Source organism: [Mycoplasma] gypis (genome assembly GCF_016924775.1).
GTDB lineage: Bacteria > Bacillota_I > Bacilli_A > Mycoplasmatales > Metamycoplasmataceae > Metamycoplasma > Metamycoplasma gypis.
Genome location: NZ_JAFFTD010000001.1, coordinates 295,343 through 353,013 on the forward strand (window position 1 = coordinate 295,343; position 57,671 = coordinate 353,013).

Annotated in this window: 44 protein-coding genes and 1 other RNA gene (2 of these 45 running past the window's edge); 12 read left to right on the plus strand and 33 right to left on the minus strand. The window is 27.2% G+C overall.

Annotated features, from left to right (window positions below; all coding sequences use genetic code 4):
- The 8 genes from JV175_RS01330 to JV175_RS01365 form a co-directional block, all read right to left on the minus strand.
- Positions 1 to 674, minus strand: the 5' portion of a protein-coding gene (locus JV175_RS01330; protein WP_205498546.1) for an NAD(P)H-dependent glycerol-3-phosphate dehydrogenase. The gene continues 322 nt to the left of window position 1, outside the view; 674 of the gene's 996 nt are visible here — the first part of the coding sequence; it begins with the start codon at positions 672 to 674; its stop codon lies beyond the left edge, outside the window.
- Positions 667 to 1,986 carry a ribosome biogenesis GTPase Der gene (gene der / locus JV175_RS01335; RefSeq protein ID WP_205498548.1) on the minus strand — a complete coding sequence of 440 codons (1,320 nt, stop codon included), beginning with the start codon at positions 1,984 to 1,986 and terminating at the stop codon, positions 667 to 669. Before der ends, JV175_RS01330 begins: the two co-directional genes overlap by 8 nt.
- Positions 1,986 to 2,666 carry a (d)CMP kinase gene (gene cmk / locus JV175_RS01340; RefSeq protein WP_205498550.1) on the minus strand — a complete coding sequence of 227 codons (681 nt, stop codon included), beginning with the start codon at positions 2,664 to 2,666 and terminating at the stop codon, positions 1,986 to 1,988. The genes der and cmk overlap by 1 nt, the downstream gene beginning before the upstream one ends.
- Positions 2,656 to 3,090, minus strand: a complete 435-nt coding sequence (locus JV175_RS01345; protein ID WP_205498553.1) for a hypothetical protein — start codon at positions 3,088 to 3,090, stop codon at positions 2,656 to 2,658. Before JV175_RS01345 ends, cmk begins: the two co-directional genes overlap by 11 nt.
- A gap of 85 nt (positions 3,091 to 3,175) precedes the next feature.
- The gene (locus JV175_RS01350; protein WP_205498555.1) at positions 3,176 to 4,216 is read right to left on the minus strand and encodes an aminopeptidase P family protein; all 1,041 of its coding nucleotides are present in this window, start codon (positions 4,214 to 4,216) and stop codon (positions 3,176 to 3,178) included.
- Positions 4,217 to 4,228: 12 nt separating this feature from the next.
- Positions 4,229 to 4,381 (minus strand): 50S ribosomal protein L33, encoded by a 153-nt coding sequence (rpmG, locus tag JV175_RS01355; protein WP_205498557.1) that lies wholly within the window; start codon positions 4,379 to 4,381, stop codon positions 4,229 to 4,231.
- A gap of 87 nt (positions 4,382 to 4,468) precedes the next feature.
- On the minus strand, positions 4,469 to 15,895 hold the full coding sequence (locus JV175_RS01360) for an SGNH/GDSL hydrolase family protein (protein WP_205498559.1): 11,427 nt from the start codon (positions 15,893 to 15,895) through the stop codon (positions 4,469 to 4,471).
- 10 nt (positions 15,896 to 15,905) lie between these two features.
- The gene (locus tag JV175_RS01365; protein WP_308699417.1) at positions 15,906 to 17,411 is read right to left on the minus strand and encodes a TrkH family potassium uptake protein; all 1,506 of its coding nucleotides are present in this window, start codon (positions 17,409 to 17,411) and stop codon (positions 15,906 to 15,908) included.
- Between the two features lie 386 nt (positions 17,412 to 17,797).
- Here JV175_RS01365 and JV175_RS01370 point away from each other — a divergent pair, with 386 nt between their 5' ends.
- From JV175_RS01370 to JV175_RS01395, 6 genes are all read left to right on the plus strand, one after another.
- A complete protein-coding gene (locus JV175_RS01370) occupies positions 17,798 to 18,496 on the plus strand; it encodes a potassium channel family protein (protein ID WP_205498563.1) in 699 nt (232 codons plus the stop codon).
- Between the two features lie 173 nt (positions 18,497 to 18,669).
- On the plus strand, positions 18,670 to 20,277 hold the full coding sequence (gene pyrG, locus JV175_RS01375) for a CTP synthase (protein ID WP_205498565.1): 1,608 nt from the start codon (positions 18,670 to 18,672) through the stop codon (positions 20,275 to 20,277).
- A 1-nt stretch (position 20,278) separates the two neighbouring features.
- Positions 20,279 to 22,942 carry an isoleucine--tRNA ligase gene (gene ileS / locus JV175_RS04335; protein ID WP_205498567.1) on the plus strand — a complete coding sequence of 888 codons (2,664 nt, stop codon included), beginning with the start codon at positions 20,279 to 20,281 and terminating at the stop codon, positions 22,940 to 22,942.
- On the plus strand, positions 22,926 to 23,573 hold the full coding sequence (locus JV175_RS01385) for a signal peptidase II (protein WP_205498569.1): 648 nt from the start codon (positions 22,926 to 22,928) through the stop codon (positions 23,571 to 23,573). The genes ileS and JV175_RS01385 overlap by 17 nt, the downstream gene beginning before the upstream one ends.
- Before the next feature lie 57 nt (positions 23,574 to 23,630).
- The gene (efp, locus tag JV175_RS01390) at positions 23,631 to 24,194 is read left to right on the plus strand and encodes an elongation factor P (protein ID WP_205498571.1); all 564 of its coding nucleotides are present in this window, start codon (positions 23,631 to 23,633) and stop codon (positions 24,192 to 24,194) included.
- Positions 24,194 to 24,493 carry an MMB_0454 family protein gene (locus JV175_RS01395; protein WP_205498574.1) on the plus strand — a complete coding sequence of 100 codons (300 nt, stop codon included), beginning with the start codon at positions 24,194 to 24,196 and terminating at the stop codon, positions 24,491 to 24,493. Before efp ends, JV175_RS01395 begins: the two co-directional genes overlap by 1 nt.
- A gap of 30 nt (positions 24,494 to 24,523) precedes the next feature.
- Here JV175_RS01395 and JV175_RS01400 read toward each other — a convergent pair whose 3' ends face one another.
- The 9 genes from JV175_RS01400 to rpsP all read right to left on the minus strand — a co-directional run bounded on the left by JV175_RS01400 (position 24,524) and on the right by rpsP (position 32,329).
- Positions 24,524 to 25,405 carry an ArdC family protein gene (locus JV175_RS01400; RefSeq protein WP_205498576.1) on the minus strand — a complete coding sequence of 294 codons (882 nt, stop codon included), beginning with the start codon at positions 25,403 to 25,405 and terminating at the stop codon, positions 24,524 to 24,526.
- Entirely contained in the window at positions 25,377 to 25,613 is a 237-nt protein-coding gene (locus JV175_RS01405) for a hypothetical protein (RefSeq protein ID WP_205498579.1), read from the minus strand. Before JV175_RS01405 ends, JV175_RS01400 begins: the two co-directional genes overlap by 29 nt.
- 9 nt (positions 25,614 to 25,622) lie before the next feature.
- Positions 25,623 to 27,644, minus strand: coding sequence for a coiled-coil domain-containing protein (locus tag JV175_RS01410; protein ID WP_205498581.1), 2,022 nt, complete (start codon positions 27,642 to 27,644; stop codon positions 25,623 to 25,625).
- Positions 27,645 to 27,734: 90 nt separating this feature from the next.
- Complete coding sequence (locus JV175_RS01415; protein WP_205498583.1) at positions 27,735 to 28,514, minus strand: transposase; 780 nt, start codon at positions 28,512 to 28,514, stop codon at positions 27,735 to 27,737.
- A 119-nt stretch (positions 28,515 to 28,633) separates the two neighbouring features.
- Positions 28,634 to 29,587, minus strand: coding sequence for a leucine-rich repeat domain-containing protein (locus JV175_RS01420; protein WP_205498585.1), 954 nt, complete (start codon positions 29,585 to 29,587; stop codon positions 28,634 to 28,636).
- A gap of 29 nt (positions 29,588 to 29,616) precedes the next feature.
- Positions 29,617 to 30,903 (minus strand): MnuA family membrane nuclease, encoded by a 1,287-nt coding sequence (locus JV175_RS01425; protein WP_205498586.1) that lies wholly within the window; start codon positions 30,901 to 30,903, stop codon positions 29,617 to 29,619.
- 142 nt (positions 30,904 to 31,045) lie between these two features.
- Positions 31,046 to 31,405 (minus strand): 50S ribosomal protein L19, encoded by a 360-nt coding sequence (rplS, locus tag JV175_RS01430; protein WP_205498588.1) that lies wholly within the window; start codon positions 31,403 to 31,405, stop codon positions 31,046 to 31,048.
- Positions 31,392 to 32,069: a tRNA (guanosine(37)-N1)-methyltransferase TrmD gene (trmD, locus tag JV175_RS01435; RefSeq protein WP_205498590.1), complete on the minus strand. Its 678-nt coding sequence runs from the start codon at positions 32,067 to 32,069 to the stop codon at positions 31,392 to 31,394. The genes rplS and trmD overlap by 14 nt, the downstream gene beginning before the upstream one ends.
- Before the next feature lie 2 nt (positions 32,070 to 32,071).
- Positions 32,072 to 32,329, minus strand: coding sequence for a 30S ribosomal protein S16 (gene rpsP, locus JV175_RS04180; protein WP_205498591.1), 258 nt, complete (start codon positions 32,327 to 32,329; stop codon positions 32,072 to 32,074).
- Positions 32,330 to 32,489: 160 nt separating this feature from the next.
- Here rpsP and rnhB point away from each other — a divergent pair, with 160 nt between their 5' ends.
- Positions 32,490 to 33,104 (plus strand): ribonuclease HII, encoded by a 615-nt coding sequence (rnhB, locus tag JV175_RS01445; RefSeq protein WP_205498593.1) that lies wholly within the window; start codon positions 32,490 to 32,492, stop codon positions 33,102 to 33,104.
- Between the two features lie 150 nt (positions 33,105 to 33,254).
- On the opposite strand, the gene JV175_RS01450 is transcribed toward rnhB, so the two are convergent.
- The 7 genes from JV175_RS01450 to JV175_RS04350 form a co-directional block, all read right to left on the minus strand.
- On the minus strand, positions 33,255 to 34,415 hold the full coding sequence (locus JV175_RS01450) for a YbhB/YbcL family Raf kinase inhibitor-like protein (RefSeq protein WP_205498595.1): 1,161 nt from the start codon (positions 34,413 to 34,415) through the stop codon (positions 33,255 to 33,257).
- Entirely contained in the window at positions 34,415 to 36,625 is a 2,211-nt protein-coding gene (locus JV175_RS04340; RefSeq protein ID WP_205498597.1) for an SGNH/GDSL hydrolase family protein, read from the minus strand. The genes JV175_RS01450 and JV175_RS04340 overlap by 1 nt, the downstream gene beginning before the upstream one ends.
- 9 nt (positions 36,626 to 36,634) lie before the next feature.
- The gene (gene ylqF, locus JV175_RS01460) at positions 36,635 to 37,465 is read right to left on the minus strand and encodes a ribosome biogenesis GTPase YlqF (RefSeq protein ID WP_205498599.1); all 831 of its coding nucleotides are present in this window, start codon (positions 37,463 to 37,465) and stop codon (positions 36,635 to 36,637) included.
- 2 nt (positions 37,466 to 37,467) lie between these two features.
- A complete protein-coding gene (locus JV175_RS01465) occupies positions 37,468 to 37,629 on the minus strand; it encodes a DivIVA domain-containing protein (RefSeq protein WP_205498601.1) in 162 nt (53 codons plus the stop codon).
- A 1-nt stretch (position 37,630) separates the two neighbouring features.
- Positions 37,631 to 38,152, minus strand: coding sequence for a tRNA (cytidine(34)-2'-O)-methyltransferase (locus JV175_RS01470; protein ID WP_205498603.1), 522 nt, complete (start codon positions 38,150 to 38,152; stop codon positions 37,631 to 37,633).
- Between the two features lie 166 nt (positions 38,153 to 38,318).
- On the minus strand, positions 38,319 to 39,419 hold the full coding sequence (locus JV175_RS04345) for a zinc-binding dehydrogenase (protein WP_205498605.1): 1,101 nt from the start codon (positions 39,417 to 39,419) through the stop codon (positions 38,319 to 38,321).
- 596 nt (positions 39,420 to 40,015) lie between these two features.
- Entirely contained in the window at positions 40,016 to 42,391 is a 2,376-nt protein-coding gene (locus JV175_RS04350) for a phosphoketolase family protein (RefSeq protein WP_205498607.1), read from the minus strand.
- Positions 42,392 to 42,517: 126 nt separating this feature from the next.
- Here JV175_RS04350 and JV175_RS01485 point away from each other — a divergent pair, with 126 nt between their 5' ends.
- Genes JV175_RS01485 through JV175_RS01500 form a run of 4 tightly spaced genes read left to right on the plus strand, consistent with a single transcriptional unit; the run spans position 42,518 to position 47,047 of the window.
- Positions 42,518 to 43,912 carry an aldehyde dehydrogenase family protein gene (locus tag JV175_RS01485; RefSeq protein ID WP_205498609.1) on the plus strand — a complete coding sequence of 465 codons (1,395 nt, stop codon included), beginning with the start codon at positions 42,518 to 42,520 and terminating at the stop codon, positions 43,910 to 43,912.
- Positions 43,912 to 45,339 (plus strand): cryptochrome/photolyase family protein, encoded by a 1,428-nt coding sequence (locus JV175_RS01490; RefSeq protein ID WP_205498611.1) that lies wholly within the window; start codon positions 43,912 to 43,914, stop codon positions 45,337 to 45,339. Before JV175_RS01485 ends, JV175_RS01490 begins: the two co-directional genes overlap by 1 nt.
- Before the next feature lie 21 nt (positions 45,340 to 45,360).
- The gene (locus JV175_RS01495) at positions 45,361 to 45,765 is read left to right on the plus strand and encodes a cytidine deaminase (protein WP_205498613.1); all 405 of its coding nucleotides are present in this window, start codon (positions 45,361 to 45,363) and stop codon (positions 45,763 to 45,765) included.
- Between the two features lies 1 nt (position 45,766).
- Positions 45,767 to 47,047, plus strand: a complete 1,281-nt coding sequence (locus JV175_RS01500) for a hypothetical protein (RefSeq protein ID WP_205498615.1) — start codon at positions 45,767 to 45,769, stop codon at positions 47,045 to 47,047.
- Positions 47,048 to 47,772: 725 nt separating this feature from the next.
- On the opposite strand, the gene tsf is transcribed toward JV175_RS01500, so the two are convergent.
- Together tsf and rpsB are read right to left on the minus strand one after the other, a co-directional pair.
- Positions 47,773 to 48,666: a translation elongation factor Ts gene (tsf, locus tag JV175_RS01505; protein ID WP_205498617.1), complete on the minus strand. Its 894-nt coding sequence runs from the start codon at positions 48,664 to 48,666 to the stop codon at positions 47,773 to 47,775.
- Positions 48,666 to 49,514, minus strand: coding sequence for a 30S ribosomal protein S2 (gene rpsB, locus JV175_RS01510; protein ID WP_205498619.1), 849 nt, complete (start codon positions 49,512 to 49,514; stop codon positions 48,666 to 48,668). The genes tsf and rpsB overlap by 1 nt, the downstream gene beginning before the upstream one ends.
- Before the next feature lie 573 nt (positions 49,515 to 50,087).
- Between rpsB and JV175_RS01515 the strand changes: the two genes are divergently transcribed.
- A complete protein-coding gene (locus tag JV175_RS01515; protein WP_205498621.1) occupies positions 50,088 to 50,822 on the plus strand; it encodes a nitroreductase family protein in 735 nt (244 codons plus the stop codon).
- 33 nt (positions 50,823 to 50,855) lie between these two features.
- Here JV175_RS01515 and JV175_RS01520 read toward each other — a convergent pair whose 3' ends face one another.
- From JV175_RS01520 to hisS, 7 genes are all read right to left on the minus strand, one after another.
- Positions 50,856 to 51,962, minus strand: coding sequence for a restriction endonuclease subunit S (locus JV175_RS01520; protein WP_205498623.1), 1,107 nt, complete (start codon positions 51,960 to 51,962; stop codon positions 50,856 to 50,858).
- A 73-nt stretch (positions 51,963 to 52,035) separates the two neighbouring features.
- Positions 52,036 to 52,422: a transfer-messenger RNA gene (gene ssrA, locus JV175_RS01525) on the minus strand.
- A gap of 64 nt (positions 52,423 to 52,486) precedes the next feature.
- Positions 52,487 to 52,924, minus strand: a complete 438-nt coding sequence (gene smpB, locus JV175_RS01530; protein WP_205498625.1) for an SsrA-binding protein SmpB — start codon at positions 52,922 to 52,924, stop codon at positions 52,487 to 52,489.
- Positions 52,924 to 55,065, minus strand: a complete 2,142-nt coding sequence (gene rnr / locus JV175_RS01535; protein WP_205498627.1) for a ribonuclease R — start codon at positions 55,063 to 55,065, stop codon at positions 52,924 to 52,926. Before rnr ends, smpB begins: the two co-directional genes overlap by 1 nt.
- Positions 55,065 to 55,301 (minus strand): preprotein translocase subunit SecG, encoded by a 237-nt coding sequence (gene secG, locus JV175_RS01540; protein WP_205498629.1) that lies wholly within the window; start codon positions 55,299 to 55,301, stop codon positions 55,065 to 55,067. Before secG ends, rnr begins: the two co-directional genes overlap by 1 nt.
- A 9-nt stretch (positions 55,302 to 55,310) precedes the next feature.
- Positions 55,311 to 57,002, minus strand: coding sequence for an aspartate--tRNA ligase (aspS, locus tag JV175_RS01545; RefSeq protein ID WP_205498631.1), 1,692 nt, complete (start codon positions 57,000 to 57,002; stop codon positions 55,311 to 55,313).
- Positions 57,002 to 57,671, minus strand: partial view of a histidine--tRNA ligase gene (gene hisS / locus JV175_RS01550; protein WP_205498633.1) — the 3' portion only. It continues 629 nt past the right edge of the window; only the last 670 of its 1,299 coding nucleotides appear in the window; its start codon lies off the right edge, out of view; it ends in the stop codon at positions 57,002 to 57,004. The genes aspS and hisS overlap by 1 nt, the downstream gene beginning before the upstream one ends.

The following is a 57,671-nucleotide window of genomic DNA, read 5'->3' on the forward strand; positions in this document are numbered from 1 at the left end:
CGCATTTCAACAAGTCCACGAGTTATTAATGCTGCTCTAGTATTAATACCGTAATTTTTACCGTATAAAATTCCTGAAGCAATGGCTAAAACATTCTTATAAATTGAACCTATTTCAGCTCCAATTTCATCAGTTTGTGTATAAACTCTAAAGTTTGAATTTGAAAATAATTCTTGAACTTTTTTAGCTTTATTAATGTCAGAATCGACTGCATCAACAACTGTAATTGAATCTTTAACAATTTCTTCAGCGTGTGAAGGACCTATTAAAGAAACAACTCCCAAGACATTAGGATTGTCTTTGGTTTTTTCTTTAATTGCGCTATGCAATGGAACAATAGTTCCTGGGTAAAATCCTTTAGCAACATTAATAAAAATGATATTAGAATTAACATTAGCTAAAACATCTTCAAAAACTTTATCCATAAATTTTGAAGGTACAGCAAGCAAAACATAATCAGTTTTATCTAATGCTTCTTTTAAATTATTTGAAACATTAAATTTTGGTAATTTTGTTGTTTCTGGGAAATATTTTAAGTTTTTTCCATTTTTTAAATCATTTAGTTCGTTATCATCAATTCCATAAACAACAACATTGTGTCCGTTGTTATGTAAAACTTTCGCACAAGCTGTTCCCATTGATCCTGAACCAATTACAGTAATCTTGTTATTCATTTTTCTTTTTTCCTTCATTTTTATTTCTTAATAGAATATTGATAGGAGTTCCTTCAAAGTCAAAATACTCACGAATTTGGTTTTCGATATATCTTAAATAACTAAAGTGAGCATAATTTCTATCGTTAACAAATAAAACAAAAGTTGGTATTTTTGCTTCAATTTGTTGCGCAAATGAAATTGTTAAACGTTTTCCTTTTAAAGAAGGAGCTGGCTTAATTAATTGAATTTGCATTAAAGCTTCATTTAATTTTGAAGTCGGAATACGACGTTCAAGATTTTCACGAACTTTTAAAATTGTGTCTTTTAATTTTTGCAATCTTTGCTTATTTTTTGCACTAATAAATACAATTGGTGCTCAGTCAATAAATTTAAATTTTTCTCTTAACATTTTTTCGTATTCACGCATTGTGTTAGTTTCTTTTTCAATTAAATCTCATTTATTAACAACAATTATTAATGGTTTTCTTTGTTCAAATGCAAAACCTGAAATTCTTAGGTGAAAGTGAGCAATATCTTCAGTTGAATCTAAAACCAGTAAAGTTATTTCACTTTCTTCTAATGAACTCATAGCTCTCATTAAAGCATAGTGTTCGACACTGTCAACAAGTTTTGACTTACGCTTAATTCCGGCAGTATCAACAATTTCGAATTCTTCTCCATTTATGTCAACTAAATCACTAACACTATCTCTTGTTGTTCCGCTTATATCACTAACAATTGAACGATATGAACCAGTTAAAGCATTTAAAAGCGACGATTTACCGACATTTGGTTTTCCAATAATACTTAATCTAAAGTGTTTGGTTTGTTCATTATTTTCAGGACCTAATTTTTCAATCACTGAGTCAAGTAATGAACCCACTCCTTCACCATGTATTGAACTTAGCGCAAATAATTCTTCAAAACCTAGTGAATAGAAAACGGGATCAAATTCTCCCCGCTGTCCTTCACATTTATTAATAGCAACTAGAACAGGTTTGCCTGATTTTCTTAATATATTCGCAACAAAATAATCTTCATTAGTAATATCTTGTTTCCCGTCAAGCATAAAAATAATTACATCAGCTTCTTCGATTGCAACTTGGGCTTGAATTGAAATTTGTGATTGAATTTTGTCGTCATTAACAGTAATTCCACCAGTGTCTACAATTTTAAAACTTCTTCCACTTCATTTTACTTCATCATATAAACGATCTCTAGTAACTCCAGGTTGGTCATGAACAATAGCTTTACGTTTGTTAATTAATTTGTTAAATAGTGTTGATTTACCGACATTTGGTTTTCCAACTATTGCAACAAGTTGTTTCATTAATTCTCCTTAATTTTATTTAAAGCTAATGAATGAATTTCATCATAAACTTCTAATAAATTCATATTTGTTGAATCGATTTTGATTGAACCTGGTGAACATATTAAAGGGTCTTCCTTGCGATTCATATCTTGAAGATCACGTTCTTTAATTTCTTTTAAGATTTGTTTTTCGTTGCATGATAAGCCTAACTCAGCATTTTGTAAAACTCTTCTTTTTGCTCTAATATCAGCATCAGCTCATAAAAAGATTTTAAGTTCAGCATTTGGAAGAATACGATAAGTTGCATCACGACCATCGATAATAACACCACGATAAGACTCAGAATATCATTGTAAAAAATCTACAACTTTTTTTCTGATTTCTGGATAAACAGCAATATCACTAGCTGCTTTTGATACTTCATTTTTTCTTAGGTCAAGAGTAATATTTCTACCTTTAAAATATACCTGCTCTTTTTCGTCGATTTTAACGTCACTAAATTCTCAAAGTGAGTTAACTAATTCTGAATCTTTTAAGTCAGCCTTTTGTTCAAGTGCATTAAGAGCAATTAAACGATAAATTGAACCACTTGAAATGAAAAAGTAACCTAATTCTTTTGCTAATAATTTTGCAACTGAAGATTTACCAACTCCTGAAGGCCCATCTATTGCAATATTAATTCGTTTTTTATTTTTCATCCAAACTCCTTTCTATATCTTTTTGTTCTTCTTTTGCTTTTTTAATAATTTCTTCAATTTTTTTGTCTTTTAGTTTTGGTGCAATTTCTTTTTCAAAAATATTCTTTGCGTCTAAAATATTCTTATTTTTGATTTCATTAATGTTTTTTACTTCATTTTCCAAAAAATTAATGATTTCATCAATTTCTTCATCTGATTTTGATATTGGTTTTTGAAATTCTTCAAAATCAAAACCAAACTCTACTTGTGTAAAGTTTTGAAGTTGTTCAACTTTTTTATCAAAATCTGGAACATTTATTGCGATTTTTTCTTTTAGCCTTTGATAGTCTTTTTGGGTTTTTGAAATTGTTTTTTGCAATGAAGAAAGTGTTTTTAATTCTTCACGATACGCTTTAAAAAATTCCTTACGACTTTGTTGGCTCATAATGTATTTAATTATATATGAAAGTAATAAATTAATGCTATTTTAAAGGACTTTTTTATATAAAAAAAGTGCCGAAGCACTTTTATTATTTATAGTCTTCAGGACGACTTAAAACTTTATTACCTGATTCTGTTACTAAAACTGTATCTTCGATTCTTGCTCCACCTAAACCTTCGATGTAAATTCCTGGTTCAACAGTTATTATCATCCCTGGTTCTAAAACGAAATTAGAAATAGAACTAACATTTGGTAACTCATGAACATTAATTCCTACTCCATGTCCTGTTGAGTGAGTGAAAAAGTCACCGTATCCCTTTTCAGTTATATAATCACGACAGATTTTATCAATATCTTTTGTATTTAAACCAGGTTTTACAGCTTCGCGACCTAGTCTTTGAGCTTCTTTAACAATTGTTAAAATTTCAACTAATTTTTCATTTCTTGGTGTACCAAAGAAAAATGTTCTTGTAATATCACTTGCTCAACCTTTATATTGTGCACCAAAGTCAATTTTAACAATATCTCCATCAGCAAGAGGAGTATCAGTTGGATGATGGTGTGGTTCAGCAGCATTTCTTCCGAATGCAACGATTGATTCAAATGATTCTTTTTCGGCACCAAAAATATTCATTAAGTAAGCTAATTTGTGAGCGATTTCTTTTTCAGTTACTCCCACTTTTAGATATTTTTTAACTTCTTCAAAAGCTTCTAGAGAAATCCTGCAGGCTTCTTCAACTATTGAATATTCACGGTAGTCTTTTTTAATACGATAAAATTGTCCATTAACTTCTTTAAAAGTTGCTTCAGGAAGCATTTTTTTAAAGCGATTTAAAACTCCGACTTTTAGATAATCTTCTTCAATTCCTACACGTTTGTAGTCTTTTGTTTTTAAAAATTGTGATAAAGAGTCACCTTTTAAAAGTTTTACTTCAACGTTTTTTGCGTTATTTTGACAATATTCGATATAACGACCATCAACGAATAAGTAAGCAACTTCTTTTTCCATCACTAAATAACCATCAGTTGTTTGAACTTCAGCCATTCATAGTCTTGTTTCTGGAGCATCAGAAATAATGACATCTAAATCATTATCTTCAAATGTTTTTCATAATTCGTTTTTAAGCATTTTAACCTCTTATTATTTTTTTTCTTTGTGAGTTGTGTGAGCGTTGCATTTGTGGCAATGTTTTTTAACTTCTACTTTTTCTGGGTGAAGTTTTTTGTTTTTCTTTGTAATGTAGTTTTCCATTTTACATTCTTCACATCTTAAAGTGATTCCATCTCTTGGCATTTTGTCTCCTTTTTGTTAATTAAAATTTAGTTTTAGTAAATATTAAATATTATAAATGATTTTTTTATAAATAACTATCTTATTTTTTTAATATTTTCCTGGTTTTACACGTGATAATTCTGAATATACGTTGCCAGATTGTTTATTACTTGCATTCATAAATTCAGCTCAACCACCGGCTTTAATTGTTTTTAAGATATATTCACGTTTTGTTAATTTTGTTCCCGCTTTATCAATTGCAAAGTTTATATTTAAATCAACTTTTTTGGCTTCAGGGTCTCCATCTTTATATCCACTTGTTGAAATTATATAAATAATTGAATCTGGTTTATATGTATTTTCGTCTGGATATTTATAACCTTTTCATCATGAATAATCATTGTAGTAGTCAACAAATTCATTTCTAATTTTTGCATTACTAATTTTTCCACCAAGGAACTTATTAACATTAATAACACTTGCTTTGTCTTCAAGAATTGTTCACATAATTGCAATTTTTGAATACATCATTCCAATGAAACCATTTTCTCTTTCATTTGCATTTGTTTCACGGAAGTACATTTCAAAGACAGCATATTCAACCATTACTAGGTAACGATATATCGCTTGTCATTCTGGTCTTTTACGACGTTCTGCAAACATTCAATAACTTTCTGATATTTTTGCATCGTTATAGGCTTTTGCTAATAATTCAAATCCTTTTGAAATAATATCGATTACACTTCCAGGAGCTTGCACTCAATAATCTGGATTTTCATCTGCAGGTGGTTTAGATTCTTTTTTAGCTGTTGCTTTTTTGATAACTTCTATTAAATTGTTTCCTGTAATAGCATCTAAATCTTTCTTCGAAGTACGTTTTGAATGATCTTCATCCATATTTAGATTTCTTAAACCATTGAATAATAATGAATTTTCAAAGTTTGATTTTCCGAAGAATAGATTAATTAATTTCATGAATTCTTGTGATTTAATAACTTTTCCATCTTCATCACCCATTCATTCAAGAATGATGGTTAAATCATCAGGTGTAATTCCACTTTTAACTTTTAGGAATGCATCATTGATTCATTTTGTTGGATTTTTTAGATCAAATTCTAATGCTTTTTTATCTAATCATCAGAAAGCACGGTTTAGAACTTTGTTTTCAAATCAATTATGACTTAGTAATTTAGGTAATATTCCATTAATAATATTCGAAACTAAATCAACATCATCTTGAGTTGTTTGTTCTAAGTTCATGTATTTAAATAATTGACGAACAAGGTTGTCACGGTTTTCTTTATTTGAAACAAAAGTATTAATTGAATTCTTAATTAGCTCTTTGATTGAATCTTTTTTATGGCGAATAAATAATGATAAGAATTTTTGAATTGATTCATCATCTTTGTCTTTTCATTCTTTTCATTGTTTGTAGTCTGTAGTAAAGAAATCAGTAAATAATTCTGAAACAAATTTTGAAACAGATTCATATTCAGAAATTTGTTTAATAAATGAATTAACTTTTTCTTTATCAATGTTTTGATTATCAAACAATGCTGCTAAATCAATTTCGGAAATTGCTTTTTTAGCAATTTTTACAAAAGCATCTGAAAGAATTTTAGCTTTGGTTTTTCTTACTTCTGGTTCTAATGATTGACTGATTGAATTATTAAATAATTTTGTAATTTTTAAAATAATTCCTTCAGCTTTTTTGTATCAATCATTATCATAATCTTCTGTAGTTGCTTCAGTATCATTTGAATCAGGTGTTGATTTAGAAATTAAGATTTTGTAGACAAATTCAAGAAGATTGTATAGTTTTTCAGTATTTTGACTTGCTTGTATTTGGTTAATTTGTCCATCAGAAGTTTTAAGACCTTCAGTAGGGATTAATACTTCGACAACATATTCAGGCAATTCGTTTGTAAGAATTACATTTCAATCGATATTTTTAACAATTTTCTTAATCAACTCAGGAATAAAGTTTCTTTGTAGTGTTTCACCTTCAATGAAATCCATTTCTCCCAATTGTTCAATTATTTTCTTAATTGCATCTTTAATAAATGTTTTTGAACTAAATGTTGTTAATATGTTTGTTGCGTAATCAACAAAGGCTTGAGATTTTGGATCTTGAATATTTAATTGCAATGATTTTGTATCGTTTAAGTAATTAAATAAATCAACCGCTAGACTTTTGGCATCTTCTTCTTTTTTAAATGCTGATGAAAGAATTTCAATTGAAATTGTAGATAATTCATCTTTATTAGTTTTTATGAAGTTTTTAATAAAGTCATTAATTGTTTCAGATGATTGATATTCAGATTTTTCATCTTTTACATATTTGGAAATTAGTGTTTTAAAACTATTTAATCATTTGTCACTTTGCACTGCTGCTTTTGTCAATTTATGAATTGTTTGATTTGTGACGATTGGACTATTTAGGTTGATTAAGCTATTTTCATCTTCACTTAATTCAAATTTAGTCACATCAACAACAAAATCAGCAATGTTATTAGAATTTGTTTCTTGAGGTGCAGAACCATTCAGTGCTTTAAGTGTTTTTAAGGCAAAATCAACTATATTTGTTGAATTTTGCGCAACTTCTTCAGCGGATGCTGAAATTGAAGATTCGATTTGTTTTTTAATAATTGATCTTATTAATTTATATACAACTGCGAAATCTTTTCCACTATTATTTGAGCTAAATAATTTATTAAATAGGAATTGAATATTATTTTTATTAACTAATTCTTTTAGTTTTTCGAATGTAACTTCTTTTTTAATTGCATTGAGAATTGCTTGTTTATTTAATGCATTATCTACAACAAAATCAACTTCTGTTAAGTTGTCAATTATTTTTTTGACAATATCTAAATATAAAGGTGTTTCTTTAGTGTAACCTAAAACATAATCAATAACATTTGAAATACTTTGCTTTTGATCATCGGTAAGTTTTTGATTTGATTTATTTTCTAATATATCTTCAACAACTTCTTTTATTGATGATTTGATTGATAAAGTAGTATCTAAATCATTTAACAATTCTTTTAGATTATTAGATAAATCATCTTTTGCTAAGGTTAGAAGTTTTTTAATTCATTCATTGATTGAATTACTTTCACTTAAATCGTAAGTTTTGTCTAGGAATTTAATTAATAATGTATCAAATAGTTTATCGGTTGAAGAAACTTCAACAATTGAAGTTAGTAAGGCTTTTATTTTTCTTTCAATGTCTGATGAAATAAATTCTGAATCTGTGAATTGTAACTGTGAAATTTCAAATTTTAGAATTTCTTTTACAAAACTTTTTATTGCTTGTTTTTGTTGCGCTGAACCTTTATCAATAGAACCATTTAGTGATTTTAATATATTTAAAGTTAGGCTTAAAACATTAAATTTAGGTTTATTATCTTGTTGTGAACCGTCTGTTTCAGCACCTTCTTCAGTGTTTTCCACTGGTTGTGTCGATTGCGATTGAAGTCTTATTCATTTATAAATATTTATTAAATCTTGGTTAGATTTTTCAATATTATTAACATCAAAAATTGCTTGAAGAATAGCTTTCAAACTTTCTGTATCAATAATTTTTGCAATTTCTTCTTGTGATGATAATTTTTCATTAATTTTATCTATTAATGTTCTATTCAAGTTTCAGTCTTCGCCAATAACATTGTTTTCAGTAATTAATGTCTTGATTTCATCAAGTATTGATTGATAAACAGTTATTTGTGGTAATGCATTTAATAATTTCTTAATTTCATTTTTTATTGATTGTTTAGTTCTTTCATCAATTGGATTATTAATTTTTGATTCAAGAAGTTCATCTAGTGCAACTGAGGTTTGTGTTTTGATTGAATCATCATCTAAAAGCTCTTTAAAAAATTCTTTAACAAAATTGATAATTTTTTCACCATTTGTTGAAATTAATTTATTAACTAATTGTGTAAATGAATCAGCTTGGTAATTTTCAGTTATTAAGAAATCTTTGACAATTCCATTTACTAAATCATTGAATTTTGCATTTGTTATAGTTTTATTTAAGATGTCCTTAACTAATTGTTTTTGGTTAACTGTTGCACTTGGAATTAATTTTTCAAGTCCAGCATCATTATTTAAATAATCTTGGTAAACTTTTAGAATTAATTTTTGAACATGCGAAATAACAATATTTGTTGTTTGTTTTTCTAAACTTAAACTATTTGCAAATTTATTAACGATATTAACAAGATTGATGTTTATTCTTGAATCTTGTGAATCCGATTTTTGTTTAGAACTGTTTTCTTTTTGTAACTCTAATGCAAATTTGTAAAGTTTAAATAAATCATTAACTTCAACTTCTGAGTCTTGATTAATACCAAAAATATTTTCTAACAATAAATTAACATTTTCTTTTGTAAAAATCTTATTAATTGAATCATCTGAAACAATTTTTTCAATTAAGACATTGTAATCAAAAATAATTTTATTATCTTTAAATATCTCATCAGTTTCTTTAATTGTATCTTTTACACTTCCTAAAAGCGCGTCAATAATATTGCTTTCGTTAGCAAAATTAAACAATCTTGTGATTAAGTTGTCAAATACTGAGTTAATTTCTTCATTGTTTTCAATTGTTAAACGATTATTAATCAATTCAATAATTACTGCTTTTAGTTTTTCTTGAATATTTCTGTCTTTTAATTCAATTTTTATAAAATCTTTAGCTTTATCAATAATTGATTCTTTAAATTCATTGAATGCTTTATTAATTAATTGTTCGTATGATTCAGTATTTTCAAAAGTATCACTGGTTAAAATTCTGTTTAAGAAATCAGTGATGAAATCCGAAATTTGTTGCGAAGCAAGTAATGGATCAATTAAAGCATTTATTAAATCTTTTTGTTTTTGAGATAGAGAATCAATATTGTTTACATTAAATTTATCTTTAACTAATCACTCAATTAATCTTAGCGATAAGTCTTTTAATGAAGTGATAATCTTTTGATCTTCTTCATTGTTATCAGATGATACTGAATTAGAAATAATTTTTGCAAGCGGAATAATTAATTTCAAGTATGTAACAGCTTGCGATTCTTGTTCTGAATCTGCTGGTTCTGAATTTGATTTATTTAGGAAAACTTTTATTGTTTCAAAAACTTGATTTACAGCTTGTTGCGAGTTATTGTTAATATCGAACATAGCAAATAAAATTTTTCTTAAATCTTTTTTATCAACTTGTTCAGCAACAGTATTTAAATCTTTAAATAAATCTTTAACTAAATTTAAAGTGTCTTGATTTAATGTAAGCTTTTCAATCAATATATCGTGATCGGCGAAAATTTCAAAAACTTTATTGATTAGATTTTGCAGAGTATTGAATTTTGATGCATGCGGTAATAAACGACCTAAAATCGCTTTAATATCTTCTTCATTTTGATCATTTATTTGAACATTAGCTTTGTCTTTTATTAACTCAATAAATACTTCACTTAGTGTATTTCTAATTGTTTCATCAGTTAATGAATTATTGATTGATGAGTTAAATAATTTTTTGATTGCTTGTAAATTATTTTTTACTAATTTATTTATAAAATCAGTTATCGAAGTTACATTTTCATAACTATCGCTTGCTAATGATTGAGTAATTACTGACTCAAGTAATTGATTAAATTCATCTAAACTAAATATTTTTTGAATAAGTTCATTAATTATTTGTTTTTGTTTTTTAGTTAAATCTTTTGCAATGGTACTAATATCAAAATTATTTTGTAAGTAATCTTTTGCAATTGACACTACTGAGTTTGAAATGTTTTTAATCAATTGTTTGTCATCTTCTTTATTTAAAGAATTATTAACAAACTTAATTGCTGCTAAAACGTATTTTTCAATAATATCGAATGTTGGTTTTTCAGAATTTGATGTTGATTCTTCAGCGCCATTTGAATGAATTAAGTACTTAATAGCTTCATTTATTTGATCGGAATAATTTTGTGCATTTTGTTCATCTTTACTAAATAAAGCAACTAAAATAGGTTTTAAATCTTCTTTGGCAATTATTGATTGAATTTCATCCAAATTAGTAAATTCATCCTTAATAACTTCAATTAATTCTTGATTAATTTCTAAATTAGAAGTAAATAAATCTTTTGCTTTTAGATGTTTTTTGATTCTAGCAATTGTGTTTTCTTTTGACTGAAGCTCAGGAATTGTATCAAGAAGTCTTGAAACAATTCCTTCAAAAGATTGTCTTTGAGTTTCATTCATTGAAATTGCTTTTTGTTTTTCAATGAAGTCAACAATTAATTTAACAATATTTAATTTTTGTGGATTAACAACTTCATGATTTAATAAATCTTTTGCAATTTCAAAACTTAAATCTGATTGTGTTTTAACAATATAATTTAAAATATCAGCAAAATTTTGAACATTTTCTAGTTTTTGGCTTCGTAAAATATCAATTAAAACTGACTTAATTAAATTTGTGGTTTTTTCATTTTCTAAAACATTAGTAAAGGCGTCTTTAAGAACATCTTTTTGTAAATCTGTTAATTTGTTAAGTTTATTAATTTTATCTAAATCATTTTGTGTAACATCTTTTAAAGCAATAACAATAAATTCAGCAATATTTTGAATAATTTGTTCTGAATTATCTGAGTCTTTCAATAAGTTTACAAACATTTTGAATAAATCAAGAACACTGTTTTGAGTATTTTGTTCTTCGTTAACAGTAGAAGATGCTGTTGGTTTTCTATTTATTAAATTAAAAATTAATGGTTTAAATGCTTTAAATAAAGCAATTAACTTATCGTTTTTATTTTCTTTGAATAAGATTTCAATTATTTTTTGAATATCTTCTTTTGAAAGAATTTCTTTAATGTCTAAATTACTTATTAATGATGATCATTTAAATGTTGAAATATCATTGTTGTTTTTTGCCTTTAATTGTTCAAAATTATCTAAAACATGGCTGACAACTTTATCAAAAGCGTCAAATTCTGAAATCTTATCAATAATTTCGTCAACAAGCGAAATAATTTGTTCTAAATTTTCATTATCTGTTTGAGGACTTGTTTTTAAAATTTCTTTTTTAATTATGTCTTTAAAAATTGTTCTAATTGTTTGATTTGATATAGTTTTTTTATAGTTATCGACAATAAATTTTTCGATATTTGCCTTATTTTCCAAGGCTATATATTTTACTAAATCAAGTATTGAATTTAATGACTGAACTTTTTGAGTGTTTTCAAGTAATAGCGAATCAATAATTTTTGTAAATAATTGTTTTGTGTCACTGCTTGCTATTAAATCATTAACAACAAAATCAACCATTTTAATGATTTGGTTTTTTTCAATAGGAAGTGAACTTAGTGTCTTTACAATAAAATCATTTAAAAGTTTTTTAACTTTGGAATTACTTGCAATGAAGTTAACGATGCTTTGAATTTTTTCATCAGCTTGACGTTTTAATTCTTCGTTAGGGCTTAATTTTGAGTTAATAATTTTTATGGTTTGTAAAACTATTCTAATAATTACATTTTTATCAAAACTTGATGACGAAGAAGAATAAGAATTATCTAATAAATCAATAATTTGTTCTTTATTTTGGTTAAAAATATTTAAAAGTTCAATTGTTTCAGGACCTGTTATTACATTCAATATCTTTTCTAGATTGTTAATTGCAATATCAATTCCAAATGATTTTAGATTTAAATTATTGATATCAATAGACAAGTTAGTGATTTGAATATTATCATCAATTGAAAATAGTGAAATAACTTGTTCAATTAATTTGTTTGCTGTTTCATTTAATAATTTTTCATTTGTTAAAGCATTAAGAATTTTTGAAACAATATCATTAATTACTTGTTGTTGTTTATCATTGATTACAAAGTATTTTTTAATGATTTGTTCAATGAATGAAGAAGCAAGATTTAAAATACCTGGTTTTAGTGTTGAATCATTATTAATAATTTGTGTAAGTTGTTTAATTAAACTACTAAATAAAGTTTTTAACTCATTTTTTAAATAATTATTAAATCAGTGTTTTCCGCCTTGTTTTGAAGCATTAAGAGATGCTTGTCCAAAAATTTTGTCAATTAGTTCATGAATAAAAGGTCTTACAATGTTATCAAATTTAGTTTCAATAATAAATGAAAATCTTTGTACAACGGTTTGAAGTTGTTTTTTAACTTCTTGATCATTAATTGATTCTGGATTAAATGAATTTAAGGCTTTTATTAAGTTTTGTTTTAATGAAAAAGTGTCAAAAATTAGCTTCTCTAATTTTTGTGATTGCACAATTGGTTGCAGTGCTTTAATTCAGTCATGTAACTGAATTTGAATATTTTGCCCGCTTGGTTTTGCGAATAAAACCGCAAGAATTTTGTTTAAAATAACAACTTTATCAGCTTCAAAATATTGTTTTAAAGAAGCTAATAAATTGTCACCGAATTCTTTAAGTGTTACTGAATTTATGTCGTTTGATACAAGATTTAAAAAGTCTTTATATAAATCAGTATTAACAAAATTATTTAAAACCTTTTTAATATTTGTTGCTAAAAGAGTTTTTTGTTCTTCACTTAAAGTTATTCCCGCAAAACTTTCAACTGATTTATAGAATAAATTCAATCCTAAAGTTCTTGATTCTGAATCAGAATTTACGGCTTGTAATAGTTTTTCAACAAGACTACTTGGGTTTAAAACTTTAATATTTTTTACGATATTAATTGCTATTTGTTCAATTGAATCAGCTTTAAATGTACCAATATTATCAATAAAATTGAAAAATGTTTGTTTTAATGCTTGTCTTAATTCAGGATTTTTTAACATGTCTTTAACAAAAGCATTAAATCATTTATTGATTGCTGAAAGCAATCCACCTTCTGATAGAAACACTCTATTTAAATCATTAGCAAGACCTGCTTTATTCATTAAGGCATAGATCTTATTAGAAATATTACCTTGTGCATATATTGACAAGAATTCAGGGATAAGTTGATTATTAAAAACACTTGAATCCATGAACATTGCAAAAACATACTTAATCATTTCTTTAACATTATTGTTTTTTGCAATGATATCCGAATTAAAAATATTAACGATTAATGATTTTATATTTTCTTTATCAATCGCAAAAGAAGTTGAAGAAGTGGCAGTAAATGAAATTCCATCTAAAAGATTTTTACTAAAAATTGTGTTAACAATAGTTTTAAAACCTTTTAAATATTTTTCATTATTAGCAATATCATTAATAATTGAAAAAATTACTTCATTGTGTTCATTTCCTTTATACGGAACTAATAAAACTTTAGTAATTAATTGTTTTAAAAAGTTTTTAATTTCAAAATCAGGTTTTTCAACCTCTTTAAAATATTCATCCAAAATAAAATCAATTAAGCCATCAAAATATGGTTTTTGTGGTTGTGATTTTATAAATGAAGTAATAATATATCCTAAATCATATTTTTGACTATCGTTTAATTTTTCATTAAATGTTTTTTCTAAGAAATTAATAATAATTTCTTTGTCTAATTCCACAAAGTTATCATCACTTAGAAGTCTTTTTAAGATAATTTTTATATTTTCTTTAATTAGATCTTTGAATTTATTTCAAACTTTAATTTGGAATGAAGAAAATGTATTTGATTCTTTGAAATAAAAATCTTTATTATTGATTAAATCTTCAGTAATGTTCAACAGCATATCGCTAGTTAAATTGAAAATATTCGGATCTTTCGCAAGTCCGTCAATTATTTTGTGATATTTTGGTGCAACAAAAACTTTGATTAAATCAGCATTTAAAAAATCTTTAATTACTGCTTGAATTAATTGTTTTAGACGTTGTGAATTTTTATTTTGTTGAACAAAATCGCTTGATAAAAAGCTTCTTATTGTTTGATAAAGAATATCTGTACTTAATAAATTCTTTTTAAAAATATCGCTAACTTTAGAAATATCTATCGCATCAATATTGTTTGTGTCAAGTAATTCATCAATATCATTTTTTATAGCATTAAAAATTTTATTGATATAACCAGTATCAACAAAAGCGTTAATTAATTGTGGAATAAATTCTTTTTGTTCATCATTTTGTACTAAATCATCGACGAATTTTTTTAAATTTTTTAAATTATTTCAGTCAATTCCTGCCCCTTTAGCAAATTTTTCAATCAAGTTTAAGAAGTGGTCTCTTTCATAAATCATTGATTCCGAATGAGTGTAATTTTTAATTAATATATCAACAGGAATATCTGGATTTTTTACTAAGAAGTTTTTTATTAATGTATTGTAAGGATTATTTTCAAAAGGATAAGCGTTTTCAATAGCACTTACATTAATCCCTTGCACACCTCAAATTAAGGTTTTTAAACTAGCATTTGTGTAATCTTTGAAACCTAAAATTTGTTTGTAGCTATTTTTATCACTTTTAGCATATTCCTCATCAAAATTTAAATCAGCACCTTTTGCATCAGGATTAATTGACATTTTTAAGAAAATGTCTTGAGCCATTTTTTTGTAACCTAAAAAATCTGGGTGGATGTCAAAAATATTTCCAGCCAGTATTTTTGAATGTTGAGTTCAAAAACTATCATCATAGGTATTAATATAATTTACTTCATTTTGCTTTGCTGCTTTTTTAATTGAATTATTTAAAAATGCAAGTAATTGATCACTAACATTTGGTGTGATGCTAGCAAATTTTTTATCAATTAATGGAGCAAGTCTTAAAAATGGTAAAGGATATGAAATTAAATTGATTTTAATATCAGGATTGATTGCTCGAATCATTGAAATTAATGTTTGATACTTTTCAACAATGACATTAGCAGCATTTTTTGCTTGTTCTAAAAAGTCATCATAGTATTTTTGTAATTTTGGACCAGCTGTTTGCGAGTCTAAAGCTAATGCTGAAAGAAAATTAGCGATGTCTACACGGGCAATAAAATCATTAGCACCCAAACTGATTGTCATTAAATTAGCTTTTTTTAGTTGTTGAGTTAAAATTCCCATTTCGTTATTTTTAGGTTCAAAATCATTAAATAAGTATTCAATTCTTCTTTTACCTTCAATGCGAATTGGGTTATTTTTTGCTTTATCAATATTTGAATCAAATGTTAAAAATGATTTAACCTTTTTTAACATTTCAGGATTTGTGTAATTTTGTGGATCAAGAAGATAAATTCATTCATCCAATGTTGAACCAGTAAGACCAAAATTATAAAAAGAAGTCAAATGAGTCTGTGAATCATTTGCCATTTTTATTGCATTTGCGATATATGATGAATATGAAAGTCCTTCAACTTCGTTTGTTACTGGATTCAGAAAACCACCTTGATCATAACCAAATTCTGTATTAAAACCAGCCGCAATTGAGTCTCCTATTGCAACATAATTAACCGCTCCTCGAATAACATCATCGTTTTGAGTTAAAATCGGTTCTTCATTTTGAGGCGCTTTATTTTTATTGCTCATAACAACGCTAACAGGAATTGAAACAGCAAGAACTGTTGCAATTGCTAATGCAGATGAGATAGCAATAATCGATTTTTTAGTCATAATGACCTCCTTAACCAAGTGAAACGTCTTCGCGAATATTTGAAATTCTTAATTCTTTGCTTTTTTGACGTCCTCACACAAGAATTGTTGATGTAATTCCTAATTGTCCAATGAACATTAAGAAAATTAAAGTTATTTTTGATGCTAAATTCAGTGAATCGGTAATTCCAGCTGAAAGACCAGAACTACCAAACGCCGAACAAACTTCAAAGAAAACCTGTGTCATTCCGTAAATTTTTGTTGTACCATCATTTAATACAATTTCTTCTGGACTTAATTTTGCACTTGTTGAAACAATCAATGTTCCGATAAAAATTAAACTTAAACCAATTATGAAAATATTAATCGCTTTAATAAGAGTTTCTTTTCCAATTTGACGACTGAATGCCACGACATTCTTTCTTCCTTTAATAACACTAAATACACTAATAAAAATGATTGAAAGTGTTAGGTTTCTAATACCTCCTGCTGTTGATGCTGGAGCAAAACCAATGAACATCAAGATTGCATGAATTATTTGTGTTGGTTGCGTAAACGAATAATAATCAACCGTTGAAAACCCTGCACTACGCGTTGAAAGGGTATTGAAGAATATTGCAAAAAGTTTATCTCATGTGCTTCCATATTCTTTTTGCATCCAGAATGTTTTTGATGAACCACTTGTTGTTTCAAAAATAATTGTTAAGATGATTCCTAATACACTTACAACTAATCATGTTGTTAAGTTTAATTTTGTAAAAAGACTAACTCTATTTCTTTGGCGACGGAATAATGCAACAATTTTTTTATACACATCATAAATTGTTGGATAACCAACTCCACCAATAAAGAATAATGCAATTAAAATTAATTGTAGCCCTTTTGATTTGTAGTAAAGATTTATTGAATTACCGCCAATAATGTCAAACCCTGCGTTATTTACAGCACTAATCGAATGGAAAAACGCATATCTTAGTGAAAGCTTTCAATCTCCATGCGGATTATAAATTTGTGATTGGTATGGGAAAAAAGTAATAACATCATTAGGTTGTTTTTGTGGATTTGTTTCATCTAAGAAAAATCCTTGATTCGAAAAGAAAAAATAGAAAAATAAAACAAATGATCCAACTAAAATAGTGATAATCAATGTTGTTAAACTAACTTTAATAAGTTTTTTTGTATCTCCTGTAACTGTTGAACCACGTTCAAGTTGTGTTACCGAAACTTTATGAGAACTCATTTTAATTCCGAATCGACTCAAAATAAGCTCGAAAATATAAAGTTTAATCGTAAAAAACCCAAAACCTCCTATGATAATGGCAATTGCAATTACCGTTTGACCAAAAATGTTATATTGTTCAGAAACGGTAACAGTTGAAAGTCCTGTATCACTAAAAGCGCTAGCAGCAATAAATAAAGCGTCGCTATAATTGTATGAAGGATTTTTTGTTGCATGAGTAATTGGAAAATAAAGTAAAATACTTATCGTAAATGTAATAATTAAATATGTCAAAAAGATATATTTAATCTTTCCCATTCTAATGAAATAATTGAAAAAGTTCCAATGATTCCAATGGAAAAAGCGATTTATGCTTCTTTTTTTCATAATGTAAAAATATTACCACAGAATGAATTTTTTCAAAATAAGTAAATATCTTTATATATAAATAAGCAATTTAAAACATAATATTTATGTATATTCAATTGTTTTTATAATAAAGAAATAAATAATTTTAATTATTTAAACTAAAAATTAAATTTAAATTTAGCTTTTATAATAAAAATCACTAATAATACTGAAAAATAACTTGTTTTAACATTAATTGCATATATAAAGTAGATAATTTTAATATTTTTATAGTTATTCAATATTAAAAATAGTAAAATGTTACAAGTTAATTATTTAAAAAAGGAATTACTAGCATGAAGAAAAACTCAAAAAATATCGCTGAAATTTGTATCATCGGACTAGGGCGTTATGGTCAAAGTGTGGTTCAAAATTTATTAAAAAATAAATCATCAAATAAGCTTTTCTTAACCTTAATCGATGAAGAAGAAAGAAACTTAATCCCTTTCCGTGATGATGTTAATCAAATCTTCGTTGCTGATGCCGGAGATCCTAAAACATTACAGTCAATTGGTTTAAGTGAAAATGATACAGTTGTTGTAGCAACAGGAGAAAACATCGAAATTGTTGCCGCTTTACAAGAAATTGGTGTAAAAAATATTATTGCTCGTTCGAATTCAATTAGACATGCTCGGGTTTTAAAACAAATCGGAGTTAACGTCATCATCTCACCACAAGAAGAAGCCGGAATTAAAACAGCTTTAATCGTTGCAAATCAATCTTTAATTTCTTATAGTCAAGATCTTGAAGATGCTGGTGATGGATTTGTTTTTGGTTCAGCATTTATTAAAAATAAAAGCATTTTTCATAAAACAATTCGTGAATTAGATATAAGAAAAAGAAATGCTTCAATCGTTCTTATTAAACGTGGTGGAACAAGCTTCCTACCTGAAGGGGATTTCGTGATTGAAGAAGGCGATTTATTAACCGTAATTGGTCAAATTGATGATATAACCAGTATTTTTGATTGATTTTCAGAAAATGATGAAGAGTAATTTTTTGTTGTCTCGCTACGGCGAGCTTTTCTTTTTAAATTTTGATTTTTTTATCAAAAAATAATTAATAAAATTCTTAACAAAAAAATTGTTTTTTATTTAATTTCTATCTTAAATAAAGGACATTTTTATATATAATTATTAAATATTTATTTTATTTTTTAAGGGGCTTTATGAAAACTAAATTTATTTTTGTAACCGGAGGGGTAATTTCCGGATTAGGTAAGGGAGTAAGTGCTGCATCAATTGGTCGACTTTTAAAATCGCGTGGATTTAAAGTGTTTGCAATGAAATTAGATCCATATCTAAATGTTGATCCAGGGGTACTTTCTCCATTTGAACACGGAGAAGTGTATGTAACTGATGATGGTGGAGAAACTGACCTTGATTTAGGTCACTACGAAAGATTTATTGATGAAAATCTTTCAAAATATTCTTCAGTAACAAGCGGAAAATTATTTTCTCAATTGTTAAGCAATGAACGTGATGGAAAATACAACGGAAAAACCGTCCAAATTGTTCCACACTTTACAAATAGCGTTCAAAATGCAATTCTTGACATTGAGAAAAAACATAATCCTGACTTTGCTATTGTTGAAATTGGTGGTACTGTCGGAGATCTTGAATCAAATTCATTTTTCTACGCACTAGCACAATTAAAACACATGATTCCAAATAATGTTTACTTTATTCATACATCATTTGTTCCATATCTAAATGCAAGTGGGGAATTTAAATCAAAACCAACTCAACACTCAATTGCTGTTTTAAGAGAACTGGGTATAAATCCTAATATGGTGTTTTTAAGATCACAAAAAAGTCCAACTCCAGAAATAAACAAAAAAATCGCTGAATACAGTTTTCTTGATGAAAATTGTGTTGTTTCAGTACCAGATTTTAAACAAGTTTATAAAATGCCAATTTATCTTGAAACTAAAAAAGTTGCAAAAACTATCTTAAGTTACTTTGGTATCAAAGATAAAAAACCAGACCTTACAAAATGAAAAGAATTTGTAAAGCTTCTCGAAGCTAAAAATAAACAAAAATTAACAATCGGAATGGTAGGTAAATACACAAAATTTGAAGATGCTTATAAATCAATAATCGAAGCTCTAAAAATTTCAGGTGCTTATCAAAGTGCTGAAATTTCGCTAAAATGAATTAACTCTGAAAATATCAAAAATGTAGAAGATGCAAAAGAAGCTATAAAAGATGTTAATGGAGTTGTAATTTTACCAGGTTTCGGAGCACGGGGAATTGAAGGAAAAATTTTAATCGCAAACCAAACAAGAATCGATAACGTTCCTACACTAGGAATTTGTTTAGGAATGCAAGTTATGTCAATTAACCAAGCTAGATTAAAAGGAATTAAAAAAGCAACAAGCTTTGAATTCAAAACCAATGACAAAGATGAAGTTTATATTCTTGATTTTATTCGTGGAAAAAATGAAGATGACGCAATCGGTGGAACTTTAAGACTTGGTGCTTCACCAACTGAAATCAAAAAAGATTCACTAGCTTACCAAATCTACAATTCTGAATTAGTTTATGAACGTCACAGACACCGTTATGAAATTTCGCCTAAATACCGTTCAATGTTAGAAGATGAAGAATTTATTTTTTCAGGTCAAGAACCAAATTCTAAATTAGCAGAAATTTGTGAACTTAGAAACCACCGTTTCTACTTAGGGACACAATATCACCCAGAATTCAATGCAAGACCTTTAAAAGAACACACACTATTTAGCACATTTATTAAAGAATGTAAAAAGGATTATTAAAATGCAAAAAGATTACAAAGAAACATTATTAATGCCTGAGACAGAATTTCCAATGAAAGCTGACTTAGTCAATAAAGAAAAAGAATATCGCCAAAATTGAGAAGAAAACAAACTTTACCAAAATGTTTTAGCAAAAAATAAAGGTAACCCAAGTTTTGTTCTTCATGATGGTCCACCTTATGCAAACGGAAGTATTCACGTTGGACATGCTTTAAACAAAATTTTAAAAGATATTGTTGTTCGTTACAAAAATATGCAAGGTTTTTATTCACCTCTTGTTTGTGGATGAGATACACACGGTCTTCCAATCGAACACAAAATGTTAACTTTAGCTAAAAAAAATAAAAATGATTTTACTGTTAGTGCTTTAAGAAAAGCTTGTGCTGAGTATGCTTTGAGTCAAGTAGAATTACAAAAAGAAGAATTCAAACAACTTTCATTACTTACAGACTTTAGTGATATTTATGTAACACTAGATAAGAAAATGGAAGCGAACCAATTAAGATTACTAAAGAAAATGATTCAAGATGGTTTAATCTATAAAGATTTAAAACCAATTTACTGATCACCTTCTTCACAAAGTGCTTTAGCTGAAGCTGAAGTTGAATACGCAGATCACATTTCACCTTCTTTATATGTTGCTTTTGAAATTGCCAAAGGTAATGAATTTTTACAAAAAGGTGATTATGTTGTAATTTGAACAACTACACCTTGAACACTAATTGCAAATAGCGGTGTAGCAGTAAGCTTAGAATTTGAATACCTAAAAGTAAAAGCAAATAATCAAAACTATGTTGTTGCAAAAGATCTTCTAGAACAATTAGTACAAACATTCAACTGAGAAAATTATGAAATACTTTCAAGTTTTAAAGGAGATCAATTAGTTGGTTTAACTTATACTTCACCAATCAATCAAATGGAATGTCCAATTGTTGAAGGACATCACGTAACATTGGAAAGTGGGACAGGACTAGTACATATGGCTCCACTTTTTGGGGAAGATGACTTCTTAATTGGTAAGAAAAACAATCTATCAATGATTATGCACGTTGAAGATGATGGTTCATTAAATGATAAAGCTGGAAAATATGCAGGAATGTTTTATGAAGATTCAAATAAAGCTGTAGGAATGGATTTAACTGAACGTAATTTAGTTCTTGCCTTCAAAAAAATCAAACACTCGTATCCACACGACTGAAGAACACACCTTCCTATTATGTATCGTGCAACACCGCAGTGATTTGTTTCATTAAAACCAATTAAAGAAAATATTCTTGATTCAATTCAAAACGTTCAAACATTTAATGTTTGAAGCAAAAAACGTCTTTCATTAATGCTTGAAGCAAGAGAAAGTTGAACAATTTCAAGACAAAGATCTTGAGGAGTTCCAATAACAATTTTTTATGATAAAAACAAAGAACCTGTCTTTAATGATGAGATTATGGATTATGTAATCGATCTTGTTGAAAAACACGGGACAGACATTTGATATGATTCAACAGTTGATGAATTACTACCAGAAAAATATCGTAATTTAGGATACACAAAAGAAAATGATATTATGGACGTTTGATTCGATTCAGGTTCTACTTCTATCGGTCTTGATGTTAATGGTGTAAAAGCTCCTTTTGATTTATATCTTGAAGGAAGCGATCAATATCGTGGTTGATTTAATTCAAGTATGATTAATTCTGTTGCATGAAGAAAAGAAAGTCCTTACAAACAACTTGTTTCACATGGTTTTGTTCTTGATGGTAAAGGTAATAAAATGTCAAAATCTAAAGGTAATGTTGTAAAACCTTTAGATATCGTTAATAAATATGGTGCTGATATTTTAAGACTTTGAGTAGCTAACAGTGAATATACTTCTGATGTTTCAATTGATGATAAAATTCTGGGACAAAATGTCGAAATTTACCGTAAATTGAGAAATACTTTTAAATTCATGCTTGGAGCTATTTCTGATTATGAATACCAAGATACACAATTATTTGGAATTCACAAATTAATTGATGAAAGAAGAAAAAATCTTGAAGCAAAAATTATCGAAAATTACGACTCTTATCGTTTTATCAATGTAATTAAAGATATTAATAACTTTGTAATCGATTTAAGTTCTTACTATATTTCTATTTCAAAAGATAGTCTTTATGCTGATGCTAAAGATTCACAAAATCGTTTACAAATTCAGTACAACTTATACAAAATTACTGAAACTTTAATGATTGCCTTAGCCCCAATCATGCCACTTACATCTGAAGAAATCTATAAATATTTCAATGCCAAAAACAAAAAATCTTCAGTTCATTTAGTTGACTTCTTTAAAAATCCTAATTTTAGTGATGAAAATGAAAACCAATGAAAAGAATTCTTTGAATTAAAAGATGAAGTTTATAGACAAATTGAAAACGCAATCAAAAATCAAGAAATCAAACGTCAAAATGAAGCACTTGTTGTTTTAAAAACAGATAGTGAATTTATTAAATCACTTGATCTTGTAAACCTATTAATGGTTGCAAAAGTTGAATTTGGAGATGAAACCAAAGTATCTAAATTAGAAAATTCATTTAAATGTCAAAGATGTTGAAATCACTTTGAAATCAATGAAAATCAAAATGAAATTTGTTTAAGATGCCAAGAGGTTTTAAATGCAAGAAATCAATAAAAAAGTTTTAAAAATAAAACACAAAATTATCAATTTTTTTAAAAACTTAAATCCTAAAATCGTTTTAACAAATTATGTAATCTTCTTTATTGTTTTCGCTGTTATGTTAACAATAGATTTAGTTACAAAACACGTTTTTTATAAAGGCGACCCAAGCATTAATCAAAACTATGGTGGAGTTATAGGAATTAGAAACATTCTTCACGAAGGAACAACCTTTTTTGGAGAAAAATTAAGTTATGGACTACTTCATAGTTTTACATTTATTGTATTCTTTATCTGTTTAGCAGTTGTTTTATCAATTAAACAAAGATTTAATATTCCAATAATTGTTGGGCTTGCCTTTGTCAGTGCCGGAGCTTTTGGAAATATGATTGATAGAATGGCTTTTAAGGGAGTAAGAGATATTTTCTTCTTACCTTGATATGATAAAGGTGTTTGAAACTTTGCAGACTTTTGTTTAGCTTCAGGTTCGATATTTACCGCACTTTATGTTGTTGTAATCAATGTAATAGTTTGATGCAAAGAAAAACAAAAACAAAAAAATGCTAATCGTGATACTCAAGAATTAGTATTTGAACACTCACACCACGATGATCACGATGATGATGATCATGAACATGGTGAATAAAAATAAAAAAATAGTTTAAAATTATATTATTGACTTAAAAAAACTAAGGAGACAAAAATGCTTAATGTTAATGAATTTAAGCCAGGAATTACCTTTGAATTAGATGGTAATATTTACATCGTTTTAGAATCTCAACACTCAAAACAAGGACGTGGACAAGCTACAGTTAAAGCTAAAGTTAAAGATTTACGTTCAGGTTCAACTACAATCAAATCATTTACTGGTGGAGACAAAGTTAAACCAGCAAGAATTGAAAAAGTATCAATGGATTACTTATACAGTGATGGAGAAAATGTAATCTTAATGGACCAAGAAACATTTGAACAAGTTGAAATTCCTTTAACAAAACTAGAATGAGAAAAAAACTTCCTAAAACCATCTTTAAAAGTTTTAGTTAGAAAATATGAAACAGAAATTCTAGACATTGAATTACCAGCTAACATTGAACTTCAAGTTATTTCAGCACCTGAAGCAGTTAAAGGAAATACTGCAAATAACCCACAAAAGAAAGTTATTGTTGAAACAGAATTTGAAGTTGAAACACCAATGTTCATCAAAGAAGGTGAAACTATTTTAGTTTCAACTGAAACTGGAAAATACGTAGGACGTTCAAATAAATAATGAACGATTTTATTAAAGTTAATGCAGGTGTTAATGTAACATATAACGTTCACATTGATGTTTTAAAAAAATCAATCTTAAACATTTTTGATCGAAAAGCCAATGTAAAACTTGTTGACAATTTAGAAATTAGTATCGAAAAAAACAATGTATTTTATAACTTAAAATACAAAGTAAAAAAAACAGCTGATTTCGTTTTTGAAACCCGTAATTTACTATTTCTTATCGAACAAAAAACCTTTGCATTAATCAATACAAAACCTATTAATATCTCTATTGAGTATTTAGGTAAGTACTAAAATACAGTTGGAAAAACCAACTGTATTTTTTTATTGAATATTTTCTAAAATATTTTTTGCAATATACATTGTTTTATTTAGCAAATCTTCCTTTTGTTCATTTGATAAGTTTTTAGCTAAAATTTGATAATCATCAAAAGAATAGACATAATCATTGCGATTTAAATTTTCAAATATTAAAAATGTTATTATTTCGCTTTCAAAATTAAGAAGCTGTTCCAATAAATTTCCATCATCCTGTTTTAAAATTAATTTTGATAACATTTTCAAAATCATGAAATCAATATTATTAGGATTTTGATATTTTACTACTAATGTGTTTTTACTTTCATCAAAAATAACCTCATCCTTTGAATTTTCAATAATCAACACAGAAATACTCATATCTTTTAAAGTTTTTAATAAAAAGCTTCGTAAATTTACTGATTTTTTTGAATTCTCTAATTCTTTTTTAAATTCTATCTGTTTATCTCCAAATACAGGAATCGGGGCAACAATCTTCTTTTTAATTACTTCGTAATCTCCTTCCATTACCATTCTTTTTTGTTGATCTGTAGCATTTTTTCACTCGACTATTTTATGAGTTTTTTCATCATCTATCATTATAAAAGAAGCATCTTTGTATCCTAAAATATAAAACGCTTTAGAACCTTTTTTAATTTTAAAACCTTTATTTTTTCATTGATCAAAAGTTTTAAAAACATTACTATCACTTTTTTGTTTCAATAAAATCCAACAATTTAAAATTGTGTAATTTAATATTCCAGAAAGCTTCTTTAAGTCAGAAATTAGTTGTCCTTTACTTTCAAAAAATTGTTCATTTTTTTGTATGGCAAAATTAACATTATCTAATATTTCTTTTGATACATTTTGCTTTGCAAGATTATAGGTTGTAATTGATTGGTAAAACATAACTTTCTTTTGCTTCGTTAGTTCATTTAAATGAATTTCCGTCCTTTGTTTTTAGCTCACCTTCTGAAGAAGAAGTTGCTTTAATGGTTGCTAATAAATTTGTAATTAAGCTAATTCCAAGCGGTATTAAAGTTGTTAAAATCGCAACTAAACTACCTCCTTCTATCTTGCTTGCTATCTTATCATCTATTTCTTTAAAGTTTTCCATATTGCCTCCTTAGTGTAATTTTGGTGCTGGTCTATTATTTGATTTAATGTTGTCAAACGCAATTAACTCAAAGTCTTTAAATTTGTCTGTTCTAGAAATTAAACTATTAATTTCCATAATTTTTGGATTTAATAAATTTCCAACATTAGGACCTTCATGTTCAGTTAATTCATGAGTTATATATTGATAAATGTAATTTATATCACTATCTAAAGTTTTTGCTTCAGTTCAATCTAATTTGAGTTTTTCATACAATTCTTGATTCATATTTTCTTGGTAATCAACTAAGAATAAATCGACATAATTATTAATTTTTCGATTAATTAAAGTATTCAATGCAAGCTGTTGACCTACATATGTTGACGAAGTATTTCAAGCCTTTGCAAAATTAATAATATCGTTTAAAAATAATTTAGTTTGTTCAATTTTTGCATCAATAATTTGAATAGTATTTTGTTTGCCAGCGGTGATTATTAAATTATTGGTTACATCTAATTCTTTTCTAAGATCAACTAATTGGTGTTTTAATTCTTCATTTTCTCTAAATAATACAGTTTGTTTCTTATTTGCGTCAAGAATCAACTTATCCTTTCTATCAAGTTCATCAAGCAGATCTTTATTTTCATTTCGGTTGGCATTTAATGTTCTCTTTAACTTATCTATTTCTTTTTCAGCATCTCGTCAATTATTTTCAACTTGTTTTGTTAGATATTTTTGACTTGCAAGATCCATTGAAATTCCAAAATTTTTTTCTTTATAAAAATTCACATCTTGTTTTAACGATAGTACTTCTTTTTCCAAGTTTTTAGCTTTAATTATTTTTTCATTAATTGTTTTTTCTAACTCAGAAATTTTTTGATCACTATCAAAAATTCGACCTCTTAAATTTGTTATTTTTTCGTTTAAATTTTGAATATTTTCATTATTTTTTGCGAGTTCTTGGTTTTTTAAATCAATGGCTGTTTGAAGTTTATTTATTTTTTGCTCTGACTCTTTTAATTTTGTTTTTAGATTAATAATTACTGTGTTTAAAACGTCTATTTTTTGAACTGTATTTTCTAAAATTTTAGTGTATGATACAAATCATTTTTGATAAATTTCTTGAAGCTTTTGAATTCTTGTTTTTATATTTGGATGGAATTTTATTTCAGTATTTGATAAAAATTTTGCTTCTTGAATTGATTCATTTAAAAAATTTCTAAAACTTTGAGATTCAGTTTTAAATTCTAATACAGAATCACTATCTTCTATGTGTAAAATATTAATTTGATTTAAAGCATAATCAATTAAAGTCAAATAATACTTAAAAACATTATTAACACTTAAATAATAATCATCAATTAGTTTTATATCAGTATTAATCAGTGATTTTAGACTGGTATTATTTATTTTTTCAGCTTCAAGTCTCTTTGAAATTACCACATTTTCATTTTGTAATTTGTTAATAACAGAATCTTTAGAAGCTAAAGTATTTTTTGCATTTTGAATATTATAAGCAAGGCTATTTTCTAATTCTTTAATCTTTAAAATTAATTTATTATTTTCTTTTGATGTTTTTTGAATTGTTATTCGAAGACTATTTTTTATAGTCTCTAAATTTATGATTTTACTTTTTAATTCATCAATATTTTGAGCATTTTTTAAATTTGCTAAATTAATATCATTTTTAGTTTTTTCTAAAAATGCATTAAGTTGTTTTTGTTTATTTAATTCTTCAACTAGCTTTGTTTCTTTTGCTTCATGACTGTTATTTTTCACTAAAGATTCTTGAAGTTTTAAATCTATTTCTTTAGCTTTTCTAACTAATTCATTGTTTTCATTAGCTTTATTTTTCAGCTGAACTGAAAGATTCGTAATTTCGTTATTCAAGTCATGAATTTTGTCTTTGCTTTGTTTAGTTGAATAACTATAAGAATAGCTATTTTTTGCAAAAAGCCCAAAACTTGTTCCGCACCCTCCTATTCCTATTAATAAAATTAAAGCTGCAAGAAATATTTTCTTTTTGTTTTTTGACAATATTTTTTTAGTCATTTACCTCCTTCTACTATTTAAAGTATTTTTTTGCACAAGTGTAAAATAAAAAAACGCAAAAATTCCGTTTTTTGCGTTTTTATTTAAAACTTATTCTTCGTGAGAATTAGTGATTTCAATTATTTTAAAATTATATTCTTTACTTTTTTCTTCAATTAATTTGCGACAACATTGTTCTTCTTCAACAGCAAAATAAGTGATTTTTTTAATTTTATTTTCATTAAGGTTTTCAAAAAGAAGTTCCATATTCTTTTCATTATTTTCGAGATTTGCTTTTAATATAGTCAAAATAACGTTTTCATCTCTTGTTCTCCCAAATACTATTCAATAAGCTTCATTATGTTTTTCAATTTTAATCTCTTTTACACTTATCATTCGGAAAGAAAATTTATGTGATAAGTTAAATTTTTGATTTTCATAGAAGCTTTTTGCAATGTTTTTTAATAATTCTTCAGGAATTTCATTATCGAACATTTCTGCAACGCTTTGTTCAATACTTGTATAATCATTATTACTTGCATTTAGTGCAATTATTAAATCTTCTTTGTAATTAAAATCATGACTATTTTTGTCAAAAAGTTTAGTTTCAAATTCGTTTTTACGATCTCTTCTTATATTAATAGGAAAACTTCCGTATTTGGTTTTAATAATCTTTGTTGAATGACCATTTTTAAAGTTTGAATTTTTTACACCAATATCTGATCTTTCAAATTCCATAAAATGATCAAATTCCATTTCAATCAGTTTTTCAATAGTATTTTTAAATAAAGCTGTAAATGCTTCATCAAATTCTAAGCAGTCATTTATTAAGTGCTTTCGATTTAATACTGAATTTAAATGACTACGAAAATCTTTTTTTATTATTTTCATTTTATTTTCCTTCTTTGTGTTTTTATAACATTTAAGCAAAAAAAATAAAATAATCAATAAAAAAACCACATTTTTTTATAATATGCATTTTAAAATGCTAAAAAATGTGGTTTTGATTGTTAAAATGATTTTTTGAAGCGCAATTTTAGTCAGAAAGAATTTAAACCCGCTAACTTTGTTTCACACAAAGCTTTATTATCGATTTTTTTAACACCTCATAATTTTAATTTTACAAGTGATGATTGATAAAAAGCTTGCTCGTTTACAAATTTAACCGATTTTGAAGTAACTTTTTGAACTTTTTGATCTTGTCAAAATGCTTTAGCAGCAATAACTGTAATATTTTTTAAATTAATATTTTGGGAATTTTCTTTTGACGAAAGCAAAATATTTTTATAACTTACGTATTCATTATTTTTTTGTTGATCATTTTTTACTAACATCGATAATGAAAATGATTCACGGTGTGCATATTCAACTTTTTCAGTGTTTAAATCAAAAAGAGCCATACATGTTTCGAAAGCTTGTTGCTCAATTTTCTTAATGTTATTTGAAGTAATTTTTTGCAATTTAACACAATTGCTAAAAGCTTTGGGTCCAATATTTTCTAAATTAGGTGCATTAAAAATCTCTAACTCACGAGCATTTGCAACTGAATAATTATCGACGCTTTTTAAATTAGGTAGATTAAGTTTTTGAACATTACTAAATCCGAAGCTATTAGCAGGTAAAACTTCTAATTTTGGAGCATCTACTGTTTTTAATGAAACAGTTCCTTCGAAAACTGATTTGCCTATTTCATAACAACTTTCTAATTTGACTTCTTCTAAAAAGATTGCTTGATAGAAAGCTTTATTACCGATCTTTTTAGCATTAGGAAGATTGACTTTTGTTACAAAATTGTTTTGAGCAAAAACACCATCAGCGACTTCACTAACATTTTTTAAATCAATAATAACTTTTTCTTGAATAACTTGTTTAAAGCTTTTTAAAATTCCATCTTCAACAGTAATTTCAAAACCATTTTTATTCGCATTAATAAAACTATCGTCTAAAACTATAATATTTTCCATTTTCTCTTCCTTATTTATATATTAAGAATTTATTTTAATTTGAAATTTATCTCAATTGGTGCATGATCACTAATTTGTTGTCTAATTAAATAATCATCTTTCAATTTTTCATTTGTAATTTTTTCTGAAGAAGCAAATTGTTTAAATAATCTTTTGGCTTCATCACGTGAAAAATCTTTATTATCAAAAATCTTTCAAAGGTCATAACGATAAGGTTTGTTAGCTAATTTAGGACTTTGTTTAGCATAAATTGGTAGCTCTTTTTGATCAATAAAATCTATGTTGTTTTCAATAAACAAGAAACGATCATAAGGATTTGAGTATCTACCTTTTTTTGTACCCAGTGAGGTTATTTCATCAGGTTTTGATATGTAGTTATAAACTTTTACACCATTTTTATCATCATTTATTTTTCTAAATATATCATCTTTTTTAATATTTGTATCTCCACCAAAAATAATCGATGAGTTTTTAGGTGAAATATCTTTTACTTTATTCATTAATTTCGGCAAGTATAAAGCTTCAACAACTTCTTGTTCACCTTGACCACCATAATGTGAAGAAGTGTCTTCACGATCGGCTTTCGCTCCTGGAGAATCTAAGTGAGCAAAAATTGTTGAAAGATAAAAATCAGTACCTTTTATTTTAAATAAAGCTGCTAATGGTGGACGTGCATATCAATGATTTTCATCAATCTTAGAATTATAGCTTCACAATGATTTTCCGGTTTTGAAATTTGCTAATTCAACATAAGTTGGATCATATAAAATGGAAATTTGTTCAATTGATTTTGCGTAACTTTTATCTCCGGAAATTGAATCTTTTTGAGGTTGAGAAATCAATTGATATTCTTTATTTGTCAGTGAGTTTAGTTCTTTTTGAATGTTTTTTACTTTTCCAGTTGAGCCATCATTAATTTCTGTTAATCCTACAATTCAAGGTGTTGTTTTTGAAATAACTTTAGAAATTGCCTTAACTTTTAAAGAACCATAATTTGATAAAGGTCCTCCATAATTAAGAATATTTCAGTGCATAACGCTTCCATAATCCCAACTTACATTTGGATGTGTATGAGGTTCGCCTTCTTGATTACCATTTTGATTGTTGTTACCTTCGTTTGGTATTGGATCTTGGTTTTTATTATTTTCATTATTTTGAATACTTGATGAATCTTCATTTGGTTGTGGGTGTTGTTGTTTTGTTTCGGTGTTTCTTAAAAAATATCATGCAGCTACCGAGCCACCAGCAATTAGCACTAAGCTTAAAATAGATGAAATCATTGCAGGTGTTTTTTTTGATTTTGATTTTTTAGCCATTATTCCCCTTCAAAATGTAAATATAATTATAAGCAATTAAAAAGTTTTTATTTAAAATTGAGTTTTAAAAAAGTTCTAAAATTAAAAAATAAGGCTTATAACCTTATTTTTTAATAAAAAGTTATTTAAAAACACACTCAAATTATTTAGTTCTTTTAATTTCTTTCAATCTTGCTGCTTTACCTTTAAGTTCTCTCATGTAGTAAAGTTTAGCTCTTCTAACTTTGTTTTCACGTACAACTTCGATGTAACTGATTAATGGTGAGTTTAATTTGAAAACACGTTCTACCCCAATACCGTATGAGATTTTACGAACTGTAAATGTTTTAGCTGTTCCTGTTCCACTTTCAGCGATAACAAGTCCTTCAAATACTTGAATTCTTTCTTTATCCCCTTCTTTAATACGAACGTGAACTCTAACATTTTGTCCTTCACGGATTTGTGGTAAGTCGTTTCTTAATTGTGTGCTTTCAACTAATTCGATTAATTTATTTCTGCTCATTATTAATCCTTTCAATTATATCTGGTCGATTTTTTAATGTTTTTTCATATTTTGCTTTATTTCTTCATTGTTCGATTTTTTTATGATCTCCACTTAGTAGTACTTCCGGAACTTCATAACCTTTATAAACTCTTGGACGTGTATATTGGGGAAAATCCAATAATCCGTCTCCTTCAAAGCTTTCTTCAAGGTGTGATGATTCACGAATAACTCCAGGCACTAATCTTGCTATTGCATCTGCAACAAGCATTGCTGGAATTTCACCGCCAGTTAAAACATAATCACCTACACTTAATTCATCATCAACAAAATTTAAAATTCTTTCATCAAAACCTTCGTAGTGACCTGCTACTAAAGTTATTTCTAACTCTTTTGCATATTCTCTTGCTAATTTTTGATTAAAAACTTTACCTTGTGGTGATAAAAGAAGTTTTTTTCCACCTACTGTTTGTAATGCTAAGTCAAGTGGTTCTACTTGTAATAGCATACCCTGACCACCACCGTAGACTTCATCATCAACTTTTTTATGTTTTTGTGTTGAGAAATTTCTTCAGTCAACAATATTTATCTCTAAATGACCGAGCTGAATTGCTTTGGCAATTATTGATTGTGTTTTAAATGTTTCGAAAAATTCTGGAAACAAAGTCAAAATATTAATTTTCATAATTATTTACGATTTTTTGAATATTCAGCGTAAAAGTTGTCATGTTTTAATAAAGTTCTAACTGTATCTGTAGGTTGTGCACCTTGATTTAGTCATTTTGTTAAAGCTTCTTTATTTAGAACTACTTCTTTTGAGTGTGGATTGTAGAATCCTACTTCTTCGATAAATCTTCCGTCACGTGGTGAACGTGAGTCAGCAGCAACGATTTTATAAATAGCGTTGAATTTTTTTCCGTTTCTTTTTAGTCTTAATTTAACCAAACGATAAGATTTCCTTTCATGTGTTTTTAAATACTACATAAGTATACCAAAAATAATTAAGCTGTCAAGCATTTTTACTTGACACCCTTGAAAGTGTTTTTTTAGTTAATAATTTTGACAAAAAATATTTATAATTCTTTTTAATAAATAAGGAGTAATAATGCTAGATTTCGAAAAAAACTACTGAAATAATTTTCCTATTATTGCCGGACTTGATGAAGTGGGAAGAGGTTGTCTTGCTGGTCCACTTGTTGTTGCTTGTGTGATATTGCCCACAAACTATCAAAATGAACTTATAAACGATTCAAAGAAAATTAATCCTCGATTACGCAAAATCCTTTCCGATCAAATTAAAAAAGATGCTCTTGAATACTTTATTTGTGTAAGAAATGTCGAAGATATTAATGCTTCTAATCCCAAAAAAGAATCTGTAATAGGTATGCAAATGTGTTTGAAAAATTTAAAAAATACTCCTGATCTTGTAATTACAGATTACGAAAAAATTCAAACAAATATTCAACAAATAAATATTATTAAAGGTGATCAAAAATCAATAAATGTCGCTGCCGCAAGTATTATTGCAAAAGTTTTTCGCGATGAATTAATGGATGAATATGATTTAAAATATCCAAATTATGATTTTAAAAATAATAAAGGATATGGAACTAAAAAACATTTAGAGGCTTTAGACAAATTTGGTGCTTTAACAATTCATAGATCAAAATATAAACCAGTTATTTTAGCGTTAGAAAAATTTCAAAAAAAATCATTATAATCATTAAAAAATAATGTTAAAAGCATCATTTTTTTTAATAAAAATGTTTTCTCTGATAAAAAAATAACACAAGATGTTTAACTTTTAATGTTTTTTGGAAAATTAAAAAATGTAACAAATTTTGTTACATTTTTTGTGTTATTTTCAATTTTATTTAAGTTTGAATTTAATAATTTTTTCAGCAATAACTTTATTTTTAATAATACGATATGCATCAGCGACTGTTTTAACTTTAAATCTTTCAGTAATATTTTGGTCTAATGCATAAACAACCATTCAGTGAAACTTATTTTTGACTGATGATTTTTTGTTTTTAAAAACGTTTCATTTATCTTGACGATTAACAAAATGTTTTTTAATATCTTCAGGCATAACTGAATTACTTTTGAAAGAATTTGGAATTAAGTGACGCGCTGTTCTATCGTCATCAGAATTATTTAAGTCATTTTCTTTGATAATTGTTCAGTCTCCTTGTTGAGGTTTAATACCCAAACAAGCAAATTCACAACTCACTAATCCTCATTCTTGAGCAGTTGAAGAATTAAATACAAAAATTGCATATTCTTTAACTTTTTTAATGTTTTTAATTTTAATTAAAGGTGAATTTGTTTTAACATCTGTTTTTAAAGTTTCGACATCAACATAATATTTTTTAGGTAAATATTTAATTTTTTCAGTCTCGTGCATTTCTAGTGCTGGAATTGAAACTTTTAACTTATCCACTTCTTCATCATCATTTAAAAAGTAAAACATTCCGTGAGTTTGACTTTCTTCGCTATATAACTTACCATCGTTTGTTTCTAGAGCTTGTTCTGATGAAAATGTTAAGACACCTTCATCAATTACGTGGTTTGCAATAACATCTTCGAAATCATTTCAAAATCTTGGTACTGAAGTATCGATAATTTCATTAACATCTTCAAAATCAAGAGCATAAACTCTTAATTCATAAGTATGATCTTGATCAGGTGGACAAGGCCCATAATAACAATTTGCATTATCCATTAAATATTTGTCATCAAGAATGGTTTTACGTACTTTTTTTGATAATGAATTTTCGAATTGAACAATTTTATTTTTTTTCGAAATACTTGAGTTTCTACAAATGTGGTCATTGTGGATATTAAAAGCTATTCAGTGAATAAATGACATCCCAACCACACCATTAGCTTCATGATCAATCAAAGAAATTGCATATGATTTTGCATCTTTTACTGGATCTCAGCCAACATGTGGAGAATGTAGTGAACCAAGACCATTAACCTTATTTAAGACGTTGTAGGTATTAACTGTTTTTGAATAAACACGCATTATTTATCTCCTTTGTGATTTTTTATTGCTTTTTTAATTGTTAAATTAATTGACATCACTGAAAAAATAATTTTTTTCAGAATTCCGTAATAACTTAGTTTTTTAGCAAAGAAATTATTAATTAGAACTTTTTTACGTTTTCTTTCATTTGCAAATAAATAATCATAAGGTGAAAATGTTTTAGCATCTTCCATTAATGCTGCTAATAGTTTATTTAATTTAACCTTATTTTCTTTAATAAATCACAATAAATTATTAATTGATTTTTCCAGTTTTTTGCTTTCTTGTTCAGAAAGTTCGAAATCCACTTTTTTATACAATAAAAATGTTTGTTTAATAAAATCAATAGTTTTTTCGTAATTTTCTTTTAAAGTTACTTCACGAATAATTTTATCGAAGTGATAAATAATTTTGTAATGATTTTGCTTCAATCACATTACTCATGCTTCATCAAAAGTGTTGATTTCACTGTATTTTTTTAAATTTAAAATTAAATTATTGAATAAAAAGTCAGCAAACTCTTTGAAAGAATCAAGTTCTGAAAGATAAAGACGAATTTTTTCAAAACGAGGGTCTAGTTTATGGTTTACTAATTGTTCAAGTAAGGGTGTTGTTAGAATTTCAGTTAAAAATTCATAATTGATAGTTTGCAGTTGCTCTTTTGATTCTAAAATAAAATTAGCTTTAAAAAGATTACGGATAATTGGAAAAATTAATTCTTGAATTTTAAGCGATTCATTTTTTGCTTTTGAAAGGTCATGCACAGAAATATTTTGAGTCATAATGACACCATTTTGAATGTTATACATTAAATTATCAAAATAATTATTTTCTAATAAACATAAAAATATTTCTTGTGATCAGTTTTGATTTTTTAAAAATTCAATTAGATTTTTATGAGTTTTATATTCGTAATGTTTATTCCCAAATTTTCTTTCCACAAAATTTGTTAGTAGTGAGCTTAGATTAAAATTAGTTTGCATTTCCATTGATCTAATCATTTCAGAAATACGATAATTTGGTTTAAGAATATCGCTAACAGTTTTTTCAAAATCATCATCTAAAAATAATTTATCCCCACGACTCAATCCAAGAATAGATAAAATTACTGAAAAATCGTTTTCTGATAATTTTAAAATTTGTTTATAACTGCGGAAATCTTGTTTGTAATATTTAAATTTTGGTAAGAAACTTAAAATCTTTTCTTCATTATCGTAATATGCTTTATAAATAAAGCTGTCTGAAAGAGCTAGTTTTAACAAAATGTTTTGAGCTATATGTTTATAACCTTTTTCAGTTGGGTGAATGTCTAAAATATTTTCACATAAAAAGTTTTTGTGTGTTTGTCAAAAATCCAAGTCAAATGAATCAACATAAATATTATTTGTTTTATTTGCAACATTTTTTATCGAAGAATTAAGATATCCAAGTAAAATCATTGACATTTCACGATCGCAAACGTCTTTTGTTGAAAGCAAATGATCAATTTCATTTTTTAAATGAATTAATGATATTGGATAACCAACAAACACAATATTAGTTTGAGAATTTTTCATTCTAATTATTTTGGCAATTTGCTCTAAATAAGTTTCAATTTTTTCGCTGGCTTGCTTTAAATTTTCAGCTATTTCACTAAAAACAATTGCTTTTTTACCGAGCACTTTGGTTTTTTTATACTTATAAAGTAAATGAAGAGGTATGTATGCTAAAAAATCATTAGCACCCAAACTAATAGTAATTAAATTCGCTTGTTTTATTCTTTGATCAATAATGTCGAAATCGCCATTTTCATAGTCAAAGTTTTTAAAATATCTTGAAAGTTCTTTTTGGAAAGGATTCTGTTGATTAGAATTAATTGATTTCATTAAATTTAATTCATTTTTTAATGATTCGCTTAAATAGTTAGGCTGCAACAACAGTTCAAGGTATTGTTTTGCAGTAATATTAGAAAATGAAAAGTTATTAAATGATTCTAAAAAATTAGGTTTTAAATCATTTACCATTCTTGCTAAATATGCTGGATAACTTAAACCATTTACTTTTTTTGACTCTTTATCAAAGTGGCCACAACTTTGGAAACCGAATTTAGAATTAAATCCAGCAGAAATCGAATCACCAATTGCAAGATAACGTAAATTGTTTTCAATTAAATTAGTGAAAGGGATTTTATCATTATTATCTTTTAATTCTATAAAATCACGAAAGTCCATTTTTTCCCCTTAATCATAAATAACATTTTTTAAATTCTTGAAGTAGTTTACCAAAAAGTTATAAACATCATTAAAAATGATTTGTTTATTTTTATCTAAAAAATGTTTATTTCTTGCTAATAAAATTAAATTATTATAAACTTCTTCATCGCTTTGAGCGGGTTGTAAATTTAATTTTTCAATTGCTTCAGGACTGTATTGTGAAACAAGTTTATATGATTCGTAACATAAATCTTTTAAATCGATTGACTCTTTTTTAATTGAACCAATAACAGCTAGTTTAGTAGCTTGAGATTGATCGTCTAATTTTGGTCATAGAAGTCCTGGTGTATCTAAAACCAAAAATTGGTTGTTGCAGTTTACTCATTGCTCTGAACGAGTAACACCAGCTTCATTTCCAACTTTTGCAACTTTGGATTTTGCTAAAATGTTAATTAAAGTACTTTTACCAGAGTTCGGAACTCCCATAACTCCGATTTTTAACGGTGGAACTTTAAAACCTTTTTGTAATTTAGCTTGTTTTTGTTTATGAATTTTATTAATAACCTTTACCATTGCATTATATGACTTATTACTGTCTTTTAAATTTAATGCAACCACTTCATCGTTTGGATTATTAAACTGTTGAATTATTTCTTTGAAACGAGTTTTATTTGTTAAATCTATTTTTGTAAAAACGAATATTCTTTTTTTATGTGGTGAAATTTTATCAAATTCTGCATTATAAGAAGAAATTGGACATCTCGAATCCAAGACAATAACAAAAACATCAAACAATTTTTCTTTTTGTTTGATTTGATCAAAAGCCTTTTTCATATGTCCTGGAAATCAATTAAACATATTTACTCCTTAATTTTTGATTTTAATATTTCAATTTGGTACTGATACTCTTTAATATCATTAAGTAACAAATCTAAAAATTCATCAACTTCTTCTGGATTATAACCGTTTAAAGAAGCTGAAAATTTTTTCTTATAAATTTGGTCAACACTAACTTTTGGCATTTTATTCCTTTATAAAATTTTTACCTTTTTGAACTTCATAACGTGAAAGATTTTCAAAATCTAATTGTCTTAAAATTTCATAAAAAACAACGATAACACTATTTGCTAAATTAATTGAACGCGCTTGTGGAACCATCGGAATTCTTAAGCAATTATCTAAATTTGTTTGCATAATTTTTTTAGGAATACCAGTTGATTCGGTTCCAAACATTACTCAAATTTCGTCATTTTGTTTATATTCGCTTTTAAAATCAACTTCACTATATGTGTTCAAACCATATCTAGTGATATAGTAAATATTTTTATCGTGATATTTGTTATGAAATGCTTCATAGTTGTCATGAATTTCATGGGGAATTTCACTTAAAAAATGTCCTGCTGCCGCACGTTTCAATCAATGTGGATGCAAGTCAAAAGCAACAGGTTTAATAATATGTAACTTTGCTCCTCCGTTAAAGCAAGTTCTTATAATGTTAGCAGTATTTGGACTAATTTCGGGTTGATATAAAACTATATTAATCATAATATTAATTATTATAACTTTTAAACCTAAAATAAGGCTTTAAAAGTTTTTTTATTTACTTTCAAAAAGTCATGTAATTTAATGTTTAAGAGTATTTTTATAATAAAAACAAAAGCACCGCCTTAAAGTGCTTTTGTAATTATTTAATGAAATAAGTTAGTTATTATTATAGTTCACTTACTTTAATAGCTATTTTTAGAACACCATCAGCACGCGATTGAAATAAATCATATGCTTTAACGATATCTTTGAATTCAAATTCGTGTGTTACTAAATCACTAACATCAATACGATTATCAGCAATTAATTGCATTAAACGACGCATTCTTTCTGATCCGCCTGGACAAAGTGAAGTACGAATTGTGTGGTCCCCTAATCCTGCTGCAAAATGTTCCATTGGAATTACTAAATCTTCTGAATAAACTCCAATTGATGAAACTGAACCTCCTGGACGTACTGCTTTAACACATTCTTGGAAGGTTTTGTTTAATCCTAAACATTCAACCGCTCCATCACACATTCTTCCATCTGTGATACGTTTAATAGCTTCTTGTAAGTTTTCTTTTGTTACATTAACTGTATGTGTTGCACCGAATTTTTTTGACATTTCTAAACGTTTGTCATCAGCATCGGCAGCAATAATTGTTGAAGCTCCTAATAATTTGGCTCCGATTGTTGCACATAGTCCGATTGGTCCTTGAGCAACAAGTAAAACTGTATCCCCTAATTTAATTCCAACATTTTCCGATCCTTTAATACCGGTTGAAAGGATGTCAGGACACATTAAAACTTGTTTATCTGTTAAGTTTTCAGGAATTTTAGCAACATTTGCCATTGCATTATGTACTAAAACATATTCAGCTTGGCAACCATCTTCAATATTCCCAAATTTTCAACCAGCGGTTGCTTTATACCCATAAGCTTCATCAGTTCCATCTTGTGAACTTTGTCCATATTGACAAGCCGCTGTATATCCAGAAGGTGTAATTGCTCCCGCTAATACTCTTTCTCCTAATTTAAATCCTTTAACATTATCCCCATAAGCTGCAACCACTCCAACTGATTCATGTCCAATTGTTAAATCTTTTGCAACTGGGTATTCTCCTTTCCGAATGTGAATGTCTGTCCCACAAATTGTTGTTGTTGTAACTTTAATTAATAAATCGTTAGGTCCAACTTGTGGAACTGGTTTTTCTACTAATTCAACTTTATCTTTTTCTTTAAAAACAAGTGCTTTCATTGTTTTTGGTAATTTAATTGATTCCATAAAATTTTCTCCTTGGTTTCTTTCGTAACCATATGTTACTCTTTTTTGAAAGGTTGACAAGTTTAAAAAAACAAAAAAATATTTTCTTTAATTTTGTGCGATTTTTTTATTTATGTCTTTATATAAGTTACTTTTTTAAAATAAATAAAGTTGATTAATTTTTATAGCACAAAGTTTAATACTTAATTTTAGAAAAATAATATTTTTTTTAAAAAAATTGCTTTAAATTTCTTTTTTTGTTTTTTGAAAAAAATTTTTGATATTAAAAAAATAATTTACCTTTTTTAAAATTTAAGTTTCTTAACGCTGGTAACTTTTTTAAAAAATCTTTAAAAAATATTTTCAAAAAAAATAAAAAATTTTTTTATTAAGTTTGTAATCTTGAGATTATGCGTTTTTTAGAAGCTTTTTTAGAAGAAAAAATAGATAAAAAATCAAAAAAAATAAGGAGCAATTATTCTACTCTTGTTTTTAAAATTGTCAATTTAAAAAATAAAATTTTTTTAGTGTAATTATTTTTGTTTATTAGTTTTTAAAAAATTATGATTTTGAAAAAAGGAAAAGAAAAAAGCAAGAACTTTGTCTTGCTTAATAAATTATTTTAATGGACTTCATTTTCAATTTTGAACTTCAGGGATATCAGTTCCGTTTTCACGAATAAATTGTTTGTGGTATGCTAGTTTTTCATCCATTTTAGCAATAAATTCTTCTTTGTTTGCCATATTTGTTGCAGATGCAATTGTTTTTGCAATATCAAAACGATCCATTTGACTCATTACTCTAATATCAAATGTTGTTGTAATATCTCCATTTTCACGGTACCCGTGTACATGAAGGTTGTGGTTTGTTCTTGTAAAGAAGATATCTCTAATTAAACCTTCGTATCCGTGGAATGCAAATACAACAGGTTTTGAAGTTGTAAAGATTTTGTTAAATTCTTCGTCTGTTAATCCTCTTGAATCAATCGATTGACTACGTAATCTTAATAAATCAACAACGTTAACAAATCTAATTTTTAGATTTTTATTTGCATCGTTAACTAAATTTAATGCTGCTAAAGCTTCAATTGTTGGTTCTGTACCACTTGATACAACAACAACATCAGGTTCTTCATTGTCTTTAACGTTTGAAGCTCAAGGAATAACTTTTAATCCTTCATTAACTAATTCTTTAGCTTCTTTTGCGCTAAAGAATTGATCTCTTACTTGTTTTGATGCAACAATTAAGTTAATAACATTTCTTTCAGTAAATGCTTTATCCATAACAGCTAATAATGAGTTTGTATCAGCTGGTAAGTATTCACGAATGTATTTAGCTTTTTTGTCCGCTAAGTGTCCTAAAATCCCTGGATCTTGGTGTGTATAACCATTGTGATCTTGTTGGAAAGCTGTTGAAACAGCCATGATATTTAATGAAGGATAATCATTTCTTCAATTAATTTCATCAGCTTTACGAATTCATTTCATGTGTTGAGTAATCATTGAGTCAACTACTCTTAAGAATGCTTCATAACTTGCAAAAAATCCATGTCTTCCTGTTAATACATAACCTTCTAAGAATCCTTCAGCTTGGTGTTCCGAAAGTTGACCATCAATAATTCTTCCTGAAGGTGAAACTCATTCATCAAGTTTTGAATCAATTCTTTCTAATCATTGACGATTAGTTACTTCAAAAGTTTTTGTTAAACGGTTTGATTTTGTTTCATCTGGTCCAAATACTCTAAAGTTGTCAGGGTTTAATTCGATTAACTCTTTAACATATCCCCCTAATTCAACCATGTCTTGAGCTTTAAGCTCACCTGGATTACTGAATTTTAATGCATATTTTTCTCATTGTGGAAGCACCATGTTTTTTGCATTTACTCCACCATTTGTAATAGGATGCATTGACATTCTTTTTAGTCCTTTTGGTGAAATTTGACGATATTCTTCTTTGAATTTTCCATTTTCATCAAATAGTTGTTCTGGACGGTATGAACGTAGTCATGCTTCTAATTTATCAACATGTTCTAATTTATCAGCACTTACAGGAATTGGAACTTGGTGTGATCTGAAGCTTCCTTCTAGTTGTTCATTATTTCATGTTGCAGGTCCTGTTCATCCCTTTGGAACTCTAACAACTAAAACTGGTCATGCTTGACGTGTTGCTTCTGAAGCAGATTTTTGACGTGCTTCTTTTTGAATTTTTTGAATTTTTTCAATTGCTTGATCCATTTTTTTAGCCATTAATGGGTGCATTTGTTTTGGATCATCGCCTTCAACAAAGATAGGATCTCAACCTAGTCCCTTAAACATTAATTCAAGTTCTTTGTCGCTTTTACGACTTAAAATGGTTGGGTTTGAAATTTTTCCACCGTTTAAGTAAAGAATTGGAAGGATAGCCCCATCAGTAACTGGGTTAATAAATGAATTTGAAAATCATCCAGCTGCTAAAGGTCCAGTTTCAGCTTCACCATCACCGATAACGGTTGCAGCAATAATATTAGGGTTATCTAAAATTGCTCCCATTGCATGACTTAATGCATATCCTAATTCTCCACCTTCATGAATTGAACCTGGAGTTTCAGGAGCAGCGTGTGATGCAATCCCCCCTGGGAATGAGAAGTTTTTGAATAGTTTTTGCATTCCTTTTTCATCTTGACTAATTTCTGGAAAAAGATCTGAATAACTTCCATCTAAATATGAGTTAGATACCATTACTTGTCCACCATGTCCTGGACCTTCAATGTAAAACATTTCTAAATCATATTTATTAATAACTCTATTAAGGTGTAAGTAAATGAAGTTTTGGCCAGGGATTGTACCTCAGTGACCAATTGGGTAAATTTTTACATCTTCTTTTGATAAAGGTTTTTTTAACAATGGATTATTTCTTAAATAGATTTGACCTGCAGATAAATAGTTAGCTGCTCTAAATCAAGCATCCATTTTGTCGAAATATTCGTTTGTTGAATAAATATCTTTTTTAAACATATGTCTCCTAAATTTGTGTTTTCTAGCTTATATATTTTACAATACTTCGTAATAATATCTAAGTATATAAATCTAATATATTTTCTAAAGGTTGATAACTTGCTTTGGTGCTAAAATTAAAACATAATGAAAAATACTAAAATTCAAATTCTTCGTGATAATAAAAACGATATTTTACAAACATATGAAGGACGTAAAAAAGTTCTTTTAAATTTAAAAAAATATTTAATCGAAAACGAAGAAAAAATTATCGAAGCATTAAAAAAAGATTTAAATAAATCTAATATCGAAAGTTATTTATCTGAAATTCAAATCACTATTAAAGAAATTAATTTATTAATAAAAAGATTAAAATGAGCAACAAAAAATCATAATGTGACTGGTTCTTTACAATATAAAAGTCAATTTTTGGTTAAAAATCAATATTTTTGAAAATTCATTCCTTTAGGAGTTATTTTTATAATTTCACCTTTTAACTATCCATTTAATCTTGCTTTTATACCTTTAGTTGGTGCAATTGCCGCCGGAAATAAAGCATTAATTAAAATCAGTGATAAAACTCCTAACGTCGCCAAGGTTACTGACGAAATTATTAACAACACCCTGCTAAAAGATTTATGTTTAACATTAACTCACAACGCAAGTGTCGAAGAAATTAATACAGAAATTGATTCAAAACCTGATTTAATTTTTTTCACCGGATCAAGTCGTGTTGGAAAAATAATTGATCAAAAAGCAGCAAAACTAGGAATTCAAACAATAATGGAATTAGGAAGTCCTTGTCCTGTCTTTGTTGATAAAAATGTTAATATTAAACTTGCAGCAAGAAGAATTATTTGAGCAAAAATGTATAATTCAGGACAAACTTGTGTATCACCAAATCATTTTTTTGTTCATAAAGATATTTATGATAAATTTTTAGATGAACTCAAAAAACAACTTTCAATACAATTCCCAAATATCAAAAGCAATACTCAATTTGGACAAATTATTGATGAACAACAACTTAAAAATATCCAAGCTTTCTTTAAAAATAACTTAAATTTTGAAATAAAAACACAAAAAAATAATAATTTAGCAATTATTCCAGAATTTTTAGAGTTAGATATCAATAATGAAAAACATCAAAATGCAATAAATTACGAAACATTTTGCAATATTTTTAATATTTTTAAAGTTAATGATTATAAACAAGCTCTTGAATACACTACAAAATTTAATGATGACGCATTAGCAAGTTATGTATTTAGCAACAATAAAAATGTTATGAATGAATATATACAAAAAACAAATTCCGGTTCATTAACATTTAATGATTGTTTAATTCAAGTTTCAAATTTGAAACTTCCTTTTGGTGGCATTAAAGAAAGCGGTCATGGAAGATACCGTTATAAAGCAAGTTATTACGCTTTTAGCTACATTCGTTCATTTGCTAACACAAAAGCCAAACATGATTTTTCTTCAAGATTTGCTCCTTATAATGAAAAGAAATGAAAATTCATAAAAAGGTTTGTTAAATAATGAAAACCAATATTTTTTGGTTAAGAAATGATTTTCGGTTTCGCGATAATACCGCTTTAATTAAATCATTAATTGATACCCAAGCTGAAAATAATAATTTATTAATTGTTTTTAACTTTGATGATGCTCTAATTAATTTTTCAACACATTCAACCAACTATTTCTTAAGTGCTTTAAAAGTTTTTGACAACGAAGTAATTTCAAAATTAAATACACAAATTTATTTTTCTCATTTAAATCCTGTAGAATGTTTTAAAACTTTAATAAATAAATTTCAAATCAACAAAGTTTATTGTAATGCTACAGAAAGAGGCTATGGTCTTTTTCGGGATTTAAGAGTCAATGACTTTTTAACCGAAAACAATATAAAATTTGTTCGATTAATTGATAAACACTTAACAAAAGTTACACAAATAAAATCAAATTCAGATACTAACTATGTTGTTTTTTCGCCTTATTTTAAAAAATGAAGTCAAGAATCGAAAAGAGAACCTCTTGAAACTGATGTTATTGAATTTAAAAGTTTATTTTTAAAAAATGATTTTATCAATGAAACTCAAATAATAAAAAATCATTTTTTTAACAAAATTGACAAAGATTTTAGTCAAGAATGTGGACAAAAACTTGCTTATGATAGACTGAATTATTTTATTAAAAATAATCTTCATAATTACCATTTAAAAAGAGACTTAATTAGCGAAAAAACAAGTGAACTTAGTCCTTTTCTAGCAACAGGACAATTAAGTATTCGTGATGTTTTTTGAAGCATTAAAAGAAGTGATGTACCAAATTTAGATAAAGAAAAGTTCTTCCAAGAATTATGTTGAAGAGACTTTTATAACATGATTCATTATTATCATCCGGACCAGCATAAACTAGAAATAAATAAAATGTTTCAAGAAATTCCTTGAAACAAGGATTACGAAATTTTTCAAAAATGAATTGATGGTAAAACCGGATTTCCGCTTATTGACGCAGCAATGCATGAATTGCAAGAAACAGGAAGATTACATAATCGTTTAAGAATGATTGTTGCAAGCTTTTTAGTAAAAGACTTGGGAATTGATTGAAGAATGGGTGAACAATATTTTCGAAAAACATTAATTGATTATGATAGTTCTTCAAATATTGGCTCTTGACAGTGATCTACTTCAGTAGGTACTGATGCTTGTCCATACTTTCGAGTTTTTAACCCTCATCTCCAATCTCTTAAATTAGATCCTGAAGCAATCTACATTAAAAAGTGATTGCCTTGTTTAGAAAAATTAGATAAAAAAGTTATTCACGATATTTATAACAAAAATAAAAAATATAAAATCAATACCAATGACTTCGCACTTGAAAAAGATTACTGTGAATTAATTGTGGATCATACAAAACAAAAGGAGAAAATAATTAACTTATTTAAAAGTTACATTAAAAAATAAATAAGTTGTTAAAATTAAGTTATGAAAGTAAATATTAAAAAATTAAAGGATAATTTAAATTTTTCATATGCACCATATTCAAAATTTAAAGTTTCAGCATTAGCTATTGATTCTCAAGGTAGAGAATTTTACGGAGTAAACTGTGAAAATATTGCTTATCCATCAGGTCTTTGTGCTGAAAGAAGCGCTTTGTTTTCAAGTGTTGTTCACGGAGCAGAAGTTGGAACATTTAAAGAAATTCATATCATCGCAACTTCTGAAGAACCAATTTATCCGTGTGCAGGATGCATTCAAGTAATGTGCCAATTTATGCAACCTGACTCAAAAGTATATTGCTATTCAAATGATGCTAAAATCGTTAATGAACACAAACTTAAAGAATTAATACCATATGGACTTTGACCAACATCAATAAAAGTTGGGTAATATGAAAAAATCAAACAAAAAATTTTCATTTTTACTAAGTGCATTATTAATCGGCGCTATTTCTTTTAGTTTTCCAGCGATAGCAGCTTCTTGCGATAAAAATAATAAAAATAGCAATTCAACAAATCAACCAGAACAACCAACAAACGAAAAAGACAAAGTCACAAAATGAATTGAAGACACAAATAATTTGGTTCAAAATAGCAAAATAATTAACACAAAACAAAAAGAATACCTAAACAAACAACTTGAATCGGTTTCTAAAATAGTAGAAAGACAATGAAAAGAACATCCTGAAAAATTTGTTTCTGAACAAATAATTAAACAATTGAATGAAAGTGTGGCTAATTTTATTAATTTAATCCTATTTGAAAACTTTGAAACACTAGGAATTTTTAGATACTTTGGTTTATACATCAATCAACAAGAAATGAAAAGTTTCATTGCTTCAAATGATGATCTATCACAAAGTTTTCAAAAAGCAATAATGGATTACGAAAAAATTATAAAAAATCCCGTTGATATTCTAAAATCATCAAGTCAAGATATTTACAAATTACTAAAAAATATTAGTGATTTTGATATTGAATTTATCAATAATTTATCATTAAAAAACTTTAAATATGGATCAAAAGAAGAACAAAATAAAAATGTATTTTTCTTTAATAATCAAGTAATTGATATTTTTGATGATTATCTAAAAAATGAAAATGGGAAATGAATTTTGAGCTTCGAAACTGATCATGGTTTATTTAAAAAAGAATTTGAAATTAATCAAACTGTTGTTGCTCAAAATATCTCAACATATAATTTCTTTAACTTCATCGGTGAAAATTCTCAAGCAAAAATTGTTGAAAATGATTATGTTGTAAGTGATGCTTTTAGTGACTCATTAATCTTTAATACAAATGAATTAATTGATGATGATTTTCAAGATGAAAACGAAAAAAGCAGTGAAATTGGAATATCTTCAATTTTTAAAAATGTTGATTTCAGTACACATTCAGTAATTTATCTTGCACATCAAATACCAAATTTAATAATTAACCAAAATACCCAAGAAATTTTATTAGTTTTTTCTAATCATTACAATTTTGAAAACAATGATTTTAAAACTCAAGATGCATTTTTTGTAAGTTATGTAAATGTTGAAAAACTTCCGAATATTTCACCTAATGTTCTTATTAATATTCCGCAAAACCAAGGTATTTATTTAGTTGTTGATAAAGAACAAGCTAAACATTTTGTTGAATATCAAAAATCTTTACTACAAAAAAATTAATAAAGCTAAGTTCAATATAAAATACATTTTTTCAATAAAAAATAATTTAACCGCTAAAAAATTCTTACTTTAAACTAGGACACAAAAAGTTTATAAAAAAAATACATCTGCACATATTATGCAGGTGTTTTTTATTTTAAATTTGACTGTATTTTTTCTTTATTATAATAATTAATAAAATCATAAATTGTTTCATCTAATTTTTGAAGAGTTAATAAATTAATTTTTAAATTAGATAATAACTCTATTTACAAAATTGTAATCAGAATGAATTATAAAATTCTTATCATTAAAATTAACTTCTTTAATAGAATCAATGACTAAGTATAAATCATTGTAAAAAAGATAACTTATAAACAACGATTGCTTTTGAATAATTATCAAATTCATCCAAAGATAGACATGATTTTGAATAGTATCTAATATCATTGATATATATAACATTCGTTAACTTTATATTTTTCTTAAAATACCGTTATGATCACAGGTCATTATATTTTTACAATTATAAGATACAATTTTTGATTTCTTTTATTTTTGCAACTACTTTAGTCAACCCACTTAGTTTTCACACTTCCAAATTTTTATCAACTCTTTCTCCTTACCTAAGGGTTAGCAAATAAAAAAATAAAATTTGTAAAAATGTTTTTTTATGACTTTTTATGTTTTTGTTATCAATAAAGCAACAAAAAAACATAACCATTTGGTTATGTTTTTAAAACTTATTAAGCGTTTTTCATTTGTTCTGCAACTTCTGCTGCAAAATCAACTGTTTTAACTTCAATACCCTCTCCAACTTCAATTCTGAATGATTCAACTAATGAAAGTTGGTGTTCTTCTAAGTATTTAGCAACTGTTTTTGAATCTTCCATAACAAATGCTTGGAATAGTAAGATATTGTGTTCGTCGTATGCTTTACGCATTTTTCCACTTAACATATCTTGTCTTACTTTTTCAGGTAATTTGTCTCATTTTGGATTTGATTTAACTGATTCTAAAGCATCAGCTTCGATTTGTGCTTTTGTTTCAGCAGGTAATTGTTCAGGTGAATCATAAGCTGGGTTTAAAGCAGCAACATGCATTGCAACATTTCTTGCAACATCAGCGTTGCTTCCTTTTACTAAAACAGCACTTGCGATACGGTTGTTTGCGTGAGTATATGTAGCAACAACTTCACCTTCAGCTGGAGTAACTTTAACTACACGACGTAGAGTAATTTTTTCTCCGATTTTTGCAGTAGCATCTGTAACTCTTTGAGCGATTGTTTCTGAACCAATTTTTAGTTCTAAAACATCTTCTAATGTTGAAAATTCATTTGTTAATAATGCATTTTCGATATCTTTAACTAATGTTTGGAATAATTCGTTTTTAGCAACGAAGTCTGTTTCTGAGTTTAATTCAAATAAAACAGCATATTTGTCGTTTTTAACGGCTTTAACAATTCCTTCAGCAGCGATTCTACCTGATTTTTTAGCAGCTTTTGCTACCCCTTTATCTTGTAGCCATTCGATTGCTTTTTCAATGTCATTGTTTGTTTCTTCTAGAGCTTTTTTACAGTCTAGAAAACCTGAATTTGTACGTTCACGTAATTCTTTAATTAATTTTGTATCAGCAGCCATTATTCTCCTCTTTTTTCTTCTGGATTTCTCTTTACAAATCTTCTTGGTTGGTCAGCATTTTCTTTTTTAGCATCTTCAGGTAAAACGATAGCTTCATCTGGTTGGTATGCAAATAATGCTTTTTGTCCACGTCCTGTTGCAATAGCATCAGCTAGGATTGTTAAAATTAAAGTAATTGATTTAACTGAGTCATCGTTTGCTGGAATTCCGAAATCTACTACATCTGGATCAGCATTTGAGTCTAAAATAGCAAATACTTTAACACCTTTTTTCTTAGCTTCTTTAATTGCAATTTCGTCTGCTAAAGGAGAAGCAACGATCATAACATTTGGCATTTTTTTCATGTTACGGATACCATTTAGGTTTCTTTGAAGTTTAGCAATTCTTTTATCAAAGTTTAAACCTTCTTTTTTGGTGTAACCTTTGTATCCTTCAGCTTGTTTAGCTTCTAATTCACCTAATAAGTTAACACTTCTAAAGATTGTATCTGAGTTTGTTAGTGTTCCCCCTAATCAACGTTCTGATACGTATGGTGAGTTAACTCTTTTAGCTTGTTCTTCAACAGCTTGTTTAGCTTGTTTTTTAGTTCCGACAAAGATAAATTGTGCACCTTTTGATGCTGCTCTTTGAATCATTTTGTATGCGTATTCTAATGATTTTTGAGTTTTAGCAATGTCAATAACGTGAATTCCTTGTCTTTTTTGGTATAGATAAGGTTTCATTTTTGGGTTTCATGCACTTGCACGGTGTCCAAAGTATGTTCCTGCTTCTAATAATTTATTTCTTGAAACAATTTCTTGTGTTTTTGCTTCGTTTTGAACTTTTTGTTCAACGTTTTTGTTTTCCATAAATTTTTTCCTTTTTGTTTTGTTAGTCTTCCCAAAATTTCTAAACGATGGAATCATATACGACACAGCCATCGCAATCCGTTTTGGTGCTTGGTTAATATTAATAAATTTCAGTACTATTTAAACATAAATAGTACATAAAAATTCTACCATAAACTCACATTTTTTTTGATTATATTTTAGGTTACTTTCGTCCAAAAAACCTAAAATAAAAAATTTTTATAAATTGTAGATACCAAAAACTCTATTTTTTTAAAATTTTGGGCATTAATAAAAAAATACATGTTGATATTTTTAAAAACAAGTGTAAAATAAGAATGAAAAAATTAAAAAATGGGTAAATTTTAAGCGCTTTTTTGATTTTTTCCAAATTTACAAGGTTGTGTATATAAGTAAAAATTTTCAAAAAAAACTTTCATCAACCTAACGAGTAACTAATATTTATTTTTTTTAAAAACCGAGTATCAAAAATCTAATATTAAGTTATTTTAAAAATATGTTTTGCAATATTAATTAAGCTTAGTAAAGACAATAAATTTAGTAAAATACAAATAAGTAATTAAAGGAGAAAATATGGATAAATTACATGAATCAGTATTAAACCGTGCTTCAGTGCGTCAATTTAGCGATAAAGAAATTCCTGCTGAATTAAAACAAAAACTATATGATGCAATATTTTATGCACCAACATCAAGTAACTGATTTTCATCAAGTGCAATTATTGTTACTGATAAAGAATTATTAGAAAGAATTGGAAACTCAAACCGCTTTGCAAAAGCGGTTAAAACTGCAAAAATGTTTGTTGTTTTTGTTGCTGATTTCAACAGAATGAATCTAGCTAAAAAACAATTCCCAGATGTTGAATACAATTCACATAGTTCAGAAGGATTTTTAGTAGCTGCTGGAGATTGTTTTATTCAAGCAACAATGCTTCAAGATATGGCAATTAGTAATGGACTTGGAACTTGTTTTTTAGGTTTAGTTAGAACAATGGTTCCTGAACTAATCAAAGAATTAAACATTGAAGGTCAAGCTTACCCAGTGATTGGTTTAGCAATTGGTTACCCAGATGAAGAAATTCACACAAAACCCAAACTAAACAGAATCTTCGAAAATAGATATGATATTAATTTATTAGATAAAGAAGCTACACAATACTCAACAAAATTAGAAAATCACTTCATGAAACTAGCGCCAGACAAAAAAGCTTACTCATACTATGAAGCAATGATAAGATCAGCTTCTAACTATCGTATGAATACTGATTTAATTGAACAAATTTGAGAATTAGAATTAAAAAATAAATAACAAAAAAGCAACATTATTATTTTGTTGCTTTTTTTAAATAAACATTTTTTCAAGCAAAGCTTTTTTGATTGTTTCTTGCTTTTGTTGTTTAAGTTTATAAAGTTGAATCAGTCTATCAAGTTTTTGAAAGAATGAACCAATTTTTTGTTGCTCTTCCGATAATGGCAAATTAATTATAAATTCTGAAAGCATACCAATAACTATAAATGGTATATTTCCTTTTTTTATTTTGTTTGAAATATATCTGATGAAAAAAGTTTGCATGTAATAATAGATAAAATTTATGTTTTCTTTGAAATTTGTAATAACATAAGTTCTTTGATAAGCATCAAAAAAACCTTGTGTTTTATGCAAATATCCAACATTTGCCCCATTACCAGCAACAGTAATAGAAGCATTAGTGAAAGAATATTTGTTAGTTTTATATACTTCAGTTCCACTTGTATAAAAATTATATTTTCCAAATAAAGAACGATTACTTGCATTTAATTTTCCTGTAAATATATCTGAAATAAACTTAAGTTTTATATTTCTAAAAGTATTTGAATATCCTATAAATCTTATTTCGGGTATTTTTTTATTATTTTCAGGAAACATTTTTTGTAGTAAACAATTCTTTAGTGAATCCATTTTCTCAATCTTTTTTTCAGTATTTTTCAGTAAAATGTCAATATTTTGGAATAGTGAACCAATTTTTTGTTGCTCAGTTTTGTCTTCTAAAAACATTATTTTCATGTCTTTGATCATATCTATTCTAATAGAATCTACTGTTACCTTCGCAGATTTATTTTTAATTTCATAATAAAAGTTTTTACTAAATAAATAGTAAAAATAAATTCCTAATATTTTATTAAAATTGGTTATTTTGTAGCATCGTTGATGTATGTCAAATTTTCCATTTATATAATGGAAAACCTTACCAATTTCACCATCACCAATAGTAATAACCGCTTCTTCATTAAATAAGAATTTTTTACTTTTTAAAACCTTTGAAGATCTTATAAAAAAGGGATAGTCACCAAAGTAATCAGCGTCTTGAGTATTGCTTTTTCCATTTTGTACTCTACAAAAATCTTTGATTTGCCCTTTTATTATCTTATATTTAGCATTATTAAATCTTATTTCTGGTTTACTATTCATCCCTACTCCTATAATCTACAATTATAAAAAATATTGCATTGGTTTTGCTAAAAAGTCCTAGAAAATAAAAAAATGGTGGAGATGCGGGGAATTGAACCCCGGTCCACGCAAAAACTTACTCTTAAGTACTACAGTTTAGTTTATTTAAAAAATACGCCATAAAAACTATAAATAAACAAAAAATCCTTACAGCGACGGTTGGGTAAGTCAATAAAATAAATACCGCATTTATTTTATCCGAGTCCTGACAACAGTTTTTGGTATCGGACATACCAAAACTGACTATTCTGCGTTAATTAAGCAAATAATAGGTTTGATTGACGATTTAACATGAATGTTGAAACTTCCATGTCTTTTTCTTCACTAGTTTTTCCGGTCATTGAAAGCCTAGAAGCAATTATGGTCTGCCACACCACTGCACTTTGGAGCTGCTCTTGCCTGTCGAAGCCATTACACCCCCATTTTTTATAATAAAATTATAACAACATTTTTTTAAAAAAACTAGCGACAATGCTAGTTTTTAGTTATTGATAGTTTTTTAAAATTTTTTGAAGTTTTTTATCATTTTCTTCTTTAATCATTTTTTGACGTTTATCGTGAACTTTTAAGTGTTTTGCTAGTGCAATTTCAACTTTAATGTAATTATCTTTTCAATAAATTTGAGTAGGGATAAGTTGTAATGATAAACGTTCTTTTTTAGACATGATTTTATAAATTTCATTTTTATGTAAAAGCAGTTTACGTGAACGACTATAGTCGCCAGTAACATTCATGTATTGTGAAATATATAAATTATTTAAGATAATTTCATCATTTTTGATTGAACAAAATGAGTTATTTAAGTTAGCATTTTTAGCGCGTAATGATTTTACTTCTCAACCTAGAAGTGAAATACCACACTCATATTTTTCAAGAATTTCATACTCATAACGGGGGAATTTATTAGTAATGATTAATTTCATTATTTCGCCATTCAATCTTCTGGCAATAAAGCATTAATTTGTCCCTTTTGAGTATCAACTGAAGCAATAACAATTTCATATTCATTATCTGATTTAAATGAAAGGGTTGTTCCTTTAGCTTCAAGACTTGAAATTTGACTAACAATTTCACGACTAATATCTTCAAATCTTAAAAGAATTGAAGTTTTGTATTGTGACAATTCAAAAAAGATTCCAAATTTTTCACAACTGATCATTCGTACTTTAAATTTTTTACCAACAAATTGTTCAAAAAATTCAGCTTTTTTTAGATCAACGACGTCACGTTCAATTGTCATAGCAATTGTTTCGGATTCTGAATTAAGTGCTGAAATTTCGTTAATTTTTGCTTCAAGAGCAGCATTTTGTTCGTCAGTTAATTTTTGGTTTGTAAAAACAAAATTGCGGATTAAACGGTGTAAAAGTAAGTCGGGATAACGACGAATTGGACTGGTAAAGTGTGAATAACAATCACTTGCTAGTCCGAAGTGACCGATATTAACTTCAGAGTATTTAGCTTTTTGTAGTGAGCGTAAAAGGTGTGATTTAACAAAATCATCAAAGTGATTTTGAGCTTTAATTTTATCAATTACATTGGCAAAATCACGAGAAGTCGGTTCTTGTTTTAAATTAGCATTAATGTTTAAGAAGTTTAGAACCTGTTGAAGGTTAAAGATTTTTTCAGCATCGGGTTTGTCGTGAATACGGTAAATTGAAGGGATTTTCTTATCACGCATCATGGTAGCAATTGTTTCGTTGGCACGCACCATAAAATCTTCAATCATCATTTCTGATTGTCCAGATTTTTTAATGACGATATCAACAACTTTATCGCCTTCCATGATTACTTTAGATTCTTCAATTTCAAAATCAACATAACCTTCAGCATTTTTATTAGCTCTTATTAGTTGTGAAATTTCGTTAGCGATGTCTAAAAATTGTTCGGTTTCAGTGTCAAATGAGTGTTTTGATTGATAATATTCATTTACTTTTGAGTAAGTTAGACGGTAATTACTTTTAATAATTGATGGATAAACTTCATAAGAAATATTATGTCCTTGGGAATCTAAAAATAATTCGAGTGTCATAGCGCAACGTTCTTCATTTGGATTTAGTGAACAGATTCCATTTGAAAGTTCAAAAGGAAGCATTGGAATAACACGATCAGGAAGATAAATTGATGTCCCACGTTGTAAAGCTTCTTTATCAATGTCGTCATTTTCTTTTACATAATAACTAACATCAGCGATGTGAACTCATAATTTATAAGTTCCATCTGGATTTTTTTGACAACTAATAGCATCATCGTAGTCTTTAGTGTCATCACCGTCAATTGTGGTAGTAAATAATGAACGTAAGTCCTTTCGACCTTCGAAATCTTGAGGTTGAACACTTTGGGGAAGAGCTTTTGAAGAAATTAAAGTTTCTGCAGCAAATTCAATGTCGATGTTGTTTTGGGAAATGATTTTTTGTTCAATAACACGAGGATTATCAATTTTTCCTAAGTATTTTTCAAATTCAACATCAACTTTTGAACCATTAGCTTTTGGACTTAAAACTTTTGCTACAACTAATTCATCAGTTTTGTATTCAAAATCATTAGCAAGAGCACGTAAAAAATATTTTGCGCGATCTTTTTCGTCAAAGCCTTCAAAAAAGTAATGAGCAACATTAATCCCTTTAACGAATTTTCCAACAATATTTTTTTTGGTGTGTTCACGAACGTAATTAATGAACGCGCGATAAAGGGTTTTATTATCCTGCTCGTAGCTATAAATATCAGCATGAACTATATCTTTATCAAGAACATTATTTAGTTGAAATGGTAATAATAAAGCACTTTGAGTTTCACTAAAATCAATAAAACCAAGACGTTTATTTGTTAAAGAGATTGAATAAAAACCGCTTTCGACAAGTTGTAGAGCAAAATATTTTCCTTCACGATTTTTTTCGATATGATGCATGTTTTCACAACTAAAAATCAGTTTAGAAAGTTCTGTATTATATTCACGAGCAACTTTTAAAGCTTTAGCAATTTCAATAAATTCCAGTGGTTGTGGAGCTTTTTTTAAAACATCAACAATATCTTTTGCTTTTAAATTAAATGATGGAATTTTTTTCATTAGTGTAACACCACTCTAAGAACAATCGCAATAATTAACAGAGCAAATCCACTAATCATCATTGAGTATTTTAAAAATTTTTTAAAACCTCTTTCTTTTGAGACTTTGAACAAGTCTAAATCACCACTACCGACTAATGCCCCACTAAATCCATTTGAATCAGGAGACATTAAGAATGAAATAACGATAATGATAACACTAATAATTGAAATAACAACTAATAACGCTGTAACCATTTAGGCCTCCTATTTATTCAAACTTAAATAATATTCATCTAATTGTTCTTTAGTAACATCAGATGGTGAATTAGATAATAAATCTAATCCTTTTGCATTTTTTGGAAATGCAATCACATCACGAATTGATTGTGAGTTAGTTAGAATCATTAAAATTCTTTCTAAACCAAAAGCCATTCCACAGTGTGGTGGTAATCCATATTTAAAGGCTTTTAAGAAGAAGCCGAATTTTGATTCATATTCTTTTTTAGTCATTTTTAGTTCTTCAAACATTCTTGCTTGGAATTGTGGGTCATGAATTCTGACTGAACCTGAACCTAATTCAAAACCATTTAAAACAAGGTCATAAGAACGAGCTCTTACTTTATCTAATTCATTGGTTTCAAAGTATTTTAGGGTATTTAAATCAATCATTGTAAAAGCATGGTGGGCTGGTTCATAAGCATTTGTTTCTTCATTTAATTCAAACATTGGTCAGTTAACAATTCATAAGAAATTAAATTGTTTTGGATCAGCTAAGTTAAATAATTCATTTAATGTTGTTCTTGTTGCTCCCAATGCCTTGATAACATCTTTATATCTTCCGGCTGAAACTAATAAAAAGCTGTCAGTAATTTTAAATTCTTTGATAATTGCATTAATTAATGATTCATCAATTTGAGTCCCGAATGCAGAAGTTTTAATAATTTGGCTTGATTTAACTTCTACTAGTGCAAAGTCTTTTGCATTATTTTTTTGGGCAATTTCTTTTAAATATTTTTCATATTCAAAGAAATCTTGATTGAAATTAATAAATTTTACTGATTCAAATGTACTTGAAAGGTGACTTGCTTCGGTTAATAAGAATTCAAAACGAGTATCTGGTTTGTCGTTTCCATATTTATCCATTGATTCAAAAAAGTCCATACGTTTGAATGGGGTTTGTAATTCTAAACCAAGTTGTTTAAATAAGTATGAGTAGTATCTTTCAACAAGTAAGAATAAATCTTCTTCAGTAGCAAATGACATTTCAAAGTCGATTTGAGTAAATTCAGGTTGACGGTCTTTTCTTAAATCTTCATCACGGAAAACACGAGCGATTTGGAAATATTTTTCAAACCCTGCTCCCATTAAAAGTTGTTTGTATAGCTGTGGTGATTGTGGCAAGGCAAAGAATTTTCCTTTACGACGTGTTGGAACTAAAAAGTCTCTTGCTCCTTCGGGAGTTGATTTACATAAAACAGGTGTTTCAATTTCTAAAAAACCTTCTGAGTCAAAGAATTTACGAGTTTCAAGACTAACTTTATGTCTTAGTGCAAGATTTTCTTGCATTTTTTGACGTCTTAAATCTAGGAAACGATATTCTAAACGCAGGTCTTCATTAGCTTGAGTTGCCGCTTCATTAGTATTTACTTCAAATGGAATTTGACTTGCTGAGTTTAAAATTTCATAACTTGAAACTTGAATTTCAATTTCACCTGTTGCAAGCACTAAATTAGCTTCTAATCTTTTTGTAACAGTTCCTGTTACTTTTAAAACTGATTCTTTAGTTAATAAAGGATCTGAAACGTTATTAAAAACTAATTGGATTAACCCACTTCGATCACGGAAGTCTACAAAAAGTTGTTTTTTGAATTTTCTTTTATTAGCGATTCATCCATATAATGTTACTTCTTTATTAAGAAAGGAAGTATTTATGTCTGTATTATTTAATGTTTTCATTATTCCCCACTTTTAATCATTTGATTAATTTTATTTAATAATTGGTCGTAGTCAGTGTAAGTGTAATTTTGTTCACTAATAACTTTTTGGCCATCTTCTAAAATTTTAATTTTTATTTCGTTTGGTTGTTGATTCAATTCTTTAAAAATTAAAACTTTAGTTTGTAATTTTTGTGCTTTTTTAAACATTTTTTTAATGTTTAAAGTTTCATAAAATATTTCGACTGGCATTGTTGAAATGGCACGAAGATTTCAAGCTAGCGTTTGCATTTCAGCCTTTTCTTCATCATTTAAATAACAAATTAAGATTGATGGTTTAGATTTTAAGGCTTGAGTTTCTAAATCAAAAAGTTTAATTTCGACAAGACGCTCGGCTCCAAAAGCAAAACCGATTGAATCTACTTCTGAACCACCTAGTTGTTTAATCATTCCATCGTAACGCCCCCCAGCAAGAATTGTTGATTTGCTTCCTAGAGCTTGTGATGTGCTAACAAATTCAAAAACAACATCATTGTAATAATCTAATCCCCGCACTAAATTTTTATTAACTTGATAAGGAATGTTGTACTCTTGTAAGTATTTTAATAAACTATTAAATTCTTTAATTTCATCTTCAGAAAGAAAATCTCAAAGCTTTGGACAATTTTTAATAAAGTCAAGATCATTTTGA